General features: G+C 72.1%; 52 protein-coding genes (2 of these 52 running past the window's edge). 24 read left to right on the forward strand and 28 right to left on the reverse strand.

What is annotated here, in order from left to right; translation table 11 throughout:
* Together ACBJ32_RS09755 and ACBJ32_RS09760 are read left to right on the forward strand one after the other, a co-directional pair.
* Positions 1-659: the 3' end of a class II 3-deoxy-7-phosphoheptulonate synthase gene (locus ACBJ32_RS09755; protein WP_357866558.1), read on the forward strand. 679 nt of this gene lie to the left of the window's left edge; 659 of the gene's 1,338 nt are visible here — the last part of the coding sequence; its start codon lies beyond the left edge, outside the window; it ends in the stop codon at positions 657-659.
* 182 nt (positions 660-841) lie between these two features.
* On the forward strand, positions 842-1,615 hold the full coding sequence (locus tag ACBJ32_RS09760) for an SAM-dependent methyltransferase (RefSeq protein ID WP_375126445.1): 774 nt from the start codon (positions 842-844) through the stop codon (positions 1,613-1,615).
* Positions 1,616-1,725: 110 nt separating this feature from the next.
* Here the strand turns inward: ACBJ32_RS09760 and ACBJ32_RS09765 are convergent, their stop codons facing one another.
* Positions 1,726-2,100, reverse strand: a complete 375-nt coding sequence (locus tag ACBJ32_RS09765) for a co-chaperone YbbN (RefSeq protein WP_253746356.1) — start codon at positions 2,098-2,100, stop codon at positions 1,726-1,728.
* A gap of 272 nt (positions 2,101-2,372) precedes the next feature.
* Between ACBJ32_RS09765 and ACBJ32_RS09770 the strand changes: the two genes are divergently transcribed.
* On the forward strand, positions 2,373-3,677 hold the full coding sequence (locus ACBJ32_RS09770) for a pentapeptide repeat-containing protein (RefSeq protein WP_375126446.1): 1,305 nt from the start codon (positions 2,373-2,375) through the stop codon (positions 3,675-3,677).
* 54 nt (positions 3,678-3,731) lie between these two features.
* Here the strand turns inward: ACBJ32_RS09770 and ACBJ32_RS09775 are convergent, their stop codons facing one another.
* Genes ACBJ32_RS09775 through ACBJ32_RS09785 form a run of 3 tightly spaced genes read right to left on the reverse strand, consistent with a single transcriptional unit; the run spans position 3,732 to position 4,850 of the window.
* Entirely contained in the window at positions 3,732-4,178 is a 447-nt protein-coding gene (locus ACBJ32_RS09775; RefSeq protein ID WP_375126447.1) for an SRPBCC domain-containing protein, read from the reverse strand.
* Positions 4,156-4,500, reverse strand: a complete 345-nt coding sequence (locus ACBJ32_RS09780) for a metalloregulator ArsR/SmtB family transcription factor (RefSeq protein ID WP_357866548.1) — start codon at positions 4,498-4,500, stop codon at positions 4,156-4,158. The genes ACBJ32_RS09775 and ACBJ32_RS09780 overlap by 23 nt, the downstream gene beginning before the upstream one ends.
* Positions 4,497-4,850 carry a VOC family protein gene (locus ACBJ32_RS09785; RefSeq protein WP_375126448.1) on the reverse strand — a complete coding sequence of 118 codons (354 nt, stop codon included), beginning with the start codon at positions 4,848-4,850 and terminating at the stop codon, positions 4,497-4,499. Before ACBJ32_RS09785 ends, ACBJ32_RS09780 begins: the two co-directional genes overlap by 4 nt.
* 100 nt (positions 4,851-4,950) lie before the next feature.
* Between ACBJ32_RS09785 and ACBJ32_RS09790 the strand changes: the two genes are divergently transcribed.
* Positions 4,951-5,625, forward strand: coding sequence for a permease prefix domain 1-containing protein (locus ACBJ32_RS09790; protein WP_375126449.1), 675 nt, complete (start codon positions 4,951-4,953; stop codon positions 5,623-5,625).
* 24 nt (positions 5,626-5,649) lie between these two features.
* Here the strand turns inward: ACBJ32_RS09790 and ACBJ32_RS09795 are convergent, their stop codons facing one another.
* Positions 5,650-5,985, reverse strand: a complete 336-nt coding sequence (locus ACBJ32_RS09795; RefSeq protein ID WP_357866539.1) for a PadR family transcriptional regulator — start codon at positions 5,983-5,985, stop codon at positions 5,650-5,652.
* Between the two features lie 86 nt (positions 5,986-6,071).
* On the opposite strand from ACBJ32_RS09795, the gene ACBJ32_RS09800 reads away from it, so the two are divergent.
* From ACBJ32_RS09800 to ACBJ32_RS09835, 8 genes are all read left to right on the forward strand, one after another.
* Positions 6,072-7,244 (forward strand): cytochrome ubiquinol oxidase subunit I, encoded by a 1,173-nt coding sequence (locus ACBJ32_RS09800; RefSeq protein WP_375126450.1) that lies wholly within the window; start codon positions 6,072-6,074, stop codon positions 7,242-7,244.
* 13 nt (positions 7,245-7,257) lie between these two features.
* On the forward strand, positions 7,258-8,022 hold the full coding sequence (locus tag ACBJ32_RS09805) for a cytochrome d ubiquinol oxidase subunit II (protein ID WP_375126451.1): 765 nt from the start codon (positions 7,258-7,260) through the stop codon (positions 8,020-8,022).
* Positions 8,023-8,028: 6 nt separating this feature from the next.
* Positions 8,029-10,152, forward strand: a complete 2,124-nt coding sequence (cydD, locus tag ACBJ32_RS09810; RefSeq protein ID WP_375126452.1) for a thiol reductant ABC exporter subunit CydD — start codon at positions 8,029-8,031, stop codon at positions 10,150-10,152.
* Entirely contained in the window at positions 10,149-11,912 is a 1,764-nt protein-coding gene (cydC, locus tag ACBJ32_RS09815) for a thiol reductant ABC exporter subunit CydC (RefSeq protein ID WP_375126453.1), read from the forward strand. The genes cydD and cydC overlap by 4 nt, the downstream gene beginning before the upstream one ends.
* 134 nt (positions 11,913-12,046) lie before the next feature.
* Positions 12,047-12,667, forward strand: a complete 621-nt coding sequence (locus tag ACBJ32_RS09820; protein WP_375126454.1) for a hypothetical protein — start codon at positions 12,047-12,049, stop codon at positions 12,665-12,667.
* Positions 12,664-12,984 (forward strand): transcriptional regulator, encoded by a 321-nt coding sequence (locus tag ACBJ32_RS09825; RefSeq protein ID WP_357866521.1) that lies wholly within the window; start codon positions 12,664-12,666, stop codon positions 12,982-12,984. Before ACBJ32_RS09820 ends, ACBJ32_RS09825 begins: the two co-directional genes overlap by 4 nt.
* On the forward strand, positions 12,984-13,865 hold the full coding sequence (locus tag ACBJ32_RS09830) for an ABC transporter ATP-binding protein (RefSeq protein ID WP_375126455.1): 882 nt from the start codon (positions 12,984-12,986) through the stop codon (positions 13,863-13,865). The genes ACBJ32_RS09825 and ACBJ32_RS09830 overlap by 1 nt, the downstream gene beginning before the upstream one ends.
* The gene (locus tag ACBJ32_RS09835) at positions 13,858-14,598 is read left to right on the forward strand and encodes an ABC transporter permease (protein WP_375126456.1); all 741 of its coding nucleotides are present in this window, start codon (positions 13,858-13,860) and stop codon (positions 14,596-14,598) included. Before ACBJ32_RS09830 ends, ACBJ32_RS09835 begins: the two co-directional genes overlap by 8 nt.
* 116 nt (positions 14,599-14,714) lie before the next feature.
* On the opposite strand, the gene ACBJ32_RS09840 is transcribed toward ACBJ32_RS09835, so the two are convergent.
* From ACBJ32_RS09840 to lon, 6 genes are all read right to left on the reverse strand, one after another.
* Positions 14,715-15,950 (reverse strand): S1C family serine protease, encoded by a 1,236-nt coding sequence (locus tag ACBJ32_RS09840; protein ID WP_375126457.1) that lies wholly within the window; start codon positions 15,948-15,950, stop codon positions 14,715-14,717.
* 155 nt (positions 15,951-16,105) lie between these two features.
* Positions 16,106-17,641 (reverse strand): AMP-binding protein, encoded by a 1,536-nt coding sequence (locus ACBJ32_RS09845; RefSeq protein WP_375126458.1) that lies wholly within the window; start codon positions 17,639-17,641, stop codon positions 16,106-16,108.
* 87 nt (positions 17,642-17,728) lie between these two features.
* On the reverse strand, positions 17,729-18,562 hold the full coding sequence (locus tag ACBJ32_RS09850) for a MetQ/NlpA family ABC transporter substrate-binding protein (RefSeq protein ID WP_375126459.1): 834 nt from the start codon (positions 18,560-18,562) through the stop codon (positions 17,729-17,731).
* Positions 18,563-18,571: 9 nt separating this feature from the next.
* Positions 18,572-19,228, reverse strand: coding sequence for a methionine ABC transporter permease (locus tag ACBJ32_RS09855; RefSeq protein WP_357866507.1), 657 nt, complete (start codon positions 19,226-19,228; stop codon positions 18,572-18,574).
* Positions 19,225-20,178, reverse strand: coding sequence for an ATP-binding cassette domain-containing protein (locus ACBJ32_RS09860; protein WP_357866505.1), 954 nt, complete (start codon positions 20,176-20,178; stop codon positions 19,225-19,227). The genes ACBJ32_RS09855 and ACBJ32_RS09860 overlap by 4 nt, the downstream gene beginning before the upstream one ends.
* 411 nt (positions 20,179-20,589) lie before the next feature.
* Positions 20,590-22,950 (reverse strand): endopeptidase La, encoded by a 2,361-nt coding sequence (gene lon / locus ACBJ32_RS09865; protein WP_357866503.1) that lies wholly within the window; start codon positions 22,948-22,950, stop codon positions 20,590-20,592.
* 176 nt (positions 22,951-23,126) lie between these two features.
* Here lon and ACBJ32_RS09870 point away from each other — a divergent pair, with 176 nt between their 5' ends.
* From ACBJ32_RS09870 to ACBJ32_RS09885, 4 genes are all read left to right on the forward strand, one after another.
* A complete protein-coding gene (locus ACBJ32_RS09870) occupies positions 23,127-24,635 on the forward strand; it encodes a sensor histidine kinase (RefSeq protein WP_375126460.1) in 1,509 nt (502 codons plus the stop codon).
* The gene (locus ACBJ32_RS09875; RefSeq protein WP_357866499.1) at positions 24,632-25,288 is read left to right on the forward strand and encodes a response regulator transcription factor; all 657 of its coding nucleotides are present in this window, start codon (positions 24,632-24,634) and stop codon (positions 25,286-25,288) included. Before ACBJ32_RS09870 ends, ACBJ32_RS09875 begins: the two co-directional genes overlap by 4 nt.
* 142 nt (positions 25,289-25,430) lie before the next feature.
* Positions 25,431-26,792 (forward strand): phenylacetate--CoA ligase family protein, encoded by a 1,362-nt coding sequence (locus ACBJ32_RS09880; protein ID WP_375126461.1) that lies wholly within the window; start codon positions 25,431-25,433, stop codon positions 26,790-26,792.
* A gap of 95 nt (positions 26,793-26,887) precedes the next feature.
* Positions 26,888-28,990: a hypothetical protein gene (locus tag ACBJ32_RS09885; protein WP_375126462.1), complete on the forward strand. Its 2,103-nt coding sequence runs from the start codon at positions 26,888-26,890 to the stop codon at positions 28,988-28,990.
* A gap of 66 nt (positions 28,991-29,056) precedes the next feature.
* On the opposite strand, the gene ACBJ32_RS09890 is transcribed toward ACBJ32_RS09885, so the two are convergent.
* From ACBJ32_RS09890 to ACBJ32_RS09915, 6 genes are read right to left on the reverse strand one after another with little or no spacing between them, the layout of a single operon-like run.
* Positions 29,057-30,625, reverse strand: a complete 1,569-nt coding sequence (locus ACBJ32_RS09890; RefSeq protein WP_375126463.1) for a SpoIIE family protein phosphatase — start codon at positions 30,623-30,625, stop codon at positions 29,057-29,059.
* The gene (locus tag ACBJ32_RS09895; RefSeq protein ID WP_375126464.1) at positions 30,622-32,283 is read right to left on the reverse strand and encodes an ATP-binding protein; all 1,662 of its coding nucleotides are present in this window, start codon (positions 32,281-32,283) and stop codon (positions 30,622-30,624) included. Before ACBJ32_RS09895 ends, ACBJ32_RS09890 begins: the two co-directional genes overlap by 4 nt.
* On the reverse strand, positions 32,270-33,322 hold the full coding sequence (locus ACBJ32_RS09900; RefSeq protein WP_375126465.1) for an ATP-binding protein: 1,053 nt from the start codon (positions 33,320-33,322) through the stop codon (positions 32,270-32,272). The genes ACBJ32_RS09895 and ACBJ32_RS09900 overlap by 14 nt, the downstream gene beginning before the upstream one ends.
* On the reverse strand, positions 33,319-33,720 hold the full coding sequence (locus ACBJ32_RS09905) for an anti-sigma regulatory factor (protein ID WP_375126466.1): 402 nt from the start codon (positions 33,718-33,720) through the stop codon (positions 33,319-33,321). Before ACBJ32_RS09905 ends, ACBJ32_RS09900 begins: the two co-directional genes overlap by 4 nt.
* Positions 33,717-34,082, reverse strand: coding sequence for an STAS domain-containing protein (locus ACBJ32_RS09910; protein ID WP_357866485.1), 366 nt, complete (start codon positions 34,080-34,082; stop codon positions 33,717-33,719). Before ACBJ32_RS09910 ends, ACBJ32_RS09905 begins: the two co-directional genes overlap by 4 nt.
* 2 nt (positions 34,083-34,084) lie before the next feature.
* Entirely contained in the window at positions 34,085-34,882 is a 798-nt protein-coding gene (locus ACBJ32_RS09915) for an STAS domain-containing protein (RefSeq protein WP_375126467.1), read from the reverse strand.
* A 603-nt stretch (positions 34,883-35,485) separates the two neighbouring features.
* On the opposite strand from ACBJ32_RS09915, the gene ACBJ32_RS09920 reads away from it, so the two are divergent.
* The 4 genes from ACBJ32_RS09920 (at position 35,486) to ACBJ32_RS09935 (ending at position 39,301) form a co-directional block, all read left to right on the forward strand.
* A complete protein-coding gene (locus ACBJ32_RS09920) occupies positions 35,486-36,232 on the forward strand; it encodes an alpha/beta hydrolase (protein ID WP_375126468.1) in 747 nt (248 codons plus the stop codon).
* A 99-nt stretch (positions 36,233-36,331) separates the two neighbouring features.
* Positions 36,332-37,012 carry a heme oxygenase (biliverdin-producing) gene (locus ACBJ32_RS09925; RefSeq protein ID WP_375126469.1) on the forward strand — a complete coding sequence of 227 codons (681 nt, stop codon included), beginning with the start codon at positions 36,332-36,334 and terminating at the stop codon, positions 37,010-37,012.
* A 181-nt stretch (positions 37,013-37,193) separates the two neighbouring features.
* Positions 37,194-37,790: a TetR/AcrR family transcriptional regulator gene (locus tag ACBJ32_RS09930; protein ID WP_375126470.1), complete on the forward strand. Its 597-nt coding sequence runs from the start codon at positions 37,194-37,196 to the stop codon at positions 37,788-37,790.
* A 104-nt stretch (positions 37,791-37,894) separates the two neighbouring features.
* On the forward strand, positions 37,895-39,301 hold the full coding sequence (locus ACBJ32_RS09935) for an MFS transporter (RefSeq protein ID WP_375126471.1): 1,407 nt from the start codon (positions 37,895-37,897) through the stop codon (positions 39,299-39,301).
* A gap of 18 nt (positions 39,302-39,319) precedes the next feature.
* Here ACBJ32_RS09935 and ACBJ32_RS09940 read toward each other — a convergent pair whose 3' ends face one another.
* Positions 39,320-40,549 carry a cytochrome P450 gene (locus ACBJ32_RS09940; RefSeq protein ID WP_375126472.1) on the reverse strand — a complete coding sequence of 410 codons (1,230 nt, stop codon included), beginning with the start codon at positions 40,547-40,549 and terminating at the stop codon, positions 39,320-39,322.
* A gap of 148 nt (positions 40,550-40,697) precedes the next feature.
* On the opposite strand from ACBJ32_RS09940, the gene ACBJ32_RS09945 reads away from it, so the two are divergent.
* A complete protein-coding gene (locus ACBJ32_RS09945; protein ID WP_375126473.1) occupies positions 40,698-42,080 on the forward strand; it encodes an FG-GAP-like repeat-containing protein in 1,383 nt (460 codons plus the stop codon).
* Positions 42,081-42,140: 60 nt separating this feature from the next.
* Here the strand turns inward: ACBJ32_RS09945 and ACBJ32_RS09950 are convergent, their stop codons facing one another.
* Genes ACBJ32_RS09950 through ACBJ32_RS09975 form a run of 6 tightly spaced genes read right to left on the reverse strand, consistent with a single transcriptional unit; the run spans position 42,141 to position 48,028 of the window.
* On the reverse strand, positions 42,141-43,673 hold the full coding sequence (locus ACBJ32_RS09950; RefSeq protein WP_375126474.1) for a sensor histidine kinase: 1,533 nt from the start codon (positions 43,671-43,673) through the stop codon (positions 42,141-42,143).
* Positions 43,670-44,362 (reverse strand): response regulator transcription factor, encoded by a 693-nt coding sequence (locus tag ACBJ32_RS09955; protein WP_375126475.1) that lies wholly within the window; start codon positions 44,360-44,362, stop codon positions 43,670-43,672. Before ACBJ32_RS09955 ends, ACBJ32_RS09950 begins: the two co-directional genes overlap by 4 nt.
* Positions 44,359-44,880 carry a hypothetical protein gene (locus ACBJ32_RS09960; RefSeq protein ID WP_375126476.1) on the reverse strand — a complete coding sequence of 174 codons (522 nt, stop codon included), beginning with the start codon at positions 44,878-44,880 and terminating at the stop codon, positions 44,359-44,361. The genes ACBJ32_RS09955 and ACBJ32_RS09960 overlap by 4 nt, the downstream gene beginning before the upstream one ends.
* A 12-nt stretch (positions 44,881-44,892) precedes the next feature.
* Positions 44,893-46,143, reverse strand: coding sequence for an ABC transporter permease (locus ACBJ32_RS09965; protein WP_375126477.1), 1,251 nt, complete (start codon positions 46,141-46,143; stop codon positions 44,893-44,895).
* Entirely contained in the window at positions 46,140-46,910 is a 771-nt protein-coding gene (locus tag ACBJ32_RS09970; protein ID WP_375126478.1) for an ABC transporter ATP-binding protein, read from the reverse strand. Before ACBJ32_RS09970 ends, ACBJ32_RS09965 begins: the two co-directional genes overlap by 4 nt.
* Positions 46,907-48,028: an efflux RND transporter periplasmic adaptor subunit gene (locus ACBJ32_RS09975; protein WP_375126479.1), complete on the reverse strand. Its 1,122-nt coding sequence runs from the start codon at positions 48,026-48,028 to the stop codon at positions 46,907-46,909. Before ACBJ32_RS09975 ends, ACBJ32_RS09970 begins: the two co-directional genes overlap by 4 nt.
* A 194-nt stretch (positions 48,029-48,222) precedes the next feature.
* Between ACBJ32_RS09975 and ACBJ32_RS09980 the strand changes: the two genes are divergently transcribed.
* The gene (locus ACBJ32_RS09980) at positions 48,223-50,220 is read left to right on the forward strand and encodes an efflux RND transporter periplasmic adaptor subunit (protein ID WP_375126480.1); all 1,998 of its coding nucleotides are present in this window, start codon (positions 48,223-48,225) and stop codon (positions 50,218-50,220) included.
* Between the two features lie 161 nt (positions 50,221-50,381).
* Here the strand turns inward: ACBJ32_RS09980 and ACBJ32_RS09985 are convergent, their stop codons facing one another.
* From ACBJ32_RS09985 to ACBJ32_RS09995, 3 genes are all read right to left on the reverse strand, one after another.
* A complete protein-coding gene (locus ACBJ32_RS09985; protein ID WP_375126481.1) occupies positions 50,382-51,935 on the reverse strand; it encodes an alkaline phosphatase D family protein in 1,554 nt (517 codons plus the stop codon).
* Between the two features lie 139 nt (positions 51,936-52,074).
* Positions 52,075-52,668 carry an HAD family phosphatase gene (locus ACBJ32_RS09990; protein WP_357866451.1) on the reverse strand — a complete coding sequence of 198 codons (594 nt, stop codon included), beginning with the start codon at positions 52,666-52,668 and terminating at the stop codon, positions 52,075-52,077.
* Positions 52,665-53,486: a hypothetical protein gene (locus ACBJ32_RS09995; protein WP_375126482.1), complete on the reverse strand. Its 822-nt coding sequence runs from the start codon at positions 53,484-53,486 to the stop codon at positions 52,665-52,667. Before ACBJ32_RS09995 ends, ACBJ32_RS09990 begins: the two co-directional genes overlap by 4 nt.
* Positions 53,487-53,660: 174 nt before the next feature.
* Here ACBJ32_RS09995 and arfB point away from each other — a divergent pair, with 174 nt between their 5' ends.
* Entirely contained in the window at positions 53,661-54,068 is a 408-nt protein-coding gene (arfB, locus tag ACBJ32_RS10000; RefSeq protein ID WP_357866447.1) for an alternative ribosome rescue aminoacyl-tRNA hydrolase ArfB, read from the forward strand.
* 21 nt (positions 54,069-54,089) lie between these two features.
* On the opposite strand, the gene ACBJ32_RS10005 is transcribed toward arfB, so the two are convergent.
* On the reverse strand, positions 54,090-54,530 hold the full coding sequence (locus ACBJ32_RS10005; RefSeq protein WP_375126483.1) for an NUDIX domain-containing protein: 441 nt from the start codon (positions 54,528-54,530) through the stop codon (positions 54,090-54,092).
* 77 nt (positions 54,531-54,607) lie between these two features.
* On the opposite strand from ACBJ32_RS10005, the gene ACBJ32_RS10010 reads away from it, so the two are divergent.
* Positions 54,608-55,475: the 5' portion of an acyl-ACP desaturase gene (locus ACBJ32_RS10010; RefSeq protein ID WP_375126484.1), read on the forward strand. It continues 62 nt past the right edge of the window; the window shows 868 of its 930 coding nt (coding positions 1-868); the start codon lies at positions 54,608-54,610; its stop codon lies beyond the right edge, outside the window.

Consider the following 55,475-nt stretch of genomic DNA (forward strand, 5'->3'; position numbering starts at 1 on the left):
TCGAGTTCTACTCCTCGCACGAGGCGCTCATCCTCGACTACGACCGGGCGCTCACGCGCATCGACTCGCGTACGGGGCTGCCGTACGACGTGTCGGCGCACATGGTCTGGATCGGCGAGCGCACCCGCCAGCTCGACGGCGCGCACGTCGACTTCTTCTCGAAGATCCGCAACCCGATCGGCGTCAAGCTCGGCCCGACGACCTCGCCCGACGAGGCGCTGGCGCTGATCGACAAGCTCAACCCGGCCAACGAGGCGGGGCGGCTCACGTTCATCACCCGCATGGGCGCCTCCAAGATCCGCGAGCACCTGCCCGCGCTGGTCAAGGAGGTCACGGCGACCGGGGCCAAGGTGGCCTGGATCTGCGACCCGATGCACGGCAACACGTTCGAGGCGCCGAGCGGGCACAAGACGCGCCGGCTCGACGACGTGCTCGACGAGGTGGCCGGCTTCTTCGAGGTGCACCGGTCGCTGGGCACGCACCCGGGCGGCATCCACATCGAGTTCACCGGCGACGACGTGACGGAGTGCGTGGGCGGCGGGTTCGAGATCGGCGAGACCGACCTGGCCACGCGCTACGAGACGGCCTGCGACCCCCGCCTCAACCGCGGCCAGTCGCTCGACCTGGCCTTCCGGGTGGCGGAGCTCTACCGCGGCTGACCACGCGGGGCCGATGCTGATCGCGTCCGACGCGGGCCGGGGGAACTCCGGCCCGCGTCGGTGTCATTACAGCCCGTTCGAGTGATTTACCTCTCATTTCGCAGGTGAACCGAATTCCCGGTATTCGCGCTAGTTGCACAGCTATGATCACCCCGAAAAGAGCCCATTTTTCGGGAGAAGATGTGGATAGTGCTCCGGAGGGGGTCGACCCCAACGTCCCCAACGTCGCGCGTATGTACGACTACTACCTCGACGGTAAGGACAACTTCGCCGCGGACCGGGCGGCGGCGGAGCAGATCCTCAAGAACTTCCCGGACACCAAGGTAGGCGCCCGCGCCAACCGTGCCTTCCTGCGCCGCGCCGTGGGGTACGTCGTGGACCAGGGCGTGCGCCAGATCGTCGACCTCGGCGCCGGCCTGCCGACCCAGGGCAACACGCACGAGATCGCCCCCGAGGCCCGCGTCGTCTACGTCGACTACGACTCCGTGGTGTGCGTGCACGGCAGGGCACTGCTGGCCAGGAAGGACAACGTCGACTTCCTGCAGGCCGACGTGCGCGAGCCGGACGTGCTGCTCGACAAGCTGAGCGGCCTGGTGGACTTCGAGCAGCCGGTGGCGTTCCTGGCGCTGGCGATCCTGCACTTCATCCCCGACAAGGTCGCCTACGACGTGGTGGCCAAGCTGCGCAAGGCGAGCGCGCCCGGCAGTCACCTGGTGATCAGCCACGCCGTGGACCCCACGCCCGACGTCACCCCGCAGGCCCTGGAGATCTACAAGAAGGCCACGGCCTCGCTGAACCTGCGCACCCGCGAGGAGATCCTGCGCTTCTTCGAGGGGTACGAGCTGGCCGAGCCGGGGCTGACGTTCCCGAACGGCTGGCGTCCCGACGACCCGTCCGCGCCGGGCAACGGCATCAACTTCGGCTACGTCGGCGTCGGCCGCAAGCCCGCCCGCTGAGGGACGCCGGGGAACCGCTGAGGGACGCCGGGGAACCGCTGAGGGACGCCGGGGAACGCCGGAGAAACGCGAAAGCCCCGCCGCGAGGGCGGGGCTTGCTCGCATGACGGTCAGTTCTGCTGGGCCTTCTTCAGCTCCTCGCTGAGCTCGGCCCTGATGGCGTCCATGTCGAGCGCCCGGACCTGACTGATCAGGTCCTCGAGCGCGGGCGCCGGGATGGCGCCGGCCTGGGCGAAGACCACGATGCCGTCGCGGATGGCCATCAACGTGGGGATCGAGGTGATGTCGAACCCCTGCGCCAGCCCCTGCTCGGCATCCGTGTCGATCTTGCCGAAGGTGATGTCGTCGTGCTTGTCCGACGCCTGCTCGAAGATCGGCCCGAACTTCTTGCACGGCGGGCACCACTCGGCCCAGAAGTCGAGCAGCACGATCCCCTTGTCGGCGATGTCGTTGAAGTTCTTCTCGGTTACTTCGATGGTCGCCACAAGTGGCTCCTCGCTCGTGTCAGTAGTAGTGCATCCGTCTCAACCACGTACCCACCACCAGCATTCCATGCTCCGGCGCACGGTGTGGCCAGGTACGGGAGACAAGCGGACGGCCCAATTCAGACCGCATATTTCCGCACAAACGTGGGGAGACAAAAAAATCAGCGAACCTTGACCCCGGCCGCGACGGGTATCACCCATGCATGGACTGGGTCACCTGCGCGTATTCGGCTGCTTGCACCGGAGTCGCTAGCCGGCCGTCCGGCTTGTGCATGGCTCACCTCGATCCCGAACAACTCGGCGCGGCCCTGAGCGCGCTCTCCCCCGGCCGCCTGGTCGATCTGCGGGGCACCACCGTCACCAGCGACCTGCTGTCCAGGGTTCTCGACGCGACCGGCCGCAGGCCCGGCCGCACCCGGCTCGACCGGGCCAGGTTCACCGGCGACGTCAGGCTGTCAGGGGTGACGTTCGCCGGGGACGTCTCGCTCGACGGCGCCCGCTTCGACCGGCTGGCCTCGTTCTTCGGCGCCCGCTTCGAGGGGAACGTGTCGCTGGCGGGCGTGCGGTTCGCCAGGGAGCTGTCCTTCCACGGGGTCACCGCGCGCGGGCACGTCTCGCTCGACCGGGCCGTGATGTCGCGGGACGCGCTGTTCAGCCAGGCCGTGTTCGGCCACGGGCTGTCGTGCGAGCGGGCCAGGTTCGACGGGTACGCCACCTTCGACGGCGCCCGGCTCGGCGACGGGGCCGCGTTCAGGGGGGCGCGCTTCGGCCGTACGCTGTCGTTCCGCAAGGTCAGCGGGCACGCCGGGTTCGAGACGGCGCACTTCGCCGCGGACGCCTACCTGTCGGCCACCGGCCGGCTCTCGGTGGCCAGGGCGCGCGCCGACGGGCTGCTCGACGTGGCGGTCGCGCGGTGCGGCGTGGATCTGCGGCACGTGGAGGTGACGGGCCCCACGACCGTGCGGCTGACGGACTCGCAGGCCGACCTGGAGGGCGCGGTGCTGCGCGGCCCCGCCACCGTCATGGGGCGGGGCATGTCCATGCTGACGTCGCTGCGGCAGGTCGAGGCGACCAGCCTGGAGTTGCTGGGGCTGGACCTGTCGGCGTGCCGGTTCGCGGGGCTGGCCCATCCTTCCGGGGTGCGGGTGAAGGAGTGCACGTTCGCGCTCACGCCCCGCGGGGTGCGGGTGAGCATGCGGTGGCCGATGTTGCGGTGGTTCTCGCGGCGGCGGGCGCTGGCCGACGAGCGCACCGTGCACAGCCGTTCCGGCACCGACGATCCGGGCGATCCGGGCGCCTCGCCCGACCGGCTGGCGGCGCTCTACGCCGGGCTGCGGCCCGCCGACAGCGCCACCTCGGCCGACTTCGCCTTCGCCGCCATGGAGATGCGCCGGCAGGCCGGTCACGGGTGGTGGCTGTCGGTGTCGTGGCTGCTGTGCGGGTACGGGATGCGCATGGGCCGGGCGGCGGTCTGGATCGCGCTGGTGATGGCCCTGATGGCGGCGGCCGTCGCGTGGAGCTCCGCCTCCCACGCCGGCCACCGCCCCGGGCCCGTCGGCCCGGCCCTGCACCCCTGAGCCGGGCCGGCCCCGCACCGCCGGTCTGACCGGCGCTGGGCGCTGATCCGGCGGTCAGAGCTCGGCGGCGATCTTCTCGATGGTGCCGAACATGCGGGGCCAGCCACCGCCCATGATCCGCCGCGAGAGCTGCTGCAGCTCGTCGCCCGGGTCGAAGCCCTCGTGGTCGAGGAAGAGCCGCGTGCCCTTCCCCTCGGGCTCCAGCCGCCAGGTGACCGTCCAGTCGGCCCGCTTGTTGTCGCTCCAGCTGATCTGCAGCAGCTTCTCCGGCTCGATCCGCAGCACCTCGCAGTGGACGACCCCGTCGAAGCCGACCTGCTTCTTGGGCTGGGTGGTGAGCGTGAACCGGTGCCCCACCTCCGGCTTGAAGTCGCCCGGCATGAGCCAGCGGGCGACGAGCTCGGGCTCGGTGAGCGCCCGCCACACCTTCGCGGGCGGATGCGCGATGAACTGGTCGAGCCTGATCGCGCGCAGGTCCTCAGCGGTCTTGTCGTGAGCCATCGTCGTCTTCTTCCATTTCGTCGAGAAGGGTGGTCAGGGCGGTGAGGCGCTCGCGCCAGAACCGCTCGTACGGGGTGAGCCAGTCGCGGATCTCCATGAGCGGCTCCGCCTCCAGCCGGTAGTGGCGCTCCCTGCCCTTGCGGGTCTCGGCCACGAGCCCCGCGTCCCTGAGCACCTTGAGGTGTTCCGAGACGCTGGGCCTGCTCATGTCGAACCGCTCGGCCAGCCGCCCGGCGGGCTGGGCGCCCTCGTCGAGCAGGAGGCGCAGCAGCTCGCGCCGGGCCGGGCTGGCCAGCGCGGTGAAGACGTGATCGGCGGTCATGTCTGGCTGACCACGAATCCGTTGCCGAACGGGTCGTGGAACAGCAGCTGGCGGCCCCACGCCTCCTCGCTCGGGCCCTGGAAGGCGATCCCGTGCTCCTGGAGCCGGGCGGCCAGCGCGTCGAGGTCGGGCGCGCCCACGACGAGGCCGCCGATCGGCGCCATGCCGGGGAACCAGGAGGCCAGCAGCAGCGTGGTCCCGGCGCCCTTGGGCGCGACGGTGAGCCAGCGGCCCATCGGGAACGGGTTGTCGGTGCGCACCTCGAAGCCGAGCACGCGCGTGTAGAAGTCGAGCGCGCGCTCCTGGTCGGCGACAGGCACGGTGACCGTGAGGATGGAGGAGATTGGCATGCCAGCCACTATATGTAGGAATTTTCCTACATGACAACCCGGAGCAATCTCAGGGTGCTCCCCGATGGACCCCCTAGATCGCCCTCCGTAGACTTGAGCCATGCTCATCGACGACTACGTGGCCGAGCTCGACGGCGTCCTGAGCGGCCCGAACGGCCCCAAGCGCGACCTTGTCGTCGAGGCACGCGACAGCCTGGTCGACACCGCCGACGCGCTCGAGGCCGACGGGCTGGCGCGGGCGGAGGCCGAGCGGCAGGCGGTGGCGGAGTTCGGCGAGATCCACGAGGTCGCGCCCGGCTACCAGGCCGAGCTGACCGCTGTCGCGGGACGGCGGCTGGGGGTGCTGCTGTTCATCAGCGTGCCGATCACCGTGGCCATGTGGTCGGCCCTGTGGCGGATCTACCCCGCCGGCGACGACGCCTGGCTCAACCAGCCGTGGTGGTACTCCCCCGCCTCCCGGCTGCTCGACCTCATCCAGCTCGGCACCGGCCTGTACGGCGGGCTCGTGCTGTTCGCGCTGAGCCGGGGAGCGCGCTGGATCCGCCGCCCGCGCCTGGCGACCAGGTCGCTGGGCGTGCTCGTCTTCGCCGCCCTGCCGATCACGGGCGGGCTGGGGATGCTCATGACCTTCGGCATGGAGTCGCCGAACACCCTGCACGGCCTGCCCGCCGTACTGGCCAACCTGGTGACGTGGGCCATGTCGGGCCTCCAGATCTACGGCGCCACGCGTTGCGTGCGCATGACGCGGACCTCCGTCTCCGGCACCACCCGCTGAGCCCCCTCCCGGGGCCGGTGCGGCTCACCGCACGGCGCTCGCCTCCGACCGCAGGACGCTGCCGATCACGCTGGTGAACTCCTGCCAGGCCGACCGCTCCCCCTGGAGCTGCTTCCTGCCCGACTCGGTCAGCCGGTACGTGCGCCGCTTGCGCCCGCCCACCGTCGCCCACTCGCTCGACAGGTAGCCGATGCGCTCCAGCCTGCGCAGCGCCGGGTAGACGGTGCCCGTGGGCACGTTGAGCGCGCCACCGCTGCGCTCCTGCAGCGCCTCGATGATGGCGTAGCCGTGCAGCGGCTCGCGCTCCAGCACTGAGAGCAACAGCGCGTCCATGTGACCGCGCAGCGCATCCGGGTTCATGTCTCTGATCCTAAACATCGTTCCGCTAAGTAGCCAGTCTACATGTAGGCTGTCTATATGTAGGTAGGCACAACAACGGAGCGGTCATGGACGTACTGGATCTGGCGCGAACACAGTTCGCGGTGACGGGGAGCCTGCACTTCCTGTTCGTGGTGCTCACGCTGGGACTGGCACCACTGGTGGCGATCATGCACACCCGATGGGCGTTGTCGGGCAAGCCGCTGCACGAGGGCATGACGCGGTTCTGGGGGCAGATCTACGTCATCAACTACGCGCTCGGCATCGTGACCGGGCTGGTGATGGAGTTCCAGTTCGGCCTGGCGTGGAGCGGGCTGTCGCACTACGCGGGCGACGTGTTCGGCGCGCCGCTGGCCATGGAGACGCTGGTGGCCTTCTTCCTGGAGTCCACGTTCCTCGGCCTGTGGATCTTCGGCTGGCACCGGCTGCCCAGGTGGGCGCACCTGGCGTGCATCTGGCTCGTGACGCTGACGGCGTACGCGAGCGCGTTCTTCATCATGGTGGCCAACTCCTTCCTGCAGAACCCGGCCGGCGCCGTCGTCAGCGGCGACCGGATGGAGCTGACCGACTTCGGCGCGCTGCTCACCAACCAGTCCCTCGTCTTCTCCTTCCCGCACGTGATCGGGGCCGGGCTGTTCACCGGGGGCATGGTGCTGGTGGGCGCGAGCGCGTACCGGCTGCGGCGCAGGGCCCAGGAGGTCGAGTTCTTCAGCCGGTCGCTGCGGATGGGCGTGGTCACGGCGGTCATCGGGATCCTGCTGACCCTGGGCTTCGGATACGCCCAGTTCGCCGGCGTCCCCGACGGCAAGTTCGGCGACCACAACACCGCAGCGGCCGTCCCGCTCGGACTCATGATCGAGTTCGGGCAGCTCCTGGGGCTCTTCGTGCTGTTCGTGATGCTGCCGATGATCGGGATCCTGCCGCGGGCGCGGTGGACGCATCCGATCCTGATCGCGATGACGCCGCTGCCGTTCGTCCTGTCCATCCTCGGCTGGATGGCCAGGGAGATCGGCCGCCAGCCCTGGATGATCTGGGAGCGGCTCACCGTGGCCGACGCCATGTCGCCCGGCCTGACCTCGGGGATGGTGACGACCTCGCTCATCGGGTTCACCGCCGTGCTCGGGCTGCTGGCGGTCGTCGACTACGTCCTCATCGCCCGGGTGATCAGGCGCGGCCCGCACGCCCTCGACCTCGGCGCCACCACCCGCGAAGAGCCGCGCACCCCCGCGCTGAGCCACTGAGGAGCGTCTGGACATGGAAGTGATCTGGTTCGCCGTCTTCACGGTGCTGCTGGCCGGATATTTCGCGCTCGAAGGCTTCGACCTGGGGGTCGGCCTGCTGCTGCCGGTGCTCGGCAGGACGCGCGACAACCGGGACCGGATGGTGGCCGCCATGGCCCCGTACGTGCTGGCCAACGAGGTGTGGCTGGTGGCCGTCGCCGGGACCATGTTCGGCGTCTACCCGATGCTCGAAGGCGAGGTGCTGTTCGGGCTCTACCCGCTGGTCGTGGCCATGCTGCTGTGCTGGGTGCTGCGCGACGCCGGGCTGTGGTTCCGCCGCAGGCTGGACGGCTCCGCGTGGCGGGGGTTCTGGGACGCGGCGATCGCGTTCGGCTCCCTGGGGCTGTCGGTCGGCTGGGGCATGGCCCTGTACGCCGCCGCCACCGGCTTCGAGGCCTCGCCCGTGCACCCGCTCGGGCTCATGCTGGGCGTGGTGGTGACGCTGCTGTTCGCCTTCCACGGGTGGACGTTCCTCGGCTGGCGGACGCCGGGCGTGTTCGGGGCCACCAGGTCGGGGCGGGTGCTGCTGGTGTCGGGGCTCGTCGCCGCGCTGCCCGCGCTGGGGGTGCTGGGGGGCGCGATGCCGTACCTGCTGGACCACAGCGCGCCCGCGGCCACGCTGAATGTGCTCAGTGTCATGGTCCTGCCCGTCGCACCCATCATGCTCGGGGCGCAAGTATGGGTGTGGCGCACCTTCCGGCCAGGCAAGGACGCCTTCCGGCTCCCGTCGTTCTTCTGAGGGAACGTGCACAAGGATCTTCTCGCTCTCATGCGGGCCGAGCGCTCGGTCCGCCGCCACCTGGGCGTCACCATGGCCGCCGCCGTGCTGGCGGGGCTGCTCGTGCTGGTGCAGGCCGAGCTGCTGGCCGGGGTGCTGTCAGGGCGGTTCGCCCCCTCGGTCACCGTGGGTGTGCTGGCGGCGCTGGCGGCGGTGGTGGGCGTGCGGGCGCTGCTGGCCTGGACGCAGGGCGTCTTCGCCGGGCGCACCGCCACCGGCGTGAAGTCCGCGCTGCGGCACCGGCTCCTGGAGCGGCTGCGCGAGCTCGGCCCCGCCCGGCTCGCCGCGCACCGCTCCGGCGAGCTCGTCACGCTGGCGGGGCGCGGCCTCGACGGGCTCGACAACTACCTGACCGGCTACCTGCCCGCGATCGCGGTGGCCGCCGTGGTGCCCGTGGCCGTCCTCGTCCGGCTGTTCGCCGCCGACCTGGCCAGCGCGGTGATCGTCCTGGTCACGCTGCCGCTCATCCCCGTCTTCGGGGCGCTGGTCGGGATGACCACGAAGGCGGTCACCGAGCGGCAGTTCGTGGCGCTGTCGCGGCTCGGCGGGCACTTCCTCGACGTGGTGCGCGGCCTGCCCACCCTGCGTGCCTTCGGCCGGGCCCGCTACCAGGCCACCGTCATCCAGCAGATCGCCGACGCGCACCGCAGCGCCACCATGCGGACGTTGCGGGTGGCGTTCCTGTCGTCGCTGGTGCTGGAGCTGTGCGCGTCGCTGTCGCTGGCGCTGGTCGCGGTGCCGGTCGGGCTGCGGCTGCTCGGGGGGTCGCTGGATCTGACGACGGCGCTGCTGGTGCTGCTGCTGGCCCCGGAGGCGTACCTGCCGCTGCGGGCCATGGGGACGCGCTTCCACGCCTCCATGGAGGGGGTGGCCGCCGCCGACGCGGCCTTCGCCGTACTGGATCGGTCGGGGGACGACGCCAGGCCGGAGACGTCCGGCGAGCGCCGGGAGACCGGGCGCGGTGAGCGTCACGAGGCGCCTGGGGAGGCCGGTCCGCGACGGGAGGCGCCGGAGGCGGCCGGCGAGCGGCGCGGGGCGGGGCACGGGGCGCCGGAGATCCGGCTGGAGAACGTCACCGTGCGCTATCCCGGCCGTGACGGCGCCGCGCTGGAGAACGTCTCGCTCACCATCGGCCCGCGCGAACGGGTCGCCCTGGTCGGCGAGAGCGGCGGCGGCAAGAGCACGCTGCTCCACCTCATCCTCGGCTTCGTCCAGCCGTCCGAGGGCCGGGTCCTCGTGGACGGCACGGACCTGCGCGACCTCGACCTGGCGGGCTGGCGGGCGCGGCTGGCGTACGTGGCGCAGCGGCCGCACCTGTTCGCCACGTCGGTGGCCGGCAACATCCGCCTCGGAGCGCCCTCCGCCTCGCCGGACGACGTGCGCAGGGCCGCGGCGGCGGCGCACGCGGACTTCGTGGCGTCCCTGCCGCAGGGGTTCGACACGGTGGTGGGCGAGCGCGGCGCCAACCTCTCGGCGGGGCAGCGCCAGCGGATCGCCCTGGCCCGGGCCTTCTGCCGCCCGGACGCGTCGGTGCTGCTCCTGGACGAGCCCACGGCCCGCCTGGACGGGCGCAGCGAGGCGGCGGTGGTCTCGGCCACCGCGGACCTGTCACGCGACCGCACGGCCGTCATCGTCGCCCACCGCCCGGCCATGATCGAACTCGCCGACCGCGTCATCCGCGTCCACGACGGCCGCATCATCTCCGACACCACGCGCCGCCCCTCCCCCACGGCGCCTTCCGACCCCACGCTGCCGCCCTCCGCCGACGCGACGGACGCGGGCACGCCCGGCCCGGCCGCAGCCCTCAACGGGAGCGACCACACCGGCACCAGCGCGCCACCTGACGAGAGCGGCCACACCGGCCTCGACAGCACCGCACCCGGTGGAAACGACCACACCGGACGCGACAGCACCACACCCCGCCGAAACGACCACACCGGACGTCACAGCACCACACCCGGAGAGAACGACCACACCGGCGGCGACAGCACTGAACTCGATCAGAGCCGCCACGCCGACGACGACGGCGGTGCGGCGCGCGGCCGGGTGGACGCTGCCGCGGTGGTGCGGCGTGAGGGGAGTGCGCGATGAACCGGCGGATGGGGACGCGGCTGGTGTGGGCCGTGCTGGCGGGGTCGGCGGCCGACCTGGCCGGGCTGGGGCTCATCGCCGCCGCCGCGTGGCTCATCACCAGGGCCGCCGAGCAGCCGCCCCTGGCCGCGCTGAGCGTGGCGATCGTGGCCACCAGGGCGTTCGCCACCGGTAAGGGCGTCTTCCGCTACGCCGAGCGCCTCACCGGCCACGACGTGGCCCTGCGCGCCCAGGCCGGCACCCGGGAGCGGCTCTACGAGGCGCTCATCCCGCCCCAGCGCCCCCGCCACGGCGGCGCCGACCTGCTGAGCCGGATGGTGGACGACACCGAGGCCGTGCAGGACCTGCTCGTCCGCTGCCTCCTGCCCGCCGCCGCGGCGGCGATGGCGGGGCTGGCGACGGTCGTCGTCGGGCTGACGATCCTGCCGGTGGCGGCGCTGGTGCTGGTGGCCGGGCTGGTGGTGGCCGGGGTGGCGCTGCCCGCGGGCACCGCCGCGGCGGCGCGCCGCTGGTCGGCCAGGATCGCCCCCGCGCGGGCGGCGCTGGCGAGCCGGGTGGCCGATCTGGTGCACGGCTCCGCGGACCTGGCCGCGTACGGCGCCGATGACGAGGCGCTGGCCAAGGCGCTGGCGGCCGACGAGTCACTGGCCGCGCTGGAGCGCCGCCAGGCCCGCGTGCACGCCGCCGCCCTGGCAGGGGGCACGCTGGTGCAGGGGCTGACGGTTGCGGGCGTCGTCCTGCTCGCTCAGGGCGCCGGAGCGGGCTCGGTGGGCACGGCGGTGCTGGCGCTGACGTCCCTGGTCGCCTTCGAGCCGGTGCTGCCGCTGGCCGCGGCGGGTGAGCGGATGGCGGGCATCACCGCCGCCCTGCGGCGGCTGCGTGAGGTACGCTCGGCGGCCCCGGCGACCACGGAGCCCGCCGCGCCCGCGCCCCGGCCCGAGGCGCCGCTGACCATCGAGATCGACGACCTCGTGGTCCGCCACGCGGCGCCGGACCTGACCGAGGTCCCGCCGCACCCGGAGCCCAGCGGCCGACCGGCCCTGGCCCGGCCCGAGTTGCCCACGCCGGACGGGGCCGGGCGACCCGCGCTGGACGGGGTGTCGTTGCGGCTGACGCCCGGCAAGCGGGTCGCGATCGTCGGCCCCAGCGGGGCGGGCAAGAGCACGTTGCTGGCCGCGCTGATGCGCCTGGTCGAGCCCGAGTCCGGCAGCATCACCGTCAACGGCGTCGGCCTCGGTGACCTGGCGGGCGACGACGTGCGGGCCCTGATGACGGGCCTGACCCAGGACCCGTACATCTTCCGCGCCACCCTCCGCGACAACCTGCGCCTGGCAGGCCCCGAGGCGGACGACGAGGCGCTGCGGCGCGCCGTGCGGGACGCCCGGCTCGACGGGTGGGTGGAGCGCACCGGCTGGGACGCCGAGCTGGGCGAGGACGGCAGGACCGTGTCCGGCGGCCAGTTGCAGCGGCTGGCCCTGGCCAGGGCGCTGCTGTACGACCCGCCGGTGCTGCTGCTGGACGAACCGGCCGAGGCGCTGGACGAGGAGACGGCCGACCGGCTGATGGCCGACCTGCTGGACGTGACCCGCGACCGCACGACACTGCTGGTGACCCACCGGCTCAAAGGGCTGGAGTCGGTCGACGAGATCGTCGTGCTGGAGGAGGGCCGGGTCGTGCAGCGGGGGCGTCACGACGAGCTGGTCTCCGTGCCCGGCTACTACCGCGACCTGTGGGAGTCCGAGGTCCTGACGAGGCGATGACCGGCCGGCGCCCGGCTGCGGGCCGGTCGTCACCTCGCGCCGGCCGGTAAGCCTCCGCATACCTTCCGACGGCTTGAGTTGGCGACGCAATCAGGTTTACGATTCAAACCACTTTGAAGGATCGAGGAGTTTGCATGACGGAAGACGAGCGCTCGCCGAGTCCCGAGGAGATGCTGCGCGTCATCGAGGAGCAGCGCGCGGCCACCACCAAGTGGCTCTCCGGCGATCCGCTGCTGATCTACATCCCCTGGGGCGTGGCCTGGCTGCTCGGCTTCACGGCGCTGTTCCTGCACTACGGCCTCGACGGCCGCCCGTACGCGCCGATCACCCAGATGCAGGCCGTGGGAGTGCTGCTGGCGGGCCTGATCGTGGCGGGGGCCGTCGCCGCGCGCGGCTTCGTGTGGATGAACAGACGGGTCCGCGGCGACACGAACGCCAGAGGGGCGATGTTCGGCTACGCCTGGTTCGCCGGGTTCGCGCTCATGAACGTCATCTGCGCGAGGATGAGCCCTCAGCTTCCGCCGGAGGAGAGCGGCCTGCTGTGGGGCGGCTGCTCGCTGATGCTGGTGGCGGTGCTGTACATGGCCGGCGGCGCGATCTTCCTGGCCTGGCCGATGTTCTTCCTCGGCGTCTGGATCGCCGCCGTCAACGGGCTGGGCGTGCTGCTCGGCGCCGGCTGGCACGCGCTGCTGTCGGCCGTGCTGCTGGGTGGCGGGTTCATCGCCCTGGGGGTGCTGGCGAGGCGCCGCTCGTGACCGCGGACAAGGCGCTGCCCGAGCTCGACCCCGTCATCCACGCCCAGGCCAGGCTGCGGGTGGTCGCCGCGCTCAACGTCCTCGCGGAGGGGGACGAGATGGCCTTCAACTCGCTGAAGGACCTGCTCGGCATGACCGCCGGGAATCTGTCGGTTCACCTGACCAAGCTGGAAGAGGCCGGATACGTGGCCATCACCAAGACCCATCGGGGCCGCACGCCGGTCACGTTCGTGCGGCTCACCAAGCGCGGGCGACTGGCATTCGAGGACTACACCAAGGCCATCCGTACCCTGCTGGACAACGCTGGAGGCTCGTGATGACGGTTCTGGCCCGGGCGATCGAGGTCTCCCGCCGATACGGCGACGTGCTGGCGCTCGACCGCGTCTCGCTCGACATCAGGGCGGGCGAGCTGGTCGGCCTGCTCGGCCCCAACGGAGCGGGCAAGTCCACCCTGATCAATCTCTTCGTGGGGCTGCGCCGGCCGACGTCGGGCGTGGTCGAGCTGTTCGGCGGCTCGCCGAGGGATCCGGTCACGCGCCGCGGCATCGGCGTGACCCCGCAGGAGACGGGGCTGCCGGAGACGTTACGGGTCGGGGAGATCGTCGACTTCGTGTCGGCGCACTTCCCCGACCGCGAGGACAGAGGCGAGCTGCTGGCCCGATTCGGGCTGGGCGACCTGGTCAGGCGGCAGGTCGGCGGGCTGTCCGGCGGGCAGCGGCGGCGGCTGGCGGTGGCGCTGGCGTTCGCGGGCAGGCCGCGGCTGGTCTTCCTGGACGAGCCGACGACCGGGCTCGACGTGGAGGCGCGGCGCACGCTCTGGGAGGGCATCAGGTCCTTCCACGAGGACGGCGGCACGGTGCTGCTGACCAGCCACTACCTGGAGGAGATCGAGGCGCTGGCCGATCGGGTGGTGGTGGTCGGCTCCGGCAGGGTGCTGGCCGACGACACCGTGCGCGCCGTGCGCGACATCGTGGGCGTGCGGCGCGTCTCGCTCGTCGCGGCGGACCTGCCCGAGCTGCCGGGCGTGCTCGGCGCCGAGCGCGTGGACGGGCGGGTCAACCTGATGACCACGGACCCCGACCGGCTGGTCGTCGAGCTCGTACGCAGCGGCACGCCGTTCTCGGGCCTGGAGATCAGGCCGACCACCCTCGAGGAGGCCTTCCTCACCCTCACCACGAAGGAGTCGGCCCATGCCTGAGCTGGTCGCCGCGCACACGAGACTCTTCCTGCTGGAGCAGCTCAGGGTGCCCGTCGGGCTGCTGGCGAGCTCGCTGTTCCCGGCCATCTCGATGGTGGCGTTCGTGGTGCCGTTCGCGGGCGACGATCCGCAGGCCGCGACCATGGCGACGGGGTCGATGATGTTCTTCGGCGCGATGGCGGGGGCGCTCATCAACCTGAGCATCACCGTGGCCCAGGACCGCGAGCTGCCGTGGAACCCGTACCTGCGCACGCTCCCCGCCGGCCCGCTCCCCCGCTTCACCGGACGGATCCTGGCGACGCTGGCCGGCACGCTGGTCTCGATCGTGCCGGTGCTGCTGGTCGCGGCGTTCCTCACCGAGGCGACCACCACGCCGCTGCGGCTGCTGCTGGGGCTGGGCGCGCTGGTCGTGGGGGTGGTGCCGTTCATGCTGATGGGCCTGTTCATCGGGTCCGTGATGGCGGCCAAGGGGGCGATCGCCGCGTCGCAGGTGCTGTTCTTCCCGATGGCGATCGTGGGCGGGTTGCTGCTGCCGCCGGCGATGCTGCCCGACTTCGTGGAGGTCATCTCCCCGTACGTGCCGACCCGGGGCGTGGCCGAGCTGCTGTGGGCGGTCACGGCGGGCACCACGCCGAACGCGGTGGCGCTGGTCTCGCTGGCCGGGTGGACCGTGGTGACGGCGATCGCGGCGGCCTGGGCCTACCGGCGCGACGAGGGCCGGCGCTTCTCCTGAGAGGACGGGCCCGCTTCCCCGCGGAAGCCGGCGCGGAACGGGGCCCGGAACCGGGGGGGTGTGCCGCCGAGTCCGCAGCGATCTCAACGGCACACCCGTCCATGAGGGGGTCCTTGTTACTTATTCTCCGAGAGTGTGACGTTGACCTCGTGGGTCGTGCCATCCCTCATATATGTGATCTTGACCTCTTGGCCCGGTTTGAAACCTCTGACCTGCCCGACAACCGTATCGCCTCCGTCAACCGCCTTGTCGCCGATCTTCGTGATCAGGTCGCCCTCTTTCAGTCCGGCCTGCTCCGCGGGGCTTCCGGCGGTGATCTGCCTGATCAGGGCGCCGGGCACGTCGCCGGTCGCGTCGGTGACGCTCACGCCGAGGAAGGCGTGGGTGACCTTGCCGGTGCTGATGAGCTGGTCGGCCACCTGCTTGGCGGTGTTGACCGGGATGGCGAAGCCGACGCCGCCGCCGGCGGCCTGGGAGGCGATGGCGGTGTTGATGCCGACGAGCTGACCCGCGGCGTTCACCAGCGCGCCGCCGGAGTTGCCCGGGTTGATCGAGGCGTCGGTCTGGATGGCGCCACCGATCGTGGTGGGCGCGCTCTGCTGCTGCTCGCCCCAGCCCGGCGGGACCTGCGGCTGGTCGTCGCCGAGGTTGAGGGTGCGGTCCAGGGCGCTGATGATGCCGGCGGTGACGGACCCGTCGAGGCCGAGCGGGCTGCCGATGGCGAGCACCGGGTCGCCGACCCTGAGCTGGTCGCTGTCGCCGAGTGTGGCCTTGGTCAGCCCCGAGACGCCTTCGGCGCGGATGACGCCGAGGTCGGTGGCGGGGTCGGTGCCGACGACGCTGGCCTTGGCCGTCTTGCCGTCGCTGAACTTGACGGTCATCTGGCCGCCCTGCCCGGCGCCGACGACCACGTGGTTGTTGGTGAGGATGAGCCCGTCCTCCGACAGCACGACGCCGGAGCCCTCACCGGTTCGACCCTGGATCATCACGACGGAGGGCTGCACCTTGGCGGCGACGTCGGCCACGGTGAGCTGGTCGGAGGCGGATTTGAAGACGGGGCTGGGCGAGCTGGGGCTGCTGCCGGCGATCGGTTCAGGCTGGAACGAGGTGGCGGCGACGGCTCCCACGACACCGCCGCCGACCGCCATGGCGGCCAGGGCGAGGCCCGCGATGGCCTTCTGCGCGGCGGTGAGACGGTGCTTGCCCGACGGCGGAGGGGGCGGCGGGGGCGCGGGGGCGGGCACCTCCATGGCGATCGTGTCCCGCCGGGGAAAGCCCCCGGCGGCCGGCGGGGTGGCGCCGAACTGGCTCCACCCGCCGGCGCCCTGCTCGCGAGGCTCGTTCGCGTTCATCTTCCATCTCCCTCGGATCCCGATGATTCAAGGGTGTCAAGAAGCGCGTAAGCCCTGGTTAAGCCGAAAATCCAGCAGGGCGCTCCAGCCTGACGGAGCCCTTATCGATCGAGGTCGGGCCGGGGGATGCGGGGCCGGAAAGATGTCCGGGATTTTTACCTGCTCGCGCGCCAGTACTCCTCGCGCAGCAGCCGCTTGTAGAGCTTGCCTGTCGGATGTCTCGGGAGCTCCTCGCGGAAGTCCACCGACTTCGGGCACTTGTAGTGTGCCAGATGTTCCCGGCAGTACGCGATCAGCTCCGCCTCCAGCGCCGGCCCCGCCTCGGCCATGGACACCGGCTCGACCACGGCCTTGACCTGCTCGCCCATCTCCTCGTCCGGCACCCCGAACACCGCCACGTCGGCCACCTTCGGATGCACCGAGAGCACGTTCTCGGCCTCCTGCGGGTAGATGTTCACGCCGCCGGAGATGATCATGTACGAGCGGCGGTCGGTGAGGTACAGGAAGCCGTCCTCGTCCAGGTAGCCGATGTCCCCCAGCGTGGTCCAGCCGCGCCCGAGCGGGTCCTGGGACGAGCGGGTCTTGCCGGGGTCGCCGTGGTACTCGAAGCGGCCGCCGTTCTCGAAGTAGATCGTGCCGTGCTCGCCGGGCGGCAGGTCGTTGCCGTCCTCGTCGCAGATGTGCACGACGCCGAGCAGGGAGCGGCCGACCGTGCCCTTGTGCCGGAGCCAGTCCTCGGGGCCGACATAGAGGAAGCCGTTGCCCTCGGTGCCCGCGTAGTACTCGTGGATGATCGGGCCCCACCAGTCGATCATCTGTTCCTTGACGGGGACGGGGCAGGGGGCGGCGGCGTGGATGGCGTACCGAAGTGAGGAAATATCGTATTTTGCCCGGGTCGCTTCCGGCAGCTTGAGCATCTTGATGAACATCGTCGGCACGAGCTGCGAGTGCGTCACCCCGTACCGCTCCACCAGCGCCAGGTACTGCTCGGGGTCGAAGCGCTCCATCACCACCACCGTGGCCCCGAGCCGCTGGAACGTCAGGCTGTAGCGCAGCGGCGCGGCGTGGTACAGCGGGGCGGGCGAGAGGTAGACGCTGTCGGGCGTGGGCGCGAACAGGCCCTGGATCAGCCTGAACAGCATGCCGGGCTCGTCGAGCGGCCCGTGCGTGGCGGCCAGCTTGACACCCTTGGGGCGGCCGGTGGTGCCCGAGGAGTAGAGCATGTCCGCGCCCGTGCACTCGTCCTCGACCGGGGTGGCCGGCTGCTTGGCCACCGCCTCCTCGTACGGCTCGAAGCCCTCGGCCACGCCGTCCAGCATGAGGCGCAGCTCGACGCCGGGGGTGGCGCCGGTGATCGAGGTGGCGACGGCGGCCAGGTCCGCGCTGGAGATGAAGACCCGCGCCCCGCAGTTGCCGACGATGTAGGCGAGCTCGTCGGTCTGCAGCCGCGAGCTGACGGGGGTGTAGTACAGGCCCGAGCGGTGCGCGGCCCAGGCGATGGCCAGGAAGCGGGGGTGGTTGGCGAGCATGAACGCGATGTGGTCACCCGGCCGCAGCCCCGCCGCGCGGAACAGGTGGGCCAGGCGGTTCGACTCTTCGTCCAGTTCGCGGAAGGTGATGATCTGCCCGGAGCCCGCCATGATCACAGCGGGCTTGTCGGGGGTGACTGCTGCGATGGCTCCCGGATGCATGACCAGAACAGTATTCGGTTGATCGCCCGCCGCGCCAGGACCCGGGCGGCGGAGCCGCGGCCTCGCGCCGAGGCCGCGGCCCTGGCGTCACCCGGCGGCGATGACCGAGCCCTCGTACTTCTGCTTGATGAAGTCCTTGACCTTCTGGTCCTGCAGGAGCTTGCCGAGAGTGACGATGTTCGCGTCCTTCTCGTGGCCGGCCTGCACGACCAGGCCGTTCACGTACGGGTTGCCCTCGGTCTTCTCCAGCACCAGCGCCTGCGTGGCGGGCTTGAGACCGGCCTCGATGGCGTAGTTGCCGTTGATCACCGCGGCGTCCACGTCCTCCAGCGAGCGCGGGAGCTGCGCGGCTTCGAGCGGCTTGAACTGCAGGTTCTTCGGGTTGCCCGTCACGTCGCGCTCGGTGGCGGCGGTGCCGACGCCGTCCTTGAGCGTGACGAGGCCGTTGTCGGCGAGCAGCTTGAGCGCGCGGCCGAGGTTGGTGGCGTCGTTCGGCAGGGCCACGGTGGCGCCACTGGCCAGGGCGGACACGTCGGTGATCTTCTTGGAGTAGAGGCCGAGCGGCTCCAGGTGCACCGGCGTGGCGAAGCTCAGCTTGGTGCCCTTGGTGGCGTTGAAGTCGTCGAGGTACGGCTTGTGCTGGAAGAAGTTGGCCGTGAGCTGGCCCTCGTCGAGCTGCACGTTCGGCTGCACGTAGTCGGTGAACTCCACGACCTCCAGCTTGATGCCGGCGGCCGGGGCCAGGTTGTCCTTGACGAAGTTCAGGATCTCGGCGTGCGGCACGGGGCTGGCGCCGACCTTCAGCACGGCGTCGGCACCCTGGGCCGCCGCGGTGTCGGTCCCGGTCGCGGACTGCGACGTGCCGCATGCGGCGAGCGACAGGGCCAGCGCGACGGCGCCCACAAGGCGGTGAATTTTCATGATTTTTCCTTACTTATGCGATAGGCGCCGAGCGACCCAGTCGCCCAGGCTCTGCAGGAGTTGCACGATCACGAGCAGCAGCACGACCGTCACGATCATGAGGAGCGTCTCGAACCGCTGGTAGCCGTAGCGGACCGCCAGGTCGCCCAGCCCGCCGCCACCGAGCGTGCCGGCCATCGCGGAGTAGCCGATCAGCGCGACGACGGTCACGGTGAGGCCCGCCACCAGGCCGGGCAGCGCCTCGGGCAGCAGGACCTTGCGCACGATCGCGGTCCTGCTCGCGCCCATGGCCTGGGCGGCCTGCACGACGTCCGTGCCGACCTCCCGCAGCGCGGTCTCGACCAGCCGGGCGAAGAACGGCACCGCGCCGACGGTCAGCGGCACCACGAACGCGGCGGTCCCGATGGTGGTGCCGACGACGAGCCGGGTGAACGGGATGATCGCGATCATCAGCACGATGAACGGCAGCGACCGCCCGATGTTGACCACGAACCCGAGCCCCGACTTGAACGCGGGCAGCGGCCGCAACCCGTCCCGGTCGAACACCACGAGCGCCACGCCGAGCGGCAGCCCGAGCAGCACGGTGAACAGCGTGGCCCAGCCCACCATCAGCGCGGTCTCCACCGTCGCCGGCCACAGCAGCGGCAGCATCTCTTCCCAGGTCACGGCGCCTCCTCCACGATCAGGCCGGAATCACGCAGGTACGCCAGCGCGGCGGGGGCCTCGGCACCGTCCAGCGCCACCCGCAGGCGGCCGACGGATCCCGCGGCCAGGTCCTCGATGGAGCCGCCCAGGATGCTCAGGTCCACGTCGAACTTGCGCACCACCTCCGACACCACGGGCTGGCGCGGGTCGCCGGTGAACGTCAGCGTCACCGAGCCGGACGGCGCGGGCTCGGGCAGCGGGAAGATCTCCCTGGTCAGGCGCGATCCGGGTGTCCTGATCAGGTCGGCGATGGAGCCGGACTCCTCGATGCGGCCCTGCGCCATGATGGCGACCGAGTCGCAGACGCTCTTGACCACGTTCATCTCGTGGGTGATGAGCAGGATCGTCAGGCCCAGCTCCGCGTTCAGCCGCTTGAGCAGGGCCAGGATCGACTGCGTGGTGGCCGGGTCGAGCGCCGAGGTGGCCTCGTCCGACAGCAGCACCGAGGGGTTGCCCGCCAGCGCCCTGGCGATGCCGACGCGCTGCTTCTGCCCGCCGGAGAGCTGGTGGGGGCGGTGCTTGCCGCGGCCCTCCAGGCCGACCAGCTCCAGCAACTCGCCGACGCGGCGCTCGCGCTCGGCCCTGGGCACGCCCATGACCTCCAGGGGGAAGGCCACGTTCCCGGCGACCGTGCGCGAGGAGAGCAGGGCGAAGTGCTGGTGGATCATGCCGATGCGCTGCCTGGCGCGGTTCAGGTCGCGGTCGCCGAGCGCGGTCAGGTCCTGGCCGGCGACGGTGACGGTGCCCGCGGTGGGGCGCTCCAGCAGGTTGACGCAGCGCAGCAGCGTGCTCTTGCCGGCGCCGCTCTGGCCGAGCACGCCGTGGATCTCGCCTTCGCGCACGTGCAGGTCCACGCCGTCCAACGCGACGGTCGTGCCGTACTGCTTGCGCAGGCCTGAAGCCTGGATCACTGGGAATCCCCATGACTGAGGGCGGCCGGGGCCGCGGGAACGTACATCACCGGTGGAGAAGGGGCTCCGCCCTCAGCGGGTGCCGGGGTGGAAGGGCAGGTGGCTCAGCCTGCGCAGCACGAAACCAGGTGCGATCATGACGGCCTTCGAGGAGAACGGGCGGACGGGTTGCTCTTAACGGGCCGGCATTCGCCCCATACGCATGCGGCGACACGCGGCCCCCGTCGTGGGGATGCCGCGACCGGTCGCGTATGCCTCGTTCACGCCGTTGCTAACGACGAGGCCATATCCCGGTATTCCTGATCTGTTTCGTGATCTGCGTCACTCGCTGTGAGCGGCTCCCCTGGGACATGCGACCGCCCCGCCGCGCCCGGGAAGGTTGGGCGCGGCGGGGCGGTGGTCCTCAGCGGGTCAGGCCGCCACGGAGGAGGCGACCTTCGCCGGGGTGAGCGCGATGTCCAGGACCTCGCGCACGTCGCTGACGGTGTGGATGGTCAGCTCGCCCCTGACCTCCTCGGGCACGTCGTCCAGGTCCGGCTCGTTGCGGGCCGGGATGAGGACGGTCGTGATGCCCGCCCGGTGCGCCGCCAGCAGCTTCTGCTTGACGCCGCCGATCGGCAGCACCCGCCCGGTCAGCGAGATCTCGCCGGTCATGGCCACGTCGCCGCGGACCTGCCGCCCGGACAGGAGCGAGGCCAGCGCCGTCGTCAGCGTCACGCCCGCCGAGGGGCCGTCCTTCGGCACCGCGCCGGCAGGGAAGTGCACGTGCACCGAGCGGTCCTTCAGCGCGGTGACCGGCAGCTCCAGCTCCGCGCCGTGCGAGCGCAGGTAGGACAGCGCGATCCGCGCCGACTCCTTCATCACGTCGCCGAGCTGGCCGGTGAGCGTCAGGCCCGTCTCGCCGGTCTCCGGGTCGGCCAGGGACGCCTCGACGTACAGGACGTCGCCGCCGGCTCCGGTGACCGCCAGGCCGGTGGCCACGCCGGGCACCGAGGTGCGCTGCTTGGCCTCGGGCAGCGACGACTCCGGCACGAACCTCGGCCGCCCGATGTAGTCGACCAGGTCGTCCTCGCCCACGGTGACGGGCAGCTCGTCCTTGGCCGCCACCTTGCGCAGGATCCTGGCGACCGAGCGCTCCAGCGAGCGCACGCCGGCCTCGCGGGTGTACTCGGCGGCCAGCCTGCGCAGCGCCGCGTCCTCGACCGTGACCTCCTCGGGGGTCAGCCCGGCCAGCTCCAGCTGCCGGGGCAGCAGGTGGTCGCGGGCGATCGCGACCTTCTCGTCCTCGGTGTAGCCGTCGAGGGTGACGACCTCCATGCGGTCGAGCAGCGGCCCGGGGATGGCCTCCAGGACGTTGGCCGTGGCCAGGAACAGCACGTCGGACAGGTCGAGCTCGACCTCGAGGTAGTGGTCGCGGAACGTATGGTTCTGCGCCGGGTCGAGCACCTCCAGCAGGGCGGCCGTGGGGTCGCCGCGGTAGTCGGCGCCGACCTTGTCGACCTCGTCGAGCAGGACGACCGGGTTCATGGAGCCGGCCTCGCGGATGGCGCGGACGACGCGGCCGGGCAGCGCGCCGACGTAGGTGCGCCGGTGACCGCGGATCTCGGCCTCGTCGCGGACGCCGCCGAGCGCGACGCGGACGAACTTGCGGCCCATCGCGCGGGCCACGGACTCGCCCAGCGAGGTCTTGCCGACTCCGGGAGGGCCGGCCAGGGCCAGCACGGCGCCGCTGCGGCGGCCGCCCACCACGCCGAGGCCCTTGTCCTGGCGGCGCTTGCGCACGGCCAGGTGCTCGATGATGCGGTCCTTGACGTCGTCGAGGCCCGTGTGGTCGGCGTCGAGCACGGCCCTGGCGCCGATGATGTCGTAGTTGTCCTCGGTGCGCTCGTTCCACGGGATGTCGAGGACGGTGTCGAGCCAGGTGCGGATCCAGCCGGTCTCGGGGGACTGGTCGGGCGTCCGCTCCAGCTTGTCGACCTCCTTGAGCGCGGCCTCGCGCACCTTCTCCGGCAGGTCGGCGGCCTCCACCCGGGCGCGGTAGTCCTCCTCCTCGCTCTCGGTGGAGTCGCCGTTGAGCTCCTTGAGCTCCTTGCGGACGGCGGCGAGCTGCTGGCGCAGGAGGAACTCGCGCTGCTGCTTCTCCATGCCCTCCTGGACGTCCTTGCGGATCGTCTCGGCGACGTCGAGCTCGGCGAGGTGCTCGCGGGACCACTCGATCAGCCTGGCCAGCCGCTCGGCCGGGTCGGCCGCCTCCAGCAGCTCGACCTTCTGCGCCGTGCTCAGCCACGGGGTGTAGCCGGAGCTGTCGGCCAGCACGGAGGGGTCGTCGATCTGGTTGACCTGGTCGACCACCTGCCAGGCGCCGCGCTTCTGCAGGATGGTGGTGGCCAGCGCCTTGTACTCCTTGGCCAGCTCCTGGGCGCGCTCGCCGGCGGCGACGGTGTCGATCGTCTCGGCCTCGACCCACAGTGCGGCGCCGGGGCCGGTCGTGCCGGTGCCCACGCGAACCCGGTTCACGCCGCGCACGACGGCGGCGGGCTCGCCGCCCGGCAGCCTCCCGACCTGCTCGACAACGGCCTGCACGCCGATCGCGCCATACCGGCCGTCGATCCGGGGAACGAGGAGGACCCGTGGCTTGTTGCCACCGGATGCACGGGCCGCGTCTATGGCGGCGCGCACCTCGGAGTCGGACAGGTCCAGCGGAACCACCATGCCCGGCAGGACGACCTCGTCGTCCAGCGGCAGGACCGGGAGGATCAAGCTCTCACTCATGCGAACTCCAAAGGGTTGAGTTATACCGGCTCAACTCATCGGAGCCTTGTGCTGTTCCCTTCCTTGCCGATGTTCGCTCACGGCGATCGTAATGATGTAAGCGATACCTGAGGGTGACGGGAACGTCAGACCCCGGGGTGACGACCGGCGCCGCGCACGCTCGTACCCTTGACCCGGTGATCCTCGTCCAGCGCGCCCGCTCGCTCGGCCGGTCGATCGCCCGCCGCCGCCCGTGGAGGCGGTCGCGGGCCGGCGCCGCCGAGGCCGGTGGCTTGCCCGGTGACAGCGGCGGCGAGCAGGCCCGCCCGCTCAGGCGGGCCGGGCGGGCGGCCGCCGGGCCGTTCGCGCTGGCGCTGTTCCAGGGCGACGCCGATCCCCCGTCCGGCGCGCGCCGCCTGCGGCTGAGGGTGCCCCGATGGCTCGAGGCGCTGGTGCCCTACCGGTCATGGGACCTCGTCCAGGTGGCCGACCTGCTGCTGGCCCTCGTCCTGTACGGCATCACGATCAGCACCACCCTGGAGTGGAACCAGGCCGCCGCCCGCGCCCACATCGCCAACCCGGCCATCCACGGGCCGGTCCCGTTGATCTTCCCGTACCTGGCCGCGATCGGCGTCGCGCTGCCCGTCGCCCTACGCGACCGGTGGCCGCTGGCGGCGTGGCGGGTCGCCGCCGTGCTGGCGCCCGTGATCATCTGGATGACCATCACGGTCGGCCAGGGCGAACCGCCCTACATCATCACGGCGATCATCATGTACCTGCTGGTCCTCTACTCGGTCGCGGTCAGGTGCGACCGGCAGATCACCGGGGGCGTCTGGGCCACGACGGTGCTGGGCCTGTGGATCGTCCACCCCGACTCGATGTTCCTGGCCACGATCATCGCCTCGGTGGCGGTGCTGTTCGGCTACAACGTGCGGGTGCGGCGCACCGCCACGGCCCGCCTGGTGGAGGAGGAGCGGCGCACGCGGCAGGCGGAGGGCGCGCAGGCGGTGCTGGAGGAGCGCGCCCGCATCGCCCGCGAGCTGCACGACGTGGTGGCGCACCACATGTCGGTGATCGCCATCCAGGCGGAGGCGGTGCCGCTCAAGGCGGCCGGCGACGTGGCGCAGCTGGAGGCGGGCCTGGCCGAGATCCGGGGGCTGTCGCTGGAGGCCATCGCGGAGCTGCGCCAGGTGCTCGGCGTGCTGCGCGACCCCCAGGGCCGCACCGACACCGCGCCGCAGCCGGGGCTCGACCGGATCGACGAGCTGGTCTCCAACGCGCGCGCCGCCGGGCTGGCCGTGCTGGTCAAGCGGTCCGGCGCGCTCGACGGGCTGCCGCAGGCCCTGGAGCTGTCGGCGTACCGGATCGTGCAGGAGTCGCTGTCCAACGTGATGCGGCACGCGCCGGGCGCCACCGTCGCGGTGGAGATCGCGCGCCGGGGCGACGAGCTGCGGCTGCGCATCGTCAACGACGCGGGCGCCGAGCCCGGCCCGGCGGGCGGGGCGGCGGGTGGACCGGCGGGTGGACCGGCAGGCCGGCCGGAGGGTGGATCGGCGGGCGGGCCGGCGCGCGGGGCCGGGCAGGGGCTGGTGGGGATGCGGGAGCGGGCGGCGCTGCTGGGTGGCACGCTCGACGCGGGCCCCGTCGCCGGTGGAGGTTTCGAGGTGCTCGCGACGTTACCGATCGCGGAGAGGGAGAGCATGTGATCCGGGTTCTGATCGCCGACGACCAGGGCATGGTGCGCACCGGTTTCACGGTGTTCCTGAGCGGCCAGCCGGACATCGAGGTCGTGGGCGAGGCGGCCGACGGGCGGGAGGCGGTGGAGCGGGCCGCCGAGCTGGGCCCCGACGTGGTGCTCATGGACGTGCGCATGCCGGTCATGAACGGCCTGGAGGCCACCAGGGAGCTCATGGCGCGGCAGAGCACGGCGAAGGTGCTCATCCTGACGACGTTCGACCTCGACGACTACGTCTACGAGGCGTTGCGGGCCGGGGCCAGCGGGTTCCTGCTCAAGGACGCCTCGGCCGCGCAGCTCGCCGAGGCCGTGCGCGTGGTGGCGGCCGGGGAGGCGCTCATCGCCCCGGCGATCACCAAGCGGCTGATCACCGAGTTCGCCCGGATGGGCGCGCCGCGGCCGGTGACGGGGCGGCGCCTCGACGAGCTGACCGAGCGGGAGACGGAGGTGCTCAGCCTGGTCGCGCAGGCGCTGTCCAACCAGGAGATCGCCGGGAAGCTGTTCGTGGCCGAGCAGACGGTCAAGACGCATGTGGGGCGGGTGCTGATGAAGCTCGGCCTGCGCGATCGGGCACAGGCGATCGTGTACGCCTACGAGACCGGGCTGGTGCGCCCGGGCGAGTGATCGGGCGAGTGACCTTGCGATAGACCGGGCGAGTGACCGGTGCCGCCCGGGTGCGCGCGTGCGGGCGCACCGCGCTCCGCCCGGGGGCGCGCGTGCGGTCGCACGCGTTCCCCTCCCCTGGCCCGCGTCGTACAGTCGGCGGATGGACCCGGTTGAGCTCTTCCATCAGGTGGCGGCCACCGTTCCCGCCTACGGCAGGTTCCTCGCCGAGCACGGCGTCGATCCCGCGAAGGTGACGACCCGGGCGGACTTCGCGCGGCTCCCCATGACGACCAAGGACAACTACACCCTCCGCCACCCCCTGCCCGACCTGTGCAGGAACGGCGTGATCGGCGACCTGATCGCCGTCTCCTCCGGCTCCACGGGCGTGCCGTCGTTCTGGCCGCGCTCGGCGGCGGACGAGCGGGTGATCGCCGACCGGTTCGAGGAGGTGTTCGGAGGCTCCTTCGCCGCCCGCGAGCGCCGTACGCTGGCCGTGGTCTGCTTCGCCCTGGGCACCTGGGTGGGCGGCCTGTTCACCGTCGCCTGCTGCCGCCACCTGGCCGAGCGCGGCTACCCGATCACCGTGGTCGCCCCCGGCACCGACCGGCGGGAGATCGTGCGGGTGATCCCCGAGCTGGCGCCGCACTTCGACCAGGTCGTGCTGCTGGGCTACCCGCCGTTCCTGAAGAACGTCATCGACACCGAGGACCTGCCCTGGGCCCGCTGGAACATCAAGCTGGTGACGGCGGGAGAGGTGTTCAGCGAGGAGTGGCGGGCGCTGGTCGCCGAGCGGGCCGGGATCGCCGACCCCGTGCGCGGCGTCGCCTCCCTGTACGGCACCGCCGACGCGGGCGTCCTGGGCAACGAGACCCCCTTGTCGGTGGAGATCCGCCGCTTCCTGTCGGGCCGGCCCGGCCAGGCCAGGGAGCTGTTCGGCGAGTCGCGGCTGCCGACGCTCGTGCAGTACGACCCCGGCGTGCGCTTCTTCGAGGAGCACGAGGGCACCCTGCTGTTCTCCGGCGACAACGGCGTCCCGCTCGTCCGCTACCACATAGCCGACGAGGGCGGCGTCATCCCGTACCGGGAGCTGCTGGACTTCGTGCGGCGGCACGGCTTCGAGCCGCGGGCGGACGGACCCGAGCGCCCGTTCGTGTACGTCTTCGGCCGCAGCCACTTCACCGTGTCCTACTACGGCGCGAACGTCTACCCGGAGAACATCGCGATCGGCCTGGAGCAGCCCGGGGTGAGCGCGTGGGTGACGGGGAAGTTCGTGCTGGAGGCGGTCGAGGACGAGCGGCACGACCGGCACCTGACCGTGACGGTGGAGCTGATGCCCGGGGAGAAGCCCTCCGACGAGATCGCCCATGCGGTCAGCGAGTCGATCCTGGCCCAGCTGCTGCGGCTGAACAGCGAGTTCGCGGCGTACGTGCCGGTGCCGCAGCAGACGCCGTTCATCAGGCTGCGGGAGTCGGGCGACCCGGAGTACTTCCCGCCGGGCGCCAAGCACCGTTACACCCGGTAAGCCCGGAGTTTTCCCTAGCGCGATCCCTGGGGCGGGTGCGGGCGGCGGGGCCTACCGTCGAGGGGTCGGTGCTTCGACGGGGCAGGTGACGGCTCATGCTGGATGATCTCGCTCGGCTGTTCGCCTGGCTGGCGGCGGCGCTCGTGCGGCCCGCGTCCGGCCTGTACGGCGAGTTCGACCTGCGGCCCGGTGACCGGGACCCGGCGCCCGGGCTGCCCGCCCGCTACGGCGGCGCGGACCGGCCGGAGCTGACCGGCACGACGCACGTGCGCGACCTGCACCGGGACCTGCGCGAGCTGGGTTTCCTGCTCGCGCCGCCGGACGCGGCGGCGTTCACGACGGCCACGTGGCTGGCGGTCATGGAGTTCCAGCGGTACGCGTCGCTGTCCGACTCGGCCACCGAACGCGAGCCACGCTCGGCGACCCTGCTGGACGCGGTGGCCGCCGACACCCACCTGCTGCACGTCAGCGCCGCCTCCGCGTTCCCGGCGGCCGGGCCGTTCCGGGTGCTCGTGGAGGAGGAGGTCGTGGAGGTCACCGCCGTCTCGACGGTCCGGCTCACCACGGCGGGCGGCGCGCGGGGCCCGGGCGCCGCGCCCAGGGTGACGCGCGGCTTGGAGGGCAGGGCCGCGGCGCTCAGGGTGACGCGCGGCATGGAGGGCACGGCCGCCGCCGCCGCCCACGCGCGGGGCGCCGGGGTGGAGCTGGTCCGCTGGTCGGACCGGCTCGTCGCGGTGCACGCCCCCTTCTACGAGCGGTACGCCGACCCGATCACCGGAGTGGTCAACGCCTGGACCAGATTCGTGCTGCGCCGCTGGAAGGAGCGGCGGCGGCGCTGCCCGGTCGTGGTGGAGGCGTGGGAGCTGCGGGACGGCAGGCCGGACCGCCTGCACACGATCCCCGCCTCCGGCCACCGGGCCGGGAACGTGTGGGGCGCCCGCGAGATCACCTCCACCGGGCCGCGCCTGTACGTCCGCGACCTGACGCGCACCTGGGAGCGCCCGTCCCGCCCGCCGGTGGTCCCCGCCCATCCCGAGCTGGACGTGACCGGCGACTACCGGGTGCTCGGCGACCATGCGGGCCCCCGGGCGTGGCCGGAGTTCGAGCACACCTGGCGGCCGGAGGGCGAGATGTTGCCCGAGCACCTGCTGCCCGCCCAGGAGCCGGGCGGCTCAGGGCCCACGCTGCGGCAGCTCGTCGAGGCGGGCGACCGGGCCGTGCTCGGCACGTACAAGGTGGTGCGCGCGGTGAGCGAGGTCGAGGCCATCGGCTACTTCGACTGCCTGAACGCCTACGACCGGGCGTTCGTCTCGCTGGGCCCGTGCCACTGGACGGCCGGCCTGGCGTCCGGCCCCTCTCCCGGGAGCGCCGTGGACGAGGGCGAGTTGTGGGGCTTCGTCGCGTATCTGAAGGAAACGAACCGGTACGCGTTCGCCCAGGCGTTCGGCCGGTTCGGCGTGGACGTCGCCACGGAGTGGGGCAGGAACGGCGCGGAGCTGTTCAACCCGAGCCAGCGCAAGTACACCGGCCGACCCACCGTGCCGCGCGAGGGCGGCGGGGCGCACGAGCTCGGCCGGGTGGAGGAGTTCGACCTGTTCCGCGACTGGCACTGGTTCTACCGCGTCCAGATGGCCGGCCGTACCGTGGACGGCTTCCGCCGCGCGATGTGGGACATGGCGCGGCTGCGGATCCGCGACGTCGGCGAGACGCCCTGGGACGGCCCGGCGGGGCCGCCCACCTGGACGGTCCCCGGACCGCAAGGCCCGCGCCCGGCCAGGATCAAGGACGTGATCACCTCCGAGCGGGGCATGGCGATCGTCCACCGCTGGCACATCAGGGCCCCGGCGAACATGGTCTCGGCCGGCCCCGCGACGGAGCCGCCCGAGGCCAGGCGGATCGGCCGCGCGGGCCCCGTGCTGCGCGCGGCCTGCGAGGCGGCGGCCAAGGAGCACCCGAGCCTGTTCGCCGGCCCGCCCGGCACCTGGGGCGACGCCGCCGAGCTGGCGCTCGTCGCGCACCTGCGGGCGCAGGGCGGGGCGTCGGTCGAGTACGTGCACGAATGGCCGCGCCAGGCGTCCCGGAACCGCGGCTTCACGCTGCCGTACGAGCTGCTGCCGGATCACGGCGACGGGCGGCGCCTCGACCCGGCGCGCAACTCGTTCCTGCTCGACGCCGGAGGGCTCCCACCGGAGCCCTGAGCCCTGAGCCCTGTGACGGTTTCCCGGGCCCGGTGTCACGGCCCCCACCGCAACCCTGAGGGCGCGTTACTTGTCCCGGCGCACGGCCACCAGCGCGACGTCGTCCTCGCGCGACCCGAACGCGCCCAGTATGCGCTCGGCGAACTCCTCCAGGTCGTCCTCGACGGTCTCGGCGAGGCTCCTGGCCCTTTCCAGGCTCTCGTCCAGCGAGATGGCGCGGTCCTCCACGAGCCCGTCGGTGAACAGCAGCAGCGTCCCGCCGGGCGGCAGCTTCAGCCGGTCCACCGTGTACGTCTCCGGCAGCGCCCCCAGCAGCAGGTTGCCCAGATGGTGGTAGGCGCAGCCGGGCCCGGCGAACAGGGGCGGGATGTGGCCGGCGTTGGCCACCTCGACCTCTCCCGTGGCCGGGTCGATGAGCATCATGCAGAGCGTGGCCGTCATGCGCGGGTGGTAGCGCCGCATCATCTGGTTGAGCAGGTCGAGCGAGGCGCTGAGATCCACCTGCCCGATGAGCGAGGCCCGCATCGCGTGCCGCAGCTCCGCCATCACGGTCGCGGCGTGCAGCGAGTGCCCCTCCACATCGCCGATGGCCACCAGCACCCGGTCACCGATCGGCAGCACCTCGTAGAAGTCGCCGCCCACCTCGATGTTGTCGGCGGCCGGCTGGTAGCGCATCGCCACCCGCAGGCCGGGCACCTCGGGGATGCGGGTGGGCAGCAGGCTGCGCTGCAGGGTCAGCGCGATCGCGTGCTCCTCGGTGTAGGCGCGCAGCGCGGCCACGGCCAGGGCGAGCTGCTGCCCGAGCTGGCGCAGCAGGTTCACCTCGTCGGCGTCGAGCGGGGGGTTGCTCTCCACGCCCAGGTAGATGGGCGAGCCGGAGTTCTTCGTCCGGCAGAGCACGCCCGTGCTGCTGCCCTCGATCTGCACGTCCGGCAGCAGGCCGCGCCACTCCGTCGCCTGCAGCGTGAACACGTGGGCGCGCTGCGCCTCCCGCTGCACCATGCCGCTCAGGCGGTCCAGCAGGTCGGGCCCGGCGGGATGGGAGGTGGCCCCCTCGCCGGGGCGGGCGCGGTAGCGGCGCGTGCGCCCGTCGGGCAGGAGGGCCAGCGTGCCGCTGAAGCGGCCCAGCACGCCGGCCGAGCCCTCGACCGCGACCGACAGCAGCTCGTCGAACGTCTCGGCCTCGTTCATGCGCAGCGTCACGTCCGCCAGCCCGGCCAGGCGCTCGGCCATCTGCTCGGCCCGCCACCGCGCCCGGTAGTAGCGCAGCATGGCCTCCACCGTCGCGGCGAACTCGGCCGGCTCGATCGGCTCGGCCAGGTACGCGTCGGCGCCCCGCTCCAGCCCCTCCGCGCGGTCGGCCACGGTGATGGCGTTGGCCGACACCTGGATGATGGGGATCGAGGCGGTCGCCGCGTCGGCCTTGATCCGCTCGCACACCTCGTGGCCGGGGATGTCGGGCAGCCGCACGTCCAGGATGACCAGGTCCACGCGCTGCACGGCGAGCGTGGCCAGCGCCTCCTCGCCGCCGCTCGCCTCGATCACGCGGTGCCCGGCGCGGCGCAGCCAGCTCGACAGGATGTACCGCTTGGTCGGCGTGTCGTCCACCACCAGCACGGTCGCCGACTCGCTCATGCCCGTCCCCCCATCGCGCTGCGGATGGCCTGGAGCAGGTCCTCCCTGCGCAGCCCGTGCTTGTCCAGCACGACCATGCCGCCGGGGGCGCGCTGGGGCGCGATCGTGACCACGACCACCGGGATGTCTCTCAGCCGGTCGTCCTCCGCCATGCGCTGGAGCAGCACGTGACCGTCCACGCGCGGCATGAGCAGGTCCACCAGGATGGCGTCGGGCGGCGCTGCCGCCATCAGGTCGAGCGCGGCGGCGCCGTCGGCGGCCTCGTCCACGTTCGCGGTGAAGCCGTGCAGCATGCGGCGGGCGGCGGCGCGGAACACCTCGTCGTCGTCCGCGATCAGCACGCGCTCCAGCTCGGGCCGGCCGGTGTAGTGCGGCAGCCGCAGCGTGACCGTGGTGCCCTCGCCCTCCGTGCTGGCCAGCTCCAGCGTGCCGCCGAGCGCCTCGGCGAGCCTGCGGGCGTACGGCAGGCCCAGGCCCGTGCCCCTGGACCTGACCTGGAGGGAGCCCGGCACCTGGTAGAAGTCCTCGAACACGCGGGTCAGGTGCTCCGGCGCGATGCCGATGCCGGTGTCGGCCACCGTGATGACGGCCTCGTCCTTGGCCGGGTCGAGGCGCGCCTCGAGGCTCACCTCGCCGCGTACCGTGAACTTGACCGCGTTCGACAGCAGATTGCGCAGGATGCGCAGCAGCATGACCTCGTCCACGTGCAGCTCGGCGACCTCGGGGGCCACGTCGTGGCGCAGCTCGACGCCGTTGCTCGCGTTCGGGCGCAGCATCACGTGCAGCTGCTCGGCCATCCGCGTCAGGTCCACGGCCGACGGCTGCGGGTCCAGGCGGCCCGACTCGGCCTTGGCCATGTCGAGCAGCTCGCTGACGAGCTCGAGCAGGGTCTCGGTCGAGCTGCCGATGAGCCGCACCTGGTGGGCCTGCTCCTCGGTCATGGGGTCGCCGCCCGGCCCGATCAGCAGCCTGACCAGGCCGATGACGGAGTTCAGCGGGGTGCGCAGCTCGTGGCTGACGGTGGCCCAGAACCGGTTCCTGGCCTCGTTGGCCTCCCTGAGCTGGCTGGACTTCTCGTCCAGCTCGGCGTACAGGGCGACCACTCCCCTGTTGGTCTCCTCCAGCTCGGCCGAGAGCTGGTTGTACATCGCCATCACGCCTGTGTTGGTCTCCTGCAGCTCGGCGTTGAGCCGCAGGACGTCCTCCAGCGTCTCGGCCAGCTCCCTGTTCTGCTCGCGCAGGTCGTCCATGGCGGAGACCGGGGAGAGGTCGGCCAGCCTGGCGCGGATCTCCGCCGCCGGGGCGGGCGGCCGGCGCCCGTGCAGCCGCTTGGCGAGCGTGACGGTGCCCTTGTCCAGCGTGATCTCGTCGACCAGCCTGCCAGCCAGCTTCAGGCCCTCCAAGCCGGACAGGTCGGAGTGCCGCGAGTGCTTCAGGGTGATGAGCAGGTGCTGGTCGCCGAGGGCGAGGACCGCGATCGAGCCGGTGCCGAACAGCTCGCGGCCGGCCTCGCTGAGTGCCGTCGCCACGCGGATCTGGTCCTGCGGCTCCAGGCCGGCCAGCTCGGCGGCGGCGCGGCCGAGCCGGCGCAGGACGAAGACGTCCTGGTCGGCGTCGAGCCGGACGCGGATGAGCTCGGTCATCTCAGCCTTGGCCATGCCGCGTTGTCTCCTGGGACAGCGTTGTCTCCTGGGCGGGCGGCGCCTGCCGCGCGGTCTCCTGGGCGGGCCTGACCGTCACCACGCAGGCGTCGTCGCGCCTGCTGCCCGCCTCGCGCATCAGCCCGGCGGCGATCACGGCGGGCGTGCGGGAGAACAGGCCCGGCAGGAGCGCGGGGTCCCAGCGGTCCGTCAGCCCGTCGCTGTGCAGGACCACGGTGGCGTAGCCGGGCAGCTCGTAGGTGTACTGGCGCAGCCGCCCGCCCTGGTACCCGGCGATCCCCGGCACCGACACCATGCCCTGCCTGCCCTGGGCGTGCGCGATCCAGCCGGAGACGTTGCCGAGCCCGGCGAAGCACACCTGGCCCGGCTCCACCCGGGCCACCGCGACCGCGCCTCCCCGGGTGCCGTTCATGCCGGTGTGCAGGCGCTCGACGATGGCGGCCGGCTCCTGGTCCCGTACGCCGAGGAACAGCTCGACGGCCCGCTGCGTCGCCTGCGCGGCGATGTGGCCGTGCCCGAGCCCGTCGCAGACGAGCACGGTCGTGACCGGGCCCTCCTCGGCGATGGCGAACCCGTCGCCGCACACCGTCTCGTCGCCGATCGGCCTGGTCAGCCCGCTGGCCCGCAGCGGCGGCGCGGGCGCGCGGCCCGCGGTGAAGTGCATGGCCAGCACGGTGCCCTTGCCCGGCACGGAGTGCACGTCGTAGCCGGTGGCGATGCGGGAGATCGCGCCCAGGCCGATGCCCAGCGTCCCCGAGGTCGAGTAGCCGTCGCGCAGCGCGCGGGCCACGTCGGCCATGCCCGGCCCCCGGTCCACGGCGATCAGCTCCACCGTGGCGGGGGCCTCAGGGTGGGGGCGCACGATGACGGTGCCCTCCATGGCGTGCTTGACGAGGTTGGAGACCGCCTCGCTCACGGCCACGGCCGTCTGGCCGATGAGCGCCTGGTCGAAGCCCGCCGCCTCGGCCAGCTCGACGGCCTTCCTGCGTACCGCGCCGACCGCGCTCGGGTCCTCGGCACGGACCCAGCTGGTCATCGCGACCACTTCGTCACCGTCACGGTCGTGCCCTTGCCCGGCTCGGAGACCAGGTCGAACTCGTCGACGAGCCGGCGCGACCCGCCGAGGCCCAGCCCCAGGCCGCTGCCGGTGGTCCAGCCGTCGGTGAGGGCCTGCTCGATGTCGGGGATCCCGGGGCCCTCGTCGGTGAAGACCAGCTTGAGGCCGCGCCGCGGGCCGTTCCTGACGACCTCCACGCGTACGTCGCCGCCGCCGGCGTACACCAGGGCGTTGCGCGCCAGCTCGCTGGCGGCCGTGACGATCTTCGTCTGGTCGACGAGGGACAGGCCGACCTCGACGGCGATGCTCCTGACGAGCTGGCGGACACCGACGACGTCCGCGCTGCCGGCGATGACGACCTCGCGTTCGCCGCTCACCTGGGCGCGCTCCTGATGTGGTCCAGGAGCGCGACACCCTTCTCGAGATTGAGTGCCGTACGGACGCCGCCGAGCGAGAGCCCGAGCTCCACCAGCGTGATCGCCACGGCGGGCCGCATGCCGACCACCACGGTCTGGGCGTCGAGCATGCCGCACATGGAGGCGATCGTGGCCAGCATCCTGCCGATGAACGAGTCGACGATCTCCACGGCGGTGATGTCGATGATGACGCCCTTGGCGCCGTTCTCGACGACCGCGTCGGCGAGGTCCTCCTGCAGGGCGAGCACGCCCTGGTCCTCCAGGTCCACCTGGATGGAGACGATGAGGACGTCGCCGAGTTTGAGGATGGGTACGCGCTGCACGGCTACGCGTTCTCCGCCCGGATCGCGATGCGCGTGTCGCGACCGCCGCTGACGTGGATGCCGGCGTGCCTGAAGGCGTGGGCCAGCGCGTCGGCCAGCGACGACTTGGTGACGATGTCGCCGAACTCGATGCCGAGGGTGACGATGGTGTGCGCGATCTGCGGGCGGATGCCGGAGATGACGCACTCGGCGCCCATCAGGCGGGCGGCGACGACCGTCTTCAGCAGGTGCTGGGCGACCTGCGTGTCGACGGCGGGCACGCCGGTGATGTCGATGACCGCGTGCTCGGCGCCGGTGTCGACCAGCGTCTGCAGCAGCTTCTCCATCACCACCTGGGTCCTGGCGGAGTCGAGCGTGCCGACCAGCGGCACCGCCACGATGCCCTCCCACAGCTTGACCACCGGGGTGGACAGCTCCAGGAGCTGCTCGGCCTGGTCGAGGATGATCTTCTCGCGGGCGTCGGCGAACGTCTCGAACGTGAACAGCCCCAGGTCGTCGATCAGCCTGGAGAACCAGATGAAGCCGCGTGCCGCCTCGACACCCTCCGTGTCGACCTCGACGACCTCGTACAGGGCCTCCTTCAGGCCGAAGACGGCCCTGGCGGTGTCGGCCGGGGCGAACCCGGCGCGGGCGCGCGAGCGCGACAGCTCGGCCAGCAGGCCGCGGACGTCGGCGAAGTCGTTCTTGCCCTCGTCCAGTGCGGTGAGCAGCGCCTGGTAGATCTCGGTGAGCTCCTCGGACGACGCGTCGGCGATCTGCGCCCAGCGGCGGACGATCTGCTCCTGGTGAAGGCGGAGCAATTCTTCGATGCGTCGCCTGGTTACATCGGCATGAACGGACAAAGATCACTCCAGAGAGGGCGGCTGGCAGTTGCTCGTATGTTAGTGCGATTTACCGGCACCAGGGACTCCGATCGGATTCACTTCACCGTTCCGAGCCCCGCGCACACCCGCCCCGCCTCGCCGGTCCTCTTCTCTCCCACCACTCGACATCGCACTCCTCATTCACCGTTGACAACTCAGGCCCCAACGGCAACCCCCACCCCACGTCGGCCACCGCCGCCGTCGGGCCCGACCAGCGCATCCCCGCCCCGTGCCGGCCATCGCCACCATGGCTCGGCCAGCGCTTCCCCGCCCCGTGTCAGCCCCCGCCGGACCGGCCAGCCACACCCACGCCACGCCGGCCATCGGCACCGGCCCACCCGGCCAGCCAGACCCACGCCGCACGGCGTCCACCCACACCGCGCTTCCTCCGCCCGCCTTCCACCCTCTCTCCTCCTTGGCGGCGTGGATGCGGCCCGTGTTCGCTCCACTCCATCGAGCCCGCATCACCCTCCGGTATGACGCCGATTTTCAAACCGTGCGGTGACGCGCATCACACCCCCTTCTCCATAACGTCGCACCATGCTCAGAAACCTTGCCATCGCGGGGAGCGCCGCGGTGATCGGCACACTCCTGATGCTTCCGCCCCAGCCGGGCGAGAGGCTGGTGAGGATGTACGGCAGCGACCTGGCGACGGCCGACCGGGTGGCGATCGTCGTGCCCGGCGCCGACACCAAGGCGGCCACGTTCGACTCCAGCACCAGGCACCCCGGAGGCGCGGCGCGCGCCCTGCTGGCGGAGGCGGCGCGGCTGGCTCCTCACCAGCGGCTGGCCGTGATGGCGTGGCTGGGCTACGACTCACCGCCCACTCTGAGCCTGGCCGCGCTCACCGACGAGGCGGCCGTCGCCGGCTCCCACGAGCTCCGCCGCACGGTCGCCGATCTGCGCCGGCGCACCACCGCCCCGATCAGCCTGCTCTGCCACAGCTACGGCTCCTACGCCTGCGCCCTCGCGGCCCCGGGCTTACCGATCTCCGACGTGGCCTTCATCGGCAGCCCCGGCGTCGGCGCAGCCGGCGCGGCCTCCCCGGTCCGGGTCTGGGCCGGGCTCGGCGACAACGACTGGATCAAGTTCGTCCCCAAGGTCAAGCTCGGCGCCCTCGGTTTCGGCGCCGACCCGATGAAGGTCCCGTACGGCGCCCACCGCTTCGATGCGGGCACGGGCGGCCACAGCGACTACTACACCCCGGGCACTGCGTCCCTGCGTAACCTGACCCTGATCGCCCTCGGCCGCCACCAGGAGGTGACCTTCGAGCAGGACGGCTCTTGACTCCCCCGTTCCTGGGTACGTGTCGAAGGAGGCAGGCCTTTGATGACATGGTGTCGTCATCAGCTTGACGTCGGACGCCGACGTTTGTGACACTTCGTCATGAAACGCCAGCACGAGCAGAGGTGGGCCGTGACCACGTCGTTCTCCGAAACCTTGCGCAACTCCACCTGGGCCGACCACCAGTCGGCGGAGTCGGAGGGCTACCTCTCAGCGCTGATGAGCGGCCGGTTGAGCGAGCACGACTACGGCGAGATGGTCGCCCAGCACTACTTCGCGTACACCGCGCTCGACGGTGTGTCACGCCAGCTGGCGGCCCATCCGGTGGCCGGCCGCTTCGTCTTCCCTGAGCTGTACCGGGAGCCGGCGCTGGAGCGCGACCTCGCGACGATCTACGGGCCGGGCTGGCGAGAGCGGATCGTCCCGTCGAAGTCCACCCGCACCCTCGTGGCCCGCATCCACCAGGTGGCCGACTGGCCCGGCGGCTACGTGGCCCATCACTACACCCGCTACCTGGGCGACCTGTCGGGCGGCCAGTTCATCCGGATGGAGCTGCAGAAGATCTACGGCTACGCGAAGGGCGGAGGCGTCGACTTCTACTTCTTCGACGAGCTGGGCAGCCTGCCCCGGTTCAAGAACGAGTACCGCTCGCGTCTGGACGCGCTGGGGCTGGAGCTGGACGAGAGCGAGCAGCAACGCGTGATCGGCGAGGTCAAGCTGGCCTACCAGCTCAACACGGAAGTGCTGACGGAGCTCCGGCACGTGGTCAAGGCCGCCGCCTGAGCCCGCACTGCTGAAGGCTCTGGCTGGGGCTGCAACGCTGACACCAGCACCGGCCGAAGGGCATCGGCTGGCGCCGAAGCCGGCGGCGGCCGGAGGGCCCGGCCAGTGCCAGCGGCCACCGGTGGACCACGGCCGACATCAACGGCCACCGGTGAGCCCCGGCCCGGCCTACCATGGGCCTATGCCCCGCATCTCGGCCGCCACGATCGGCGAGCACCGCGCCCAGACGCGTGACCGGATCCTGCAGGCCGTCTCGCGCCTGTCCAGGGTGCAGGGCATCGACGCCATCTCCATGACCGACGTGGCCGGCGAGGCCGGCATCACCCGCACGGTCCTGTACAACTACTTCCCCGACAAGGCGGCGCTGCTGCTGGCGTTCACCGAGCGGGTCACCCGCTACTTCATCGACAGCTACGAGCGGGAGCTGCCCGCCGGGGCCGCGCCCGCCGACCGGCTGCGCGCGTTCGTCCGGCTGCAGCTCGCCGGGCTGCTCGCGCACCCGCACCCGGGGGCGGCCGATCTCAGCGCCGCGCTCGGGCCCGACGCCTACCAGCGGCTGGCCGAGCACGTGGCGCCGATGCAGCGCATCCTGGTGGAGATCCTCGAGAACGGCGTCGAGGCCGGCGACTTCCGCCCGCTCGACGTGGACGCCACGGCGCGGATGATCCTCGCGGTCATCGGCGCCGAGCGGGTGCCGCTGATCAGCGGGGACGTGACGGTGGAGACGGCCGGGGAGCTGGTGTCGGAGTTCGTGCTGCGGGCCCTGGGCAACGGCTGAGCCGGCTGCCCTGCGGCGGCCGGGCCACGGCCTGCCACGGGCGCTCGGCGGCTGGGGCGAGGACCCCCGGCGGGACTGCCGGGGCCCGGTGACAGGATTGCCCCATGACCGACGACCCCGCCCTCCTGCACGGACATATCGCGCTCAAGTCGGCACGCGGCCGGTGGATCCTGTTCGCGACCGTGCTCGGCTCCGGCCTGGCGATGCTCGACAGCACGGTGGTCAACGTCGCGCTGCCGTTCCTGGGGCGGGAGCTCGACGCGGGCATGGCCGGCCTGCAGTGGACGATCAACGCCTACACCCTGACCCTGGCCGGGCTGATCCTGCTGGGCGGCTCGCTCGGCGACCGCTACGGGCGCCGCAAGCTCTTCCTCGTCGGGACGGTCTGGTTCGCGATCGCGTCGGCCCTGTGCGGGCTGTCGCCGAACATCGAGTTCCTCATCGGCGCCCGCGCCCTGCAGGGCATCGGCGGGGCGCTGCTGACGCCCGGCTCGCTGGCCATCATCCAGGCGTCCTTCGTCCGGCACGACCGGCCCAGGGCGGTCGGGGTGTGGTCCGGGCTCGGCGGCGTGGCCAGCGCCATCGGGCCCCTGCTGGGCGGCTGGCTGGTGCAGACGGCCGGATGGCGGTGGGCGTTCCTGATCAACCTGCCGTTCGCGGCGTTCGTCGTGTTCGTCACGCTGCGGCACGTGCCGGAGAGCAAGGACGAGGCCGCGTCGGGCCGGTTCGACGTGCTCGGCTCGGTGCTCGCGGCGCTGGCGCTGGCCGGCATCACGTACGGGCTGATCCAGAAGGGGGTGTCGGTGCCGCTGGTGGCCGGGCTGGCGCTGGCGGTGGCGTTCGTGGCGCTGGAGATCCACAGGTCGCCGGACGCGCTGGTGCCGGTGGGCATGTTCCGCGACCGCGTCTTCACGGCGGTGAACGTGGTGACGCTGATCATGTACGCGGCCATGGGCGTGGTGTTCTTCCTGCTGGTCGTGCAGCTCCAGGTGGTGTCCGGGTTCTCCCCCATCGCGGCCGGGCTGGCGATGCTGCCGACGACGGTCCTGATGCTGCTGCTGTCGGCGCGCGCCGGAGACCTCGCCAAGCGGGTGGGGCCGCGCTGGCCCATGACGATCGGGATCCTGGTGGCGGGATGCGGGTTCGTGCTGATGAGCACCATCGGGTTCGGCGCGTCGTACCCGCTGCAGGTGCTGCCGGCGGTGTTCGTGTTCGGGCTGGGGCTGTCGGCGGCGGTCGCACCGCTGACGGCGACCGTGCTGGCTTCGGCGCAGGAGCGGTACGCGGGCACGGCCAGCGGCGTGAACAACGCGGTGGCCCGCACCGGGAGCCTGCTGGCCGTGGCCGCCGTGCCGCCGCTGGTGGGGCTGGTGGGAGACGCCTTCGAGCAGCCTCGGGTGTTCGACGCGGGCTTCCGCACGGCGATGCTGATCAGCGCGGGGATGATGGTGGTGGCCGCGCTGATCACGTTCCTCACGATCAGGACGAACGTCCTGGCCGCCGACGACTGACCTGCCTGGCCGCTCCGGTCAGAAGGTGAAGGCCTGGCTGCGCACGCTGTTGTCGAAGTTCGACAGCAGCAGCTCGGGCTCGCCGACCGAGCGGATGCCCGGCAGCCGGGTCAGCAGCTCGCGGAACATCGTCCGCATCTCCTGCCTGGCCAGGTTGGCGCCCAGGCAGAAGTGCGGGCCCGGGCCGCCGAAACCGACGTGCGGCTTGGTGTCGCGGGTGATGTCGAACGTGTCGGCGTCGGGGAAGACCGACTCGTCGCGGTTGGCGGAGCCGTAGAAGAGCACGACCTTGTCGCCCTTCTTCAGCTCCAGGCCGCGCAGCGAGTAGTCCTCGGTGACCGTGCGGCGGAACTGCATGATGGGCGACACGTACCGGACCATCTCCTCGATGGCGCCGTTGATGTGCGTGTCGAAGTCGCTCATCAGCAGCTCGCGCTGGGCGGGGTTCTCCGTGAGGAGCCTGATGCCGTGGGCCATCGTGTTGCGGGCCGTCTCGTTGCCGGCGACCAGCAGCAGCGAGAAGAACGAGCCGAGCTCCTTGTCGGTCAGCTTCTCCCCGTCGGGGTTGGCGTTGACCAGCAGGGAGACCAGGTCGCCCTTGGGGTTGGCGACGCGCTCGTGGCCGAGCTTGATGACCATGCGCTGCAGGGCGAGCAGGGCCAGCATGTTCTGCCCGGCCATCTGCACGCTGCGGGCCAGGCTGGGCCGCACGCCGGTGTAGGCGGTGGAGATGTCGACGTGCTGGTGGACCTTCTCCCGCAGCTCCTGCGGGATGTCGAGCATGTCGCAGATGACGTGGATGGGCAGCCGGGCGGCGACCTGGGTGACGAAGTCGCGCGGGCCGTCCCTGACCACGTCGTCCACGATGCGCCCGCACGCGGCCTCGATGTCGCTCTGCAGCCCGGCGAGCATCCTGGGGCTGAACGAGCGGGTCACGATCCGGCGCAGGCGGGCGTGGCGCGGGTCGTCCATGTTGACCATCGACTCGCCGAACACCTGCTTCACCCAGCTCGGCGGCTCGGGGTTGGTGACGGCCGGCTCGCTGGAGAAGATCTTGGCGTTACGGCTGGCCTCGACCACGTCGGCGTGGCGTACCAGGGCGTAGAAGCCCTTGCCCGAGCGGAGGAAGGGCACCTTCTTCTCCGGGAAGAACACCGGGTGCTCCAATTGCCGGAGCCGGGCGAACGCCTCATTCCGCTCTTTGAGGGGTTTGCGCCAGAAATCCAGATCAGCGAGGTCGATGTCCACCCGTCTATGGTGGCACGTTCCGGTGCGGCCGGATCCCTTCGAGGCGGGCGCTGCGCCGCAGGGAACGCTCGTGATGTGCATCCTGCCCTCCTGGCCCGTTCTCGTGCCGTTCAGACCCGGTTCGGCCTGCCTGGTCATTACTTCGGGTATGAATGTGCTGCTCGCCGCCTGCCTGATCGTCCCCCTGGCCTCAGGAGCGGCTCCGGCCGCCGCCCGCGCGTGTGGCGGCCACCCGCTCGACTTCGACGCCGACGGCCGTCCCGACCTGGCAGTGGCCGCCCCGTACGACGCCACCAGGGCCGGCTCCGTCACCGTCATGTACGGGTCCGGCGAGAAGGCGAAGCTCACCCAGGAGGGGGCCGAGCCGGGGGACTCGTTCGGGTCGGCGCTGGCCGTGGGCGACTTCAACGGGGACCGGTGCGCCGATCTGGCCGTGGGGGTGTCGGAGGAGTTCGCGGGTGAACGGGTGCCGGGGGGTGACGGGAACGGGGTCGTGCAGATCTTCGACGGGTCCCCGGCGGGGCTCGTGGCCGGGAAGGAGCTGAAGCTGGCCAAGCCGTCCAGTGACCGGTTCGGGGCCTCGCTGGCGGCGGGGGACCTGGACGGGGACGGGCGGGACGAGCTGGCGGTGGGCGCGCCGAGCCACCGGTCGGGCGGGGCGGTGACCGTGTACTGGATGAAGGGGCGCAAGCCGTACCAGATCACGCAGAAGACGTCGTGGGTGCGGCAGGGGGCGAGCGTCACCGACCAGTGGGGAGCGTCGCTGGCCACCGGGGACTTCGACGGGGACGGGCGGGACGAGCTGGTCGTGGGGGCGCCCGCCGACAGCGTGACGAAGGACGGGCAGGGCTCGGTGACCGTGATCGACGTGCGCGGCAGGCGGGCCCGGTTCCTCACGCAGAGCACGCCGGGGATCAAGGGCGCCGCCGAGAAGTGGGACAACTTCGGCGCCGCGCTGGCGAGCGGCGACTTCAACGGCGACGGCAAGGCCGACCTGGCGATCGGGGTGCCGGGCGAGGGCCTGAGCGCCAACCAGCGGGCCATGGACTACGGCGACGGCACCGTGGACGTCCTGTACGGCTCGCGGGCCGGGCTGCGTACCGACAGGACCGAGGCGTGGTCGCAGAACACGCTCGACGGCAAGCCCCGCTACTACGACCGGTTCGGCGCCTCGCTGGCCGCGGGGGACTTCAACGGTGACGGCAACGACGAGCTGGCCATCGGCGTGCCCGGCGAGAAGGCCGTGCAGGTGCTCGCCGGGCGGTCGTCCGGCGGGCTGACGCGGGTGGGGAACCTGCTGGTCAAGGGCAAGGGGCAGGACTTCGGGGCGTCGGTGACCGCGCTGCCCGGCTGGGAGCGGTACCGGTCGCTGGCCAAGCGTCCGCCGGTGTACGGGCTGGTGGTGGCGGCGCCCGACCAGGGGATCATCATGTACGCGCCGGGCAGCAGGCGGGAGTCGGGGCGGGTCGAGCTGGGCAAGGTACGGCAGCTCGACAAGGGGACCGGTCTGTACGGCTACACCTTCGGCTGAGGCCGAGACGGCAGGAGCGGGCCATGGGGGCGTGCCCTGGGCGCGGGCCACGGGAGCGGGCTACGGCTCGGGGTCCGGGTCCGGTGGCCGGGTCGGGAGGATGACGCGGAACAGGGCACCCTGGCCCGGCTCGCTCTCCGCCATGACGATCCCGCCGTGCGCCTCCACCAGCGTGGCCGCGATCGACAGCCCGAGCCCCGATCCTCCGGCGCCGCGGGCCGGATCGGCCCGGTAGAAGCGCTCGAAGACCCGCTCGGCCACCTCCGCGGAGAACCCGGGCCCCTCGTCGGCCACCTCCACCACGGCCTGGTCGCCGCCCGGTTCGAGACCCACCCGCACCTGGAACGGGGTGCCGGGCGGGGTGTGGGCGAGCGCGTTGCTGACGAGGTTGTTGAGCACCTGCCCCAGGCGGGGCTCGTCGCCGGTCACGACCACGTCGCCCTCGCCGCCGAACAGCCGGACCAGCTCGATCCTCCTGTCGGGCGCCAGCGTCTGCGCGTCGATGACGACGGTGGCGGCCAGGCTGAGCAGGTCCACGGGCCGCATCGCCAGCTCGCGCCGCTGGTCGAGCCGGGCCAGCAGGAGCATGTCCTCCACCAGCAGCCCCATGCGGGCGGCCTGCCCCTCGATGCGGCTCAGCAGCCGTACGGCCTCGGCCACCTCCTTCTCCTCCCCCAGCCGGTACAGCTCGGCGAAGCCCCTGATCGAGGTCAGCGGCGTGCGCAGCTCGTGGGAGGCGTCGGCCATGAAGCGGCGCATCAGCTCCTCCGAGCGCCTGGCGGCCGTGGCGGACTCGCGGGCGGACACCGCGGACCTGCGGGCGGACTCGGCGGCCTCCTCGCGCTCGCGGACCGCCACCTCGATCCGGGCGAGCATGGTGTTGAGCGAGCGGCCGAGCTTGCCGACCTCGGTGGTGCCGGCCCAGAGGGGCACGCGGCGCGACAGGTCGCCGCCGGCGATGTCGTTGGCGGTGCTCGCGATCTGGCGCAGGGGGCGCAGGCTGCGGCGTACCAGCCCGTAGCAGACGAACCCGAGGACGACCAGCGTGCTGCCGCCGCCGGCCGCCACGATCAGGATGAGCTGGGAGACCGTCGCGTCCACGTCGGCCGTGCTGATGGCCATCATGCGGCTCTGGCCGCCGCGCGTGGGCACGGCGACGACCCGCCAGCTCGGGCCGCCGTGCTCGCGTGACTCCACGGTGAACGGCCGCCCCCCGAGCTCGACGACCTCGGCGAGGGTCAGCGGCGGCAGATCGGGCGTGTGCTCCTCGGTGGACTCGCTGATGGTCCTGACGAGCTCGCCGCCCGGCGCGAGGACCACGCCGTGGAAGAGGCCGAAGTAGCGTTGCGGCCGGCCGCCGGGGCGGAGCTCCACGGGCGGCGGGGGCGGGTCGCGCGGCGCGGTGGCCACGCGGAGCTGCTCGTCCACCCGCTCGACGAGGTAGCTGCGCAGCAGCCGCACGGCGAACAGGCCGGTCGCCGTGATCGCGACGGTGACCAGCAGGAGGGTGGCCGAGACCAGGCGCAGCCAGAGCGGCGCCCTGGACAGCTGCTTCCTGAGCCCGCTCGCGGCCTCGGACAGGTGCCTGTTCATACTCGCGGCGGGCGCAGGATGTAGCCGACCCCGCGCAGCGTGTGCAGGTACTTGCGCTCGCCGGTGTCGACCTTGCGGCGCAGGTAGGACACGTACGACTCGACGAGCCCGACGTCGGTGCGCCAGTCGCCGTTCCAGACGTGGTCGAGGATCTGCGTCTTCGACAGCACCCGGCCCACGTTCAGCATGAAGTACTGCAGCAGCCGGAACTCCGTCGGCGACAGCCGCACGGGCACGCCGTCGCGCCAGACCTCGTGGCTCTCCTCGTCCAGCTCCAGGTCGGCGACGCGCAGGCGGTTCGGCGGCGGCGTGCCGCGCCTGGTCCTGCGCAGCACGGCCCGGATGCGGGCGATGACCTCCTCCAGGCTGAACGGCTTGGTCACGTAGTCCTCGCCGAGCCCCAGCCCGGCGAGGCGGTCCTCCGGCGTGTCCTTGGCGGTCACGAACAGCACCGGGACCCGGCGGCCGCGGGACCGCAGCCTTCCCGCGACCGCCAGGCCGTCCAGGTCGGGCAGCATCACGTCGAGCATCACCAGGTCGGGCGTGCTCTCCTCGGCCACCCGCAGGGCCTCCATGCCGTCGGCCGCCGTCAGCACCTCGAACCCGGCCATGCGCAGGCTGGCGGAGAACAGCTCCCTGATGTTGGGCTCGTCGTCGACCACCAGCAGCCTGGCCTCGGCCTCCCTCATCGTGGGCCTCCTGCCTGGCTCCCCTGGCTGATCGAGGTGGCGGCGACCGCGCCGTCGGCGCCCTGCCGGCCGCGCACCACGACCGTGGTGCCGGCCTCCAGGTCAGAGACCTTACCGGGCCTGGAGATCTGCACGGTGGTCCGGTCGGTGGTGGTGACGGTGACGGTGGAGCCGTCCATGGTCTTGACGTACACCTTGCCGTCCTCGACCTTCTCGACCGTGCCGACGGTGCCGCCCACCCGCTGCCCGCCGCCCGGCTGCGGCTGCGCACCTCCGCCGGGGATCTGGCCGCGCTGGCCGTACCCGCCGTTCATGGGGCGCTGCTGGACGCCGGCGGCCTGCGGCGGCGCGTCGGCGGCGCCGAACCAGCTCTCCGCCTGGATGCCGATCAGGATGCCGGCCACCAGGACGACGCCGGCGGCCAGCGCCAGCGTGACCTTCGAGGTGCCCTCGGCGGGCTGGACGGCGAGCTCCTCCCGCAGGTCGTCGGGGAACGGCGAGGAGTCCAGCTTGTCCATGTCCTTGTCTCCTTACTCGTGGCGCAAGGCCTGGATCGGCCTGAGCTTGGCCGCCCTGTTGGCGGGATAACTGCCGAAGAACAGCCCGATGCCCAGCGACACGCCGAGCGCAAGCACCACCGACGAGGGCACGAGGACCGGTTCGATGCCGGCGATGGTGAACCTGGTCCCCACGAACGCCACCAGCACCCCCGACAGCCCCCCGACCAGGCTCAGCAGCGTCGCCTCCACCAGGAACTGGCCCAGGATCGCGCTCCTGGGCGCGCCGATGGCCTTGCGGATGCCGATCTCGCGCGTGCGCTCGGTGACCGTCACCAGCATGATGTTGGTGATGCCGATGCCGCCCACCAGCAGCGAGATCGCGGCGACGGCGGCCAGCAGCACGGTGAAGGTGCCGGTCGCCTCACTGACGGTCTCCTGGAGGGTGGCCTGGTTGAGTATGCGGTAGTCGGGGTTGTTGTTCGTGATGCCGTGTCGCTGGTTGAGGATAGCCGTGACCTCGGCCTGCGCGGACGTGGTGGTCTCCGCCCCGGTGGCCTGCACGACGATCTGTCCCAGCGAGCCGAACCCGCTCAGGCTCTGCTGCACGGCCGGCAGCGGCGCGATGGCCACGTCGTCGGCGTCCTGCGTGCCGGTGGACCCGGCCTCCTTCAGCACGCCGACCACCGTGAACGGCACCCCCGACACGCTGATCTGCTTGCCGATCGGGTCGACGGCGCCGAACAGCTCCTCCACCACGGTCCGGCCGAGCACGACGACCTTCCTGGCGGCCAGCACGTCGTCGTTGAAGAAGTACGTGCCCCTGGCGACGGGCTTGTTGACGGCCTCGAAATAGCTGGGGTACGTGCCGACGAACTGCGAGACGGCGTGGCTGGCGGCGCCGTACGCGGCGGTCGAGGAGGAGGCGTTGACCACCGGCGAGACGCTCCGCACCGACGGGGCGAGCGTCCTGTCGGTCAGCGCCTCGGCGTCGGCGAGGCTGAGCTGCCTGGCCTGCGTGCGCGGCCCGGTGTTCCCGCCCGTGCCGCCCGGCGCCCGCATGCCGCCGCCCCCACCGCCCGAGAAGGACGGGGAGATCGTCAGCGTGTTCGCGCCGAGGCGCTGGATGTTCTGCTGGATGCTCTGCGAGGAGCCCTCGCCGACCGCGACCAGCAGGATGACCGCGGCCACGCCGATGAGGATGCCGAGCGTGGTCAGCGCGCTGCGCATCTTGTTGGCCAGCAGGCCGCGCAGCGCGAAGCGGAGGATCTCGATCTGGTTCACCGGGCGACCGCCCCGTCCTTGTCCCGCATGCGCGGCGGCGGGCCGTCCACCGGCGCCTGGCGGCGGTCCTCCACGATCTCGCCGTCCACCAGCCTGATCACCCGCTTGGCGTGCGCGGCCACGTCGTCCTCGTGCGTGATCAGCACGATGGTGCGGCCGGACGCGCTGAGCCTGTCCATGATCTCCAGGACGTCGCCGGTGGAGGCGGTGTCGAGGTTGCCGGTCGGCTCGTCGGCCAGCAGCAGCGCGGGGGCGGTGACCAGGGCCCTGGCGACGGCCACGCGCTGCTGCTGGCCGCCGGAGAGCTGGTTCGGCTCGTGGTGCACCCGGTCGGTCAGGCCCACCTGCGCCAGGGCGGCCAGCGCCCGCTCGCGCCGCTCGGCCTGGCCGACGCCGCCGTACACGAGCGGCAGCTCCACGTTGGCCAGCGCGCTCATGCGCGGGATGAGGTTGAACGACTGGAAGACGAAGCCGACCCTGCGGTTGCGCAGGATGGCGAGCTGGTGCTCGTTCAGCAGGCCGACGTCCGTGCCGTCGACGAGGTACGTGCCGGAGGTCGGGACGTCGAGGCAGCCGAGGATGTTCATGAGCGTGGACTTGCCGGAGCCGGAGGCGCCCATGATGGCCACGTAGTCGCTCTGCTGGACGTCCAGGCTGATGCCGCGCAGGGCGCGTACCCTGGCATCGCCCTCGCCGTACTCCTTGACCAGGTTCTGCACGCGCAGGACCGGCACGGGGTCCGCGGCGCGCAGGCCCGCGGCCGTCATCGCCTCTCTCCCCCGGGCATGCCCCCGCCGGGGAAGCCTCCGGTGCCGCCGACGCCGCGCATCCCGCCGCCGCCGTTGCCCGTGGTGCCGGTCGTCGGGGCCGGAGGCACGATCTGGTCGCCCTCCGACACGCCGGACCGGATCTCGGTCAGCGTGGCGCCCTGGACGCCCACCTCGACCGGTGTCCTGGTCTGCCGGCCGTCCTTCAGCACGGTCACCGTCGTCTGGCCGCCGCTGGTGGAGATCGCCGTGGAGGGGACGGTGACGACGTTCTCCACCTGGCCCACCACGACCTCGACGGTGGCGGTCTGGCCCAGCCTGACCTGGGCCGGCACCTCGGTGAAGGTGATCGTGACCGGGTACTGGACGACGTTGTCGCTGGTGGAGGCGGCCGGCTGGATCTGCGTGACCTCGCCGGTGGCGGTGACGCCCGGCAGCGCGTCGAACGTGATCGTGGCCTTCTGGCCCTGCTTGAGCTTGCCGGCGTCCGACTCGGTGAAGGTGCCGACGAGCTGGAGCTTCGTGGTGTCGGCCAGCTCGACGAACCCGGAGGAACCGGAGGAGGCGGACGAGCTCGTGCCGCCCGTGCCGCCCGTACCGCCCGTTCCGCCCGTTCCGCCCGTGCCGCCCGTGGAGGCCTGGCCGCTGCCGGAGCCCGAGGCCGTGCCGCCCACCGAGCCGTTCACCGCGGTGATCGTGCCCTTGAACGGCGCCTTCAGCACGGTGCCCGCGACCGTGCGCTGGGCCTGCCTGTAGGCGTTGCGGGCCTTGATGTAGGCGGCGTAGAGCTGGGCCGTGCCGGTCCCGTCGTCGAGGGCGCTCTGGTACGTGGCCTTCGCGGCCGACAGGCTCTCCTGGGAGGCGGCGTCGTCCAGCCTGGCCAGGATGTCGCCCTTGGACACCTTGTCCCCGGCCTTGACGTAGATCTTCTCCACGGTCCCGCTCGTACCGAACGAGAGCGCTCTGGACCGGGAGCTCTCGACCGCCCCCGAGGCGGACACGGAGGCGGTCACGGAGCCCCGGCCCGCGGTCACCGTCCGCACGGCGGTCTCACCCGCGGCCTGTCCCGTGCCGAGCTGCGCGTAGGCGAGCCCGGCACCGCCCAGCAGGAGCGCCACGAGCGCTCCGTTGGTAATCAGCGCTCTGCGCCTGATCGACACCTTCACGAGCGAGGACCCTCGCACACAATGCTGCGCCGCAGCCGTGGGCAAGCTGAACGTCCGCTGGGAGGCTCGGGCGCCGCGCGGGCCCACAGGCAACTCTGAGGGCGCTCGCAGGCTGGCGCGATCCTGCGCGGCCATGATGTGCCGTCATGAGACCGACTTTCGCGCTGGGCGGCCTCGCCCTCGCCGTGCTCGTGGCCGGCTCCGGCCTCGCGCTGGCGCTGCGCGACGACGCCCCGCCCACCGTCCAGGTACGGCTGGCCGCCGCCCAGCGCGGCCTGGTCACGGCCTCGGTGAGCGCGGCGGGGAGCACCGTGGACGGCTCGCGCAGGGACCTGGCGTTCGGCTCCTCGGGGACGCTGACCAAGGTGTACGTCAAGGTCGGGGCCAAGGTGAGGAAGGGCCAGGTCCTGGCCAGGATCGACGGGCAGGCGGCGCGCGAGGCGTACACGGCGGCCAAGGCCGATCTGGCCGCGGCCGAGGAGGCACTGGAGCAGGCGTCCTCCGGCGCCTCCGCCGGAACCCCGACGAGCAGCGCAACAGGCAGCACGACAGGCAACTCAGCGGGCAGCTCGACGGGCAGCTCGGCGGGCAGCTCGGCGGGCAGCTCGGCGGGCAGCTCGACGGGCAGCTCAGCGAGCACGGACGGTGGGACCACGGCCGCGACCGGCACCGGCGGTGGGACCCCGGCCGCGACCGGCACCGGCGGTGGGACGCCCGCCGCGTCCTCTGCGGGCACCGGCGGGCGGGCCTCCTCGCCCGGCGGCGGCGCCTCCGGCACGGCCTGCGCACCCACGACGCCCGCCGGAACCTCGCCCGCGAACGGCGCGACCCCGGCCCCCTCCGGCAAGGCGACCGGCACCGCGCCCGCCCCGACCGGCGGCGCCACCGCTCCCTCCGGCCCCGCCACCCCTCCCGGGGGCGTCGTGACCGGCGTTCCCGCGCCCCGGTCCACGGGCGGCGGCGCCAACGGCGCTTTGGGTCCGTCCGCGCCGGCTGACGAGAAGACCGGTACGGGCACGGCCGCGAAGGCGACCACGAGCCCGACGCCCGACCCCACGCCGCACCCGGCGGCCACACCGGCACCCGACCCCACGGACCCCGAACCCCAGCCCACGGTGACGGCCACGGTGACGGTCACGGTGACCGCCACCGCAACCGTCACCACGACGGTCACCGCCACGCCCACGGGCGGCCCACCCAACGGCGGCACCGGTGGCACCGGCGGCACCGGGATCGGCGGCGACGGGACCGGCCGGCCGGAAGGGCAGCCGTCCCGCACGGACTCCCCCTCCACCACCGCACGCCCGTCCACCACAGCCAGGCCCACGACCAGCGGCAAGCCATCCACCAGCGGGAAGCCGTCGGCGAGCGGGAAGCCCACGACCGGCGCCGAGCCCGGCACGCGCCCCTCGCAGACCTCCTGCGCCACCCCGGCCCCAACCGGGAACACCCGCACCGGGAACCCGGGCACCGGTCAGCCCGCCAGGGCGGGGACGAGCGCGGAGCAGGCCGCCGCGGACGTGGACCGCGCCGAGGCCGCCCTGGAGGAGGCCGCCGACGCCGTTCGGGGCACCCGCATCGTGGCCCCGGCGTCCGGCACGGTCCTGTCGATCGCCGGCAGGACCGGCGACGCGGCGGGCACCGGCACCTTCATCAGCCTCGGCGACCTGAACGAGCTCCAGGTCTCCGCCATGGTCACCGAGTCCGACGTGAACCAGCTCAAGCTAGGCCAGAAAGCCCAGATCACCCTGGCCACGAGGAACGGCGAGAAGTACCAGGGCACGGTGACGGCCATCGCGCCGACCGCGACGGTGGACGGCCGGCTCGTCCGCTACCCGGTCACCCTCGCCTTCGACGAGCCGCCCGCGGGGCTGATGCTCGGCCAGACCGCGTCGGTGACGATCACCACGGACGAGTCCGAGAACGCCGTCTACGTGCCGGCCGCGGCGGTGCGCACCAGGCCGGACGGCACCCAGGTGGTCACCGTGCGCTCCGGCGGCCGGGACTCGGCGAAGGTGGTGCGCACCGGGGTGCGCGGCGACCGGTACGTGGAGGTCGTCTCGGGCCTGGCCGAGGCCGACCAGGTGGTCATGTCGGGCACCACGTCGGGCGAGTTCCCCGACGGGAGCTGGCCCGGCGGCTGAGCCGGCCGGTCCGGACGGAAACCACCCGCCCGCCCGGGCCGGCCCCGCCCGGCCGGACTCCGCTCCACCTGCCACCAGGAGTCCGGCCGGGTCTCACCATGCGGACGAAACGGTTGAGCGGATCCTCAGCGGGCTCCCAGCGGACGTTCAGCAAGAACGCCTCACCCGGCGCGGGGAGCCGCCTGCCCCGCGGCCGCCGCCCCGGTGAGGGCCGGGATCGTGAGCCGGTGGGCGGTCCTGGCGCGGGCGCCCCTGCGGGAGATGTAGTCCAGCGTCCGGAAGTCCACCGACAGCTCGTCCCGGGTCAGCCGGGCCATCAGGTAGCCGCGCCGCTGGTCGATGTAGGAGATGTGCGGGTTCTCCTGCAGGGCCTCCGAGATCCAGGTGCGGTCCCGGTAGCCGTCGCCGTCGCTGGCGATCGAGGAGGCCACCAGTTCCCTGGCCACCACCGGCGAGTCGGGGTCGTCGAAGTCGGCCTTGAGCTCGGCCAGGTGGTGCATGTGCGCGTCGCCGGTCAGCACCACGGGGTTCGGCGTGCGCGACAGGGACCGCAGCAGCCGCGTCCGCTCGGCGGCGTACCCGTCCCAGGAGTCCAGGTTCACCTCGCGCCCGGGCCCGACCTTGTAGTCGCGGTGGGCCACCATGATCTGCTGGCCGAGCAGGTTCCAGCGGGTGGTGGAGTCGTTCAGGCCGCTCTCCAGCCAGCGCCACTGGCCGGTGCCGAGCAGCGTGCGCCTGTCCGCCAGCCGCTCGTCGCAGCCGGCCCGCACGCCGTCCAGGCAGGCCTGGTCGTCGCGGAACTGCCGGGTGTCGAGCAGGTGGAAGCGCGCCAGCGTGCCCCAGGAGATGCGCCGGTTCACCTTGAGCGTGGCGCCCTGGAGGCTGGCGCGGCGCAGCGGCATGTTCTCGTAGTACGCCCTGAACGCCTGCGCCCGCCGCTGCTCGAAGCCGGGCGCGCCGGTGCTGGAGACGTGCCCGGCCCAGTTGTTCTCCACCTCGTGGTCGTCGAACGACATCAGCCACGGCGCCACGGCGTGCGCGGCCTGCAGGTCGGGGTCGCTCTTGTACTGGGCGTGCCGCAGCCGGTAGTCGGCGAGCGTCTCGCACTTGCCGGGCGTGTGGGTGCGTACGCGGCCGGCCAGCGCGGTGTAGCCGCTGGGGCCGTACTCGTACATGTAGTCGCCGAGGAAGACCACCAGGTCGGGCTCCTGCTCGGCCAGGCGGCGGTAGGCGGTGTAGTAGCCGTGCTCGTAGTGCGCGCAGGCGGCGACGGCGAAGTTGAGCGGCGTCTCCCCCGCCGGCGTCGTCCTGGTGCGGCCCGCCGGCGACAGGCGGCCCTGACTCCTGAACCGGTAGAAGTAGTCGCGCCCCGGCTCCAGCCCCTTCAGCTCGACGTGCACGCTGTGGGCGACGCCCGCCCTGGCGGTGGCCGTCCCGGACCTGACCACCTTGGCGAAGCGCTCGTCCGTGGCGACCTGCCAGTCCACCTCCACGTCGCGGGAGGGCATGCCGCCGCGGCCGTCGCCGCCCAGCGGGTCCACGGCCAGCCTGGTCCACAGGACGAAACCGTCGGCGGAGGGGTCGCCGGAGGCCACGCCCAGCGTGAAGGGGTCGGATCTGAGGATTCTGGAGGAGGAGGCGGCGGCCGCCGGGGCGGCGGGCCGCGGGAGGAGAAGGCCGGCTGTCGCCGCTGTCAGGAAGGCTCTGCGGTCCACGATCCCAGGTATGTCCACCTGCGCTGACTCCGCCGTGACCGCGGAGTCAAGCGCGGGTGAACAGCATCGGTCGGTCAGCGTGCGCCACGGACGGGTCAGGCTCCCCGCACGCCTGGAGACGCCGTGCGGAGCGCGGCGGTCAGGCGCCCGGCACGCGCGGGAGTGCCGTGCGGAGGGCGGCGGCGTCGGTGAAGCGGACGCCGGTCATGCCCGCGCGCTCGGCGCCCTCGACGTTCTCGGGACGGTCGTCGATGAAGACGATCTCGGCGGGGTCGGCGCCGAGCCCGCGCGCCAGCTCCTCGTAGATCTCCCTGTCCGGCTTCACCAGGCCCATCCTGCCGCTGTAGAACCGGTGGCCGATGGCGGCGACCCAGGGCAGCTCGTCCAGGCCGTCTCCGACGCACACAGGCGCGTTGGACAGCAACGCCACGTCGCAGCCCGCCTCGAGCAGCTCGCCGAGCAGGGTGACCGTGCCGCGGTTGGGGTAGGCCCAGCTCGCGACGTCCATGGCCACCAGCCGCGCCACCTCGTTCTGCGCGGCGGGCCGGCCCAGCACCGCCGACCAGTAGGCGTGCGGGGTCAGGCTCGCCCGGTCGAACTCGAGCCGGTGCTCCCAGTAGCCGCGCTTGAACTCCTCAGGCTCGGCGCCGACGGCCCGTGCCATGGCCTCGGCGTCGGACTCGGGCTGCGGCAGGGAGAGGACGCCGCCGTAGTCGAAGACTATCCATGTCATGCCAGGAATGGTCGCAGATGCGGGTCCAGCGCCGGGCAGCCCAGATACTTCCCGGCGGTGTGGAAGTCGATCCAGTCGAGGTTGACGAGCTGCTCGACGTCCACCCCGGTGAAGCTGCCGGCCAGCGCGGGCGGGATGGCGGCGATGTCGTCCTTGTCGGCGATGTTCACCCAGCGCCTGACGCCCTTGGGCCGCTCGCCGCGGCCGTTGACGGGGGCGGGCAGGAGGCGTTCGAAGATGACGTTGCGCATGCCCAGCGGGCTGCCGAGCGTCATCAGCAGGTCCACCTCGAGGTCGGGGTTGGCCCACAGGGCCTCGTACGCGACGACGCTGCCGAGCGAGTGGGCGATCACCACCTTCGGCCGGTTCTTCCTGATGCACTCGGCCACGACCTGCCGCGACTTCTCGCGCCTGGCCTGGTCGGTGAGGTAGGCGGCGACCTCGGGCGCGAACAGCTTGGCGAACGCCGCCGACCTGCCGTCCAGCCGTTCCAGCAACCAGCCGGTGAACGACTTCAGCGCCCCCGTGACGTGCTCGCCCACGCCGAGCTGCCGCGCCCAGTCGACGAGGACCTGCTGGGCCTGCAGCTCCATGGCCTTCCTGGGCGCCGCCGCGCCGTACTCGTCGTCGCCGTCGTTGAGGAGGTGGGAGAAGTAGGCGATCTCGGCGAAGTACGCCCGCGGCTCCCCGCCCAGCCCCAGGTGCAGGTAGCGGTCCCATTTCCGCCGCATGACCTCGGCCGCCCCCGTCGCGGACCTGCCTGCCTGGAGGTAGTAGTTGTACTTGCCGATCCCGTGCACGCCGACGATGACGGCCACCGCGCCTCCCCGTGATCTTTTTGGCGGAATATTGCCATACGGCGCTTGCAAACGGCCGTCAACCGGCGGGTCCGGAGCGGTCCGGTGCGAAAATGCCGTTGCGACCGGCATATGGCAGCCGGATACGGTGACATGTCACAACAACGCGATGCTTCGAGAACAGGAGCTCCGAGCATGCCCGGCCCGCTGGTCGTCAACGACTCGATCGTCATTCCCGACATCGAGCTCGTCTGGCGTTTCTCCCGCTCCTCAGGCCCGGGGGGTCAGGGCGTCAACACCACGGACAGCCGGGTGGAGCTCACCTTCGACGTCGCCGCCAGCACGGCCCTGCCGCCCGCGCTCAAGGCGCGCGCCCTCGAACGGCTGGGGTCGGACACCATCACGATCGCCGCCTCCGAGTACCGCTCGCAGCTGCGCAACCGTGAGGCCGCCGCGCACCGCCTGGCGCAGCGCCTGCGCGAGGCCGTCGCCCCGCCGCCCAAGCGCCGCCGTCCGACCAAGCCCAGCCGGGGCTCGGTCGAGCGCCGCATCGCCGCCAAGAAGCAACGCTCGGACGTGAAGCGCCTGCGCCGCAACCCGTGACCCGCCCGGTGAGCGGGACCGTCAGCCGATGAGGCGGGGCAGGGCGGCGATGTTGGCCGAGAGATAGCCGGCCACCGCCTCGGGGATCAGATTGCGGGCGAAGAGCTCCGAACGCTCCAGCGGCACGTGCTCCACCTCGTACAACCCGCGCGAAGGATCCTCGAACTCGGGCCCGTGCCGCAGCTGCGGATCCATGGACACCAGACGGCAACCGAAAACATGCTGTGTCTTGACCTCGCCCCGCCACGGGTACGAGACGGTCACCAGGAAGGTCACGCCGGACACCGTCGCCCCCAGCTCTTCCAGCAGCTCGCGGTGCAGGGTGTCCTCCAGCGAGCCGTCCTCCGGCTCGACGTGGCCGCCCGGGACGGACCAGTAGCGCGCGCGGCCGGGGACCGTGCGCCGGAAGAGGACCAGACGCTCGTCGTGGTCGAGCAGGACACCACGGACACTAGGTCGCATACATACACCCTATTTGACCGGTATGTCCTTCGGGTAGCCTAACCTACGGTACCGTAACCTGAAGGAGAAGATCTTTTATGGCGATGACTCAGACGGAGCTCCTCCACGCCCTCGAGCCGGTCGTGGAGGGAGAGCTCAACCGCCACGAGAAGGTGGCGAAGGAGTGGTTCCCGCACGAGTACATCCCGTGGAGCGAAGGCCGCAACTTCGACGGCATCTACGGGGGCGAGGCGTGGGAGGAAGGGCACTCCAAACTGCCCGAAGCGGCCCGCGTGTCACTCATCGTCAACCTCCTCACCGAGGACAACCTGCCCAGCTACCACCACGAGATCGCCACCACGTTCGGCCGCGACGGCGCCTGGGGCACCTGGGTGCACCGGTGGACCGCCGAGGAGGACCGCCACGGCACCGCCCTGCGCGACTACCTGACCGTCACCCGCGCCGTGGACCCGGTGGCGCTGGAGCGGGCTCGCATGGCGCACATGGAGAGCGGCTTCATGACGGCGTACAACACGATGCTGCAGCAGCTCGCGTACGTCTCCTTCCAGGAGCTCGCCACCCGCATCGCGCACCGCAACACCGGCAGGGCCTCCGGCGAGGAGGGCTGCGAGCGGCTGCTGGCCAGGATCGCCGCCGACGAGAACCTGCACATGCTCTTCTACCGCAACCTGCTCAAGGCGGCCTTCGAGCTCGACCCGAACCAGACCATGCGCGCCGTGACCGACGTGGTGACCACGTTCCAGATGCCCGGCCAGGGCATGGACGGCTTCGCCCGCAAGGCCATGATCATCGCGAACGAGGGCATCTACGACCTGCGCCTGCACCTGGACGACGTGCTCATGCCGGTGCTGCGGCAGTGGTCGGTGTTCGACAAGACCGGGCTGGACGCCGAGGGTGAGAAGGCGCGCGAGGAGCTGTCGGCGTTCCTGGCGAAGGCGGACGCCA

It is taken from the genome of Nonomuraea sp. GTA35, assembly GCF_041950525.1.
Taxonomy (GTDB): domain Bacteria; phylum Actinomycetota; class Actinomycetes; order Streptosporangiales; family Streptosporangiaceae; genus Nonomuraea.

What these genes read in the sequence shown, in the direction of transcription:
- ACBJ32_RS09770 (WP_375126446.1), top strand. Translation starts at nt 2,373, where the DNA reads ATGGCTCACCTCGATCCCGAACAACTCGGCGCGGCCCTGAGCGCGCTC.
- ACBJ32_RS09895 (WP_375126464.1), bottom strand. Translation starts at nt 32,283, where the DNA reads ATGGCCAAGGCTGAGATGACCGAGCTCATCCGCGTCCGGCTCGACGCC.
- ACBJ32_RS09790 (WP_375126449.1), top strand. Translation starts at nt 4,951, where the DNA reads ATGCTCATCGACGACTACGTGGCCGAGCTCGACGGCGTCCTGAGCGGC.
- ACBJ32_RS09880 (WP_375126461.1), top strand. Translation starts at nt 25,431, where the DNA reads ATGGACCCGGTTGAGCTCTTCCATCAGGTGGCGGCCACCGTTCCCGCC.
- ACBJ32_RS09850 (WP_375126459.1), bottom strand. Translation starts at nt 18,562, where the DNA reads ATGAAAATTCACCGCCTTGTGGGCGCCGTCGCGCTGGCCCTGTCGCTC.
- ACBJ32_RS09930 (WP_375126470.1), top strand. Translation starts at nt 37,194, where the DNA reads ATGCCCCGCATCTCGGCCGCCACGATCGGCGAGCACCGCGCCCAGACG.
- ACBJ32_RS09775 (WP_375126447.1), bottom strand. Translation starts at nt 4,178, where the DNA reads ATGGCTCACGACAAGACCGCTGAGGACCTGCGCGCGATCAGGCTCGAC.
- ACBJ32_RS09990 (WP_357866451.1), bottom strand. Translation starts at nt 52,668, where the DNA reads ATGACATGGATAGTCTTCGACTACGGCGGCGTCCTCTCCCTGCCGCAG.
- ACBJ32_RS09900 (WP_375126465.1), bottom strand. Translation starts at nt 33,322, where the DNA reads ATGACCAGCTGGGTCCGTGCCGAGGACCCGAGCGCGGTCGGCGCGGTA.
- ACBJ32_RS09800 (WP_375126450.1), top strand. Translation starts at nt 6,072, where the DNA reads ATGGACGTACTGGATCTGGCGCGAACACAGTTCGCGGTGACGGGGAGC.
- ACBJ32_RS09960 (WP_375126476.1), bottom strand. Translation starts at nt 44,880, where the DNA reads ATGGACAAGCTGGACTCCTCGCCGTTCCCCGACGACCTGCGGGAGGAG.
- ACBJ32_RS09885 (WP_375126462.1), top strand. Translation starts at nt 26,888, where the DNA reads ATGCTGGATGATCTCGCTCGGCTGTTCGCCTGGCTGGCGGCGGCGCTC.
- ACBJ32_RS09805 (WP_375126451.1), top strand. Translation starts at nt 7,258, where the DNA reads ATGGAAGTGATCTGGTTCGCCGTCTTCACGGTGCTGCTGGCCGGATAT.
- ACBJ32_RS09780 (WP_357866548.1), bottom strand. Translation starts at nt 4,500, where the DNA reads ATGACCGCCGATCACGTCTTCACCGCGCTGGCCAGCCCGGCCCGGCGC.
- ACBJ32_RS09970 (WP_375126478.1), bottom strand. Translation starts at nt 46,910, where the DNA reads ATGACGGCCGCGGGCCTGCGCGCCGCGGACCCCGTGCCGGTCCTGCGC.
- ACBJ32_RS09925 (WP_375126469.1), top strand. Translation starts at nt 36,332, where the DNA reads ATGAAACGCCAGCACGAGCAGAGGTGGGCCGTGACCACGTCGTTCTCC.
- ACBJ32_RS09830 (WP_375126455.1), top strand. Translation starts at nt 12,984, where the DNA reads ATGACGGTTCTGGCCCGGGCGATCGAGGTCTCCCGCCGATACGGCGAC.
- ACBJ32_RS09785 (WP_375126448.1), bottom strand. Translation starts at nt 4,850, where the DNA reads ATGCCAATCTCCTCCATCCTCACGGTCACCGTGCCTGTCGCCGACCAG.
- ACBJ32_RS09820 (WP_375126454.1), top strand. Translation starts at nt 12,047, where the DNA reads ATGACGGAAGACGAGCGCTCGCCGAGTCCCGAGGAGATGCTGCGCGTC.
- ACBJ32_RS09935 (WP_375126471.1), top strand. Translation starts at nt 37,895, where the DNA reads ATGACCGACGACCCCGCCCTCCTGCACGGACATATCGCGCTCAAGTCG.
- ACBJ32_RS09920 (WP_375126468.1), top strand. Translation starts at nt 35,486, where the DNA reads ATGCTCAGAAACCTTGCCATCGCGGGGAGCGCCGCGGTGATCGGCACA.
- ACBJ32_RS09980 (WP_375126480.1), top strand. Translation starts at nt 48,223, where the DNA reads ATGAGACCGACTTTCGCGCTGGGCGGCCTCGCCCTCGCCGTGCTCGTG.
- ACBJ32_RS09950 (WP_375126474.1), bottom strand. Translation starts at nt 43,673, where the DNA reads ATGAACAGGCACCTGTCCGAGGCCGCGAGCGGGCTCAGGAAGCAGCTG.
- arfB (WP_357866447.1), top strand. Translation starts at nt 53,661, where the DNA reads ATGCCCGGCCCGCTGGTCGTCAACGACTCGATCGTCATTCCCGACATC.
- ACBJ32_RS09835 (WP_375126456.1), top strand. Translation starts at nt 13,858, where the DNA reads ATGCCTGAGCTGGTCGCCGCGCACACGAGACTCTTCCTGCTGGAGCAG.
- ACBJ32_RS09795 (WP_357866539.1), bottom strand. Translation starts at nt 5,985, where the DNA reads ATGAACCCGGATGCGCTGCGCGGTCACATGGACGCGCTGTTGCTCTCA.
- ACBJ32_RS09945 (WP_375126473.1), top strand. Translation starts at nt 40,698, where the DNA reads ATGAATGTGCTGCTCGCCGCCTGCCTGATCGTCCCCCTGGCCTCAGGA.
- ACBJ32_RS09955 (WP_375126475.1), bottom strand. Translation starts at nt 44,362, where the DNA reads ATGAGGGAGGCCGAGGCCAGGCTGCTGGTGGTCGACGACGAGCCCAAC.
- cydC (WP_375126453.1), top strand. Translation starts at nt 10,149, where the DNA reads ATGAACCGGCGGATGGGGACGCGGCTGGTGTGGGCCGTGCTGGCGGGG.
- ACBJ32_RS09890 (WP_375126463.1), bottom strand. Translation starts at nt 30,625, where the DNA reads ATGAGCGAGTCGGCGACCGTGCTGGTGGTGGACGACACGCCGACCAAG.
- ACBJ32_RS09845 (WP_375126458.1), bottom strand. Translation starts at nt 17,641, where the DNA reads ATGCATCCGGGAGCCATCGCAGCAGTCACCCCCGACAAGCCCGCTGTG.
- ACBJ32_RS10005 (WP_375126483.1), bottom strand. Translation starts at nt 54,530, where the DNA reads ATGCGACCTAGTGTCCGTGGTGTCCTGCTCGACCACGACGAGCGTCTG.
- lon (WP_357866503.1), bottom strand. Translation starts at nt 22,950, where the DNA reads ATGAGTGAGAGCTTGATCCTCCCGGTCCTGCCGCTGGACGACGAGGTC.
- ACBJ32_RS09840 (WP_375126457.1), bottom strand. Translation starts at nt 15,950, where the DNA reads ATGAACGCGAACGAGCCTCGCGAGCAGGGCGCCGGCGGGTGGAGCCAG.